Below are 57,671 nucleotides of genomic sequence, written 5' to 3'. Positions count from 1 at the left end.
GTAGAGGACAATGATATGTTACTTTAATTAAAATGAAAAGACCTATTGAGTAAGAGTAAGTTATTACTTAATAGGTCTTTTTATTTATTATAATTCACCGTTTTCTTTTCGCTCATTATATTTTCTTAGTAGCGTTTCAAAGAAGATATGATAATTAATAAAGCTAGAATAATCTATATCATTGTATAAATAAAATGTATGACTAGAAACGTAAACATTATAATTTGCCTTTTGTGCTAATGTATTGTCTTTCATGGTTGTAATAGAAATAAAATAACGTTGGCGCAATTGAAGTAAATTAGTAATCTCAGTTAATTGGTGAGTTTCTCCAGATAAAGAAATCACAAAAAATAAGTCATCTTCATTAGAGTAGTTAAGTACCATTTTAATCTCATGTTCATCATGCAATACAATTACATTTTTATGCATAGTTAATAAGATACGTTGTGCCTCTTCAGCTACATTTTTCTGAGCTCGTCCAGTACCATATAAGTATACATTGGTAGCTTTATCAATTTTTTCAGTAATAAGATTGAAATTTACCCTTTCTAGGTAAGTAAATGTTGTTTCAATTTCTTGTTTAAATTGTTTGATTGAATCAGTAGGCACTTCATGTAAAGATTGACTTTCAAATTTTAAATAAGATTTAAAATCACTATAGCCATCAAAGCCTAACTTACGTGTAAAACGGTGAATAGTTGCGTTTGATGCATGTGTATATTGCGATAGTTCTTGTATTTTTAAAGTTTTACATTGTTCTATATGTGTATTTACAAAATGAGCTATATGAAGATCATTGTCATTTAATTTATCAAAGTTAGCATTAACCCTCTCATCTAATAACATATAAACACCTCAAGTTATAGTATTGAAAATTTTTTCATCTATAGAAAATACAAACTGATTATACAAAAATATTTCAAAATGAGTCAATGCCATTGTATATGTGAAAGCGTTTACTATAATAGAATTAAGACATTAAGAAAGCGCTTAAAAAGTGCAATATTATATGAATAACTAAGATATTTAGATTTGGGGGTCAGCATATGAACGCAATAAAACGTTTTGGGAGCGCAATGATAGTTCCAGTATTAATGTTTGCATTCTTCGGAATTGTATTGGGATTTGCAACACTATTTAAAAACCCAACAATAATGGGTGGTTTGGCAGAGAGTCACACATTTTGGTTTAAATTTTGGTCAGTTATTGAATCTGGTGGTTGGGTTATCTTTAATCACATGGAAATTGTATTTGTAGTAGGTTTACCCATTTCACTTGCTAAAAAAGCACCTGGTCACGCAGCATTAGCAGCTTTAATGGGTTACTTAATGTTTAATACATTTATCAATGCTATTTTAACGCAATGGCCACATACGTTTGGTGCAAACTTAGAAAAAGGTGTTGAAAATGTTACAGGTTTAAAAGCAATTGCAGGTATTTCAACATTAGATACTAATATTTTAGGTGGTATCATTATTTCAGCTATTGTAACATGGATACATAATAGATATTACAGTAAGAAATTACCTGAAATGCTTGGTGTTTTCCAAGGTTTAACATTTGTAGTCACTATTTCATTCTTTGTTATGTTACCTGTAGCAGCTATTACATGTGTAGTGTGGCCAACGATTCAAAGCGGAATTGAATCATTACAACATTTCATTATTGCTTCTGGTTATATAGGTGTTTGGCTATACCATTTCTTAGAACGTGTATTAATACCTACTGGACTTCACCATTTTGTTTATGCACCAATTGAAGTAGGTCCAGTTGTGGCAAAAGATGGTTTAAAAGCAGAATGGTTTAGACATTTAAATCAATTTGCCGAAAGTAGCAAACCATTAAAAGATCAATTCCATTATGGTTTCATGCTTCAAGGTAATGGTAAAGTATTTGGTGCAATTGGTATTGCTTTAGCAATGTATTCTACAACACCTAAAGAAAATCGCAAAAAAGTAGCTGCATTATTGATACCTGCTACATTAACTGCTGTTGTAGTTGGTATTACAGAACCATTAGAATTTACATTTTTATTTATTGCACCATTCTTATTTGTTATTCATGCATTATTAGCTGCAACAATGGATACAATCATGTATGGTTTTGGAGTAGTTGGTAATATGGGTGGAGGACTACTTGACTTTATTGCAACAAACTGGATTCCACTTGGACAAAATCACTGGATGACTTATGTAGCTCAAGTTATTATTGGTTTAATTTTCTCAGCAATTTACTTCTTTGTATTTAGATATCTTATTTTAAAATTTGATATTCCATTACCAGGACGTCGTGCTGAAGAAGAAGTGAAACTATTTTCTAAAAAAGATTATAAAGAGAAAAAAGGAGAAGATAGTACAGATACTTCAGGTTTTGAGCCTAGTAATGAATATGAAGAAAAAGCATATTATTATTTAGAAGGTTTAGGTGGAAAAGAAAATATTAAAGATGTGACAAATTGTACAACACGTTTACGCTTAACTGTTAATGACGAATCAAAAGTAGAAGATACTGCATATTTTACACATCAACAAATGTCACATGGACTTGTAAAAAGTGGTAAGAATGTACAAGTAGTTGTAGGGATGACCGTACCACAAGTACGAGAAGCATTTGAACACTTAGTGTTTGATGAAAATGATAAAAAATAAGATACCAAAAGGGTCGAAACATTTTGTTTCGACCCTTTAACTACTCTAAGAAATACGTGCATTATGTAATGCGCGAGTTTTATATGTGGCTGATAAAATATCAATATTTCGACAAGCAATAAACTGAATGAGTTTCGAGAATATTTCTGGTTTACAACATACGCTAGCATAATTATTGTTTAATGTATAAGTTAAATCATATTGATTAGAGAAATATGTCATTATATCAATAACTTTATCTTTAATAAAAGCATCTTGTAATCCATCTATACATAAATTAAAGCGTTTAGAAGAAGAATAATGTTGTCCAGAATCCAATAAGATGTGTGTATTTCTAGAAGAGAGAATTTGGTAAATAGAAATTTGGTAAAAACTTAAAAAACTAATGAAATAGGGTAATTGTTGTTTAGGTAAGCTAATTTCAAGGGCTGGAGTATTGTTATATTTAATAATGTTGTATTGAAATGATTCGCAAAATTGAACATTTCTGCAAATTTTCATTAATTGTCTTTTAGTCGATCTTGATTGCAAACCTACAATGTTTAGAATGTAAGTTTCAAATTTATCTATCCACATGCAAGAACCTCCCAATTCTTAATAATATGTAGTCTTCATGTCATTATCATTCTTAAAATAAAACACGTCGTTCCCATATACAGTCTGATTGTATCACTCTTTATTATGATTATCACTACGACTTTTGAATGAATTTTAATTTAATATTTTTGTAATACATTCGTAACTCTATTTAAAAAAGAAAAAATAAAAATATAAATATTTTTAAATATTCTGAAAATTTATTGTTTTACTTTTTCTCCTGTGATACTCTTATTTCATTATTTAAAATAAGAGGGTGACGTCATGTTAAGTAAAGTAAGTGAATTTGCAACTAAGACATTTTTATTGTGGATGTTTATTGCTGCTATTATAGGTTTTATATTTCCAACTCAACTAGCGACGATTGGTCAATTCGTCCCATGGCTATTAGGAATTGTGATGTTAGGCATGGGAATGACAATTAAACCTAGTGATTTTAAATTGGTTTTTAAAGAGCCGAGGTCTGTTATTATCGGAGTGATCTTACAATTCACTATTATGCCTATCTTGGCCTATACTATTGCAAAAATATTTCATTTACCAGCTGAGTTAGCAATTGGAGTGATTTTAGTTGGATGTTGTCCTGGCGGAACATCAAGTAATGTCATGAGTTATCTAGCTAATGCTAATGTTGCGTTATCTGTAGCGATTACAAGTGTATCTACTTTATTAGCACCATTTGTAACACCTGCTTTAATTTATTTATTTGCTCATGAGTGGTTACATGTATCATTTTTAAGTATGCTATGGTCGGTCATTCAAGTTGTTTTATTACCAATAATCATAGGATTCATTCTACAACTTGCTTCCAAAAAAGTAACTCGAGAAGCTACTAAAATTTTACCAATTATTTCTGTAGTAGCGATTTCATTGATTTTAGCGGCTGTTGTTGGAGGGAGTAAATCACAAATTCTTAAAACTGGATTACTTATTTTTATTGTAGTCATTTTACATAATGCAGTGGGCTATTTATTAGGTTATGTTTTAGCACATGTATTCAAACTTGATAGAAGAGACAAAAAGGCGGTTTCTATTGAAGTTGGAATGCAAAATTCAGGTTTAGCTGTGTCTTTGGCAACTGTACATTTTAATCCACTAGCAGCAGTGCCAGGAGCCGTATTCAGTTTTGTTCATAATATTTCTGGACCTATTCTTGCCAAATATTGGTCTAAACGTTAATGTAATATGTTAAACTTACCTATAATATTAAGTTTAAAGGAGAAATATCATGTATAAAGCAATAGTATTCGATTTTGATGGTACAATTGTCGATACTGAACAACACTTATTTAATATTATTAATAAGCATCTAATTAGTCATAATGCAACACCAATTACACTCGATTTTTACCGTGAAAATATTGGTGGAGAAGCAAAGGATTTACACGAATATTTGGAACAGACGATTGGAAATGATAATAAAGAAACTATTTATAAAGAACATCATCAAACAAGCAATCAATTAGAAATTAATCCTACGATTAAACAATTGATGAAATACTTAAAGCAACGTCATATTCCTATGGCAATTGCGACAAGTAGTTATAAAAAGGATATTTTTCCAGTATTTAAGAGTTTAGGTTTAGATGAATATATAAATATTATTGTTGGGAGAGAAAGTGTAGAATATGTAAAACCAGAGCCAGAACTTTATTTGACTGCGGTTCAGCAGCTTAATTATTCTCCAACGCATTGTTTAGCTATTGAAGACTCTGTAAATGGTGCTACAGCTGCTTTTCGCGCTGGATTAGATGTTATAGTAAATACAAATTATATGACTCAAACACAAGATTTCTCAACTATTCCATATATTGGTAAAGATTTAAATAACGAAGAAATTATAAATCGTTTTTTTGAAAAGGGTCATGTGTGAATGAAATGTCGTGGCAATTAATTATCTTCTTTTTAGCTGGACCCATTATTATTGGAATAGGAAATCTTATTTTAGGTCCAATATTTAATAAACGTATTCCTTTTAGAGTTCGTATACGTTCATTCATGTTAGGATCAATGATATATCTTATACTTGCTTTTATAGCGTATTTCTTTTTGTTACAAGGCAAATTATAAAGTGATCGACCAATATAACAGTAAAAAGGAACCTTTTTCTAAGGTTCCTTTTTTATTAAATAATTATTTTTAGAATAATTGTAAAGACTAATAAAACAATTAAAATCGCATCAATACCTACCATTACGGTAAATCTAGTGCTTTTAGATCCTTGAGATTTAGCTTGTTTCATTGCATTATAATTTGGTATGAGACTTAAAAATAATAAAACAATAATTAATATTATACCGATAGTGACTGACATATATATTTAGTCTCCTTTTCTTTTTTCAATCCATTCCCATATAAATCCTGCAATAATACCTACACAGATTCCTATTAAAACACCGAACTTTGGAGAAGATAATACTATTCCTATAATTAAAAAGATTATAACAGCGATAGATAAAGTAATACTAAATTTTATTTTACGTTGATCAGAATTAAAGATTGAAAATACAATTAAGTATAGTAAGAAAAATGCTAAAGTTGCTAAAAACGTTCGTAGTATAAGCGAACTTACCATGTGCTGTTGTTCACTAAAAAAGTTCAGTAAAAAGAACACAATAGCAAAAATAATAGATATTTTTATATCCTTTTTTAATAAATGCTGCATAAGGTTAAACTCCTTTAAGTCTATATAAGCAGTATAGCATACTGCTAAAGTATCAATTAAATATATTAATTTAGTAATATGATTCTCAACTAAAAATAACTCAATAATACAAATATTAAATTATTCATTTTTGTAAAAAAGTAAAAATATTTTAATTAAATAAATGGGAACGCTTTCAATGTAATTTAAAAAATATATTTTATTTTCTGAAAATTATAGTATAATAACTTCAATAAGGTAAAGGATATGTCGACTAAGAAAACGTAATAAATATTTTCTAAAGTTTAAAAGTATCGCACCTTAGTCCAAATAGAGATGGGGTATTTTTATGGATAATAATGAATTACATAGGGGACTGAGTGCACGTCAAATTAGAATGATTGCGCTTGGTGGGACAATCGGTGTAGGTTTATTTATGGGGGCAACAAGTACAATTAAATGGACTGGACCGTCAGTTATTTTTGCGTATTTAATCGCAGGAATATTCTTATTTTTAATAATGAGAGCAATGGGGGAAATGATTTATTTAAATCCAACAACAGGTTCATTTGCAACATTTGCTAGTGAATACATACATCCAGCTGCTGGCTATATGACAGCGTGGAGTAATATATTCCAATGGATTGTCGTTGGGATGAGTGAAGTCATTGCCGTAGGTGAATATATGAATTATTGGTTCCCTCATTTACCACAATGGATACCAGGCGTGATTGCAGTAGTATTATTATTAATAGCAAACTTAGCTTCAGTTAAGGCGTTTGGAGAATTTGAGTTTTGGTTTGCAATGATAAAAGTGGTAACAATCATATTAATGATTATTGCTGGATTAGGATTGGTTTTTTTTGGAATTGGTAATGGAGGACACCCTCTCGGTATTTCTAACTTATGGAGACATGGTGGATTTATGCCAAATGGATTAGTTGGTTTCTTCTTTGCACTTTCAATCGTTATTGGTTCTTATCAAGGGGTTGAGCTAATTGGTATTACTGCAGGTGAAACAAAGAATCCTCAAGAGAATATTAAAAGTGCTGTAAATGGTGTTATATGGCGTATATTAATTTTTTACATAGGTGCTATTTTTGTTATCGTTTCAATATACCCTTGGAATCAATTAGAAAGTATTGGTAGTCCTTTTGTAGCTACATTCTCTAAAATTGGTATTACATTTGCTGCAGGTTTAATCAATTTTGTTGTATTAACTGCTGCATTATCAGGATGTAACTCTGGTATTTTTAGTGCAAGTCGTATGATATATACACTTGCTCAAAAAGGGCAAATGCCTAAAATCTTTACACATGTAATGAAAAATGGTGTGCCATTTTATCCTGTATTAACTATTGCAATTGGTATTTTAATCGGAGCATTATTAAATGTTATTTTACCTTTGTTTATAAAAGGCGCTGATAGTATTTTCGTGTATGTTTATAGTGCATCTATTTTACCAGGTATGATTCCATGGTTTATGATCTTAATCAGTCATATTCGTTTTAGAAAATTACATCCAGAACAGGTTGAAAATCATCCATTTAAGATGCCAGGAGGCTCAATTTCTAGTATTATGACAATTGTCTTTTTACTCATTGTTTTAATTGGTATGTTATTTAATAAAGACACAGTTATTTCAGTAGTTATAGGTATTATTGTTTTAGCAGGGGTTACAGTTTATTACTTTATTCGCGGTCACCACAAAAATGATGCTATAAAAAGAGTAAAATAACGATAAATATATATATTAAAAAATCTGAGACGTGCATAAACGTCTCAGATTTTTTAACGTTTGGATAGTAAATCCCTAAGTTAAACATAGACTAATATCAAGTTTTTCAATTGTAGACCGAGACCCTAACATAAAGCCATTCAAAAAGAAAGTCGACGACCAACGTAAGTTAGGAATGAAGTGGAACAATGAGTTCTATCCCACTCCTTTTTTACTAATGTTTAAATTCAATTTTTGATAAATATTTGTGATAATTATCTAATGAAATCTTTGACTGTGTTATATAGTCTAAAGAATCGTGATAATTACGTGCTATAAAGCGGTAAAAGATAATATCAATCGTATATAATTGTGCAAATAATGCAGTCGTCGCACTCATACACAGTTCGTTTTTATAATCTTCATTATACGTTAAAACTAAATCAGAATCTTTTGCAATTAAATTATTGTTAGAACTTGTAATAGTAATCATTGAAAGATTAAAATCTTTAACGACTTTTACCATTGCTTGTAGTTCGCTCTGTTCACCACTATTTGTAATAAAAACGACACAGTCATTTTTATTATGTGTAGACAACATTGTAGTAAGTAAATGTGTATCTTGAACTAATTGAATATTGAGACCAATACGGGATAATTTCTGATAAAATTCAAGGGCACACACATATGAACTCCCATAACCATATAGAAAAATGGTATGTGCCTGTTTAAATGTTTCACAAATAGCGTCAATAGTTTGGTGATCTATAAAATGATTACTTTGTTTTAACGACGCTTTAGTTTGAAAATATAATTTTTGTTTTAAACTTTCTACTGATTCATTTTCTACTAACTTGATATTATATGGTGTGACTTGTTTAGGAAACCATTGCTTAATTTCATCGCGTATAGCTTTAAAATTTTGATTAATTAATTTTTGACTATAACGATTCATAGTAGATACACTAATATTAAGCTCATCTGCAATCGCTTCATTAGACATTGAAACTAATTTATGTGGAGAATTTAATATGAAACGTGAAAGTTTCTGTTCACTTTTAGAAGACGAAGCGTAGACTTCATCTATCCTACTTAAAATATTTGTCATCCAATCACCTAATTTATTAAAAGTTTTTCTTTCATCATAAATAGATAGATGAAAATGAAAACATCTCTATCTAGGCATGTGAATACATCATATATTACATCTAAATTCCCACAAATATCGATAAATAACTGTAAAGTGATTAAGTTAAGTAAAGGTTTACGTAATAGGATTACCGAAATAATGTGATATTCTCCCATCAATATGACATTATTTCGAAGATTAAAAAAATAGTATGCAGTTTTTACTTAATATTAATCAAGCATTATTATACATACTATAAATTACAATGACAATTCACCTACTAAACTTATCAAAAAAATAAGGTTATTGATAATTATTAATCTGATTATAAACTTTATAAATATGATTTTGACGTTCTTGCAAATCAACGATTAAATTTCCATTTTTAAAATTTTGAAGAGGGATCTGTTTTAAGTGAGTCACCAATTTATTGTATTGCTCGAAACAATACATTTGTGAATCAGAACAATGAGATGAAATACTATTTATTTGATTATGTTTAAAATGAGCACGGCAATGAGTAATAAAATTATTGTAATCTTTAATTCCCAAAGATAAATGTGCTATGTCCATAAAATAATAATATTTAGCTTTTTCTAGTAAAATTAATAATTGAATTAAAATGTGTTGATCGTATATTAAGGTTTTATAATGCATGGTACACTCATCCTTTAAAAGAGAATGTTAAGGATATATGGTGTGTAAGCATTTAGTATTTAAGAATGAAAGTGAGAATACATCGAAATTTCTTCAATACTCACTATATTCATTATTCATTGTTTTTAGTCTGTAGAAATTCCTTATAGTTATGAATAGTAATATCGTATGTTTGAATCTTTTTTTCAAATGAATAAGAAATATCAACAATATTTAATATTGATAATTCACGAGTTCTACCGAATCCAATTTCATAAACAATAGCAAACCATTGACCGTTACGGCATAGTAAACCGATGAATATCACATTTTCTGCAGTAATTTCATTATTTTCTGAAAAGTCAACAAGCATAACATGTCTTTCGTTACTATAAATTAAAATTTCTGAAAATAGATGTGGTAATGTTAGAGAACGTGTATCTTCTAATTTAATATTATTGGAGATATGTTTCAGTATTTTTAGCATTTGTGTATTAGGTGTTTTTAAACATTGATTCATAATTGAACGAATGTCTTGAGTGTAAGGTAATGTAGAGTGAGATTGACTTTCTTGCAAAGTTAAAAATAGTGCAATAAGTTCAGATTCATTTAATTTAAGTTGAAAATAATGATCAGTATTTTGAATTTCATATCCACCATGTCTTCCTTTATGAGCGTATATATGAACGCCTTTAGATTCTAAGTCATTAATATCTCTAGTAATTGTACGGGTAGAAACATTAAATTGTTTTGCTAAATCAGAAGCATTGATTTTATGTCCTTGTTGAATTAATGACATCATTTGATTTTGTCTTTCCATTTTATTCAATATACTCACCACCTATGAACATTACATATTACATTAATTATAACATAAGACTGGGATTCAAGACATTTATAGTAATAAGTTGATTATAAGTGTAAAAATAAACTATTTTTATTTAGAAAACGCTTACAATTATTAGGTGATTATGCTAATATAATATTTGTAACAGGGTAGAACGATTTCAAACAAAGGGGTAGGGGCTATATAACAGATAGCTCAAGGTGAGTCGTTCGGGTTACATCGAAACATCTTCAATATTTATTACTTACTTTCCTTTCTATTTTGTCGGCTAGCAAATGACTAGCCGATTTTTTATTTTATAAAAATAATATGTTATATGATAAGATGAATAAAAACGTTGAGGTGACATCATGCAAAATCAACAACTTCAATTTATAGATAAGCATATTACGAATTGGTTCCAACATTTAGATGATATTATTCCTAATTTAATTAAAAATATGGTTACAGAAACAAAAGAAAATCGATTCGATTTAGTTACAAATGTAGATAAACAAATCCAAAATGATTTCGAAGCCTATCTTGAAAAGTATTTTCCTACACATCAGTTATTAGCTGAAGAAAAAAATAATGATGGTATTGAACCCTATCAGGGACACCTTTGGATTATGGACCCTATTGATGGAACAGCCAATTTAGTGAAACAACAAGAAGATTATTGTATTATTTTAGCTTACTTTGAAAATGGACAACCTAAATTATCTTATATTTATGACTACGCTCATAAAATAATATATAAAGCAATTGAAGGTAAGGGAGCTTTCATGAATAATGTCAAACTTGAGTCTCCAGAAGTATTATCGCTTAAAGATACTATTGTTTCATTTGGTTCAGAATACGTGAGTGAAAATTTAAGTAAAGCTTTGTATCAATCGTCTTTTAGTGTGAGATATATAGGAGCTTGCGGATTAGATTCAGTGCGAGTAATTAAAGGACAATTTGGAGCACATTTTAATACCAATCCTAAACCTTGGGATATCGCAGCACAGTTTTTATTCGCTAAAGAATTAGGATTAGTGATGACGCAAATGGATGGGCAACATCTTGATTTCGCTAAAGGTGGTCCCTTTATTATTAGTAATAAAGGGTGCTACGAGGAGATATTAGCTATTATTAATGATGAACACTAATACTTCTATTCTTAGTTATTTGATATATTTCCTACTAAAGTTGTATAGTAAATTAAATCATTTAATATATAATAATGGAGATATATTTTAATATAAATAGAATAGGAGGAGGAAGATGCAACGTCCTGATAAGAAAAAACATTCCTCTAGTAAAATAATGAAATGGGTTATTAGTATACTTGTTGTGTTAGCTATCGTTGCTGTAGCCGTTATCGCAGCAACGATATTGATCACAGGTAATAAAATTCATAATCCGCTTCATCGTCAACAATCTGAATTGCGTTCTCATAATGTTAATTTAAGAAATGGAGATCCATTTACAATTGCCTTATTTGGTGTTGACTCTAATGCACAACGTAAAAGTACAAATGATGGTGAACGTAGTGATACAATAATGATTTTATCAGTGAATCCAAAGAAAAAAACGACTGAGCTTGTAAGTATTCCACGTGATACTCAAGCAGAAATCGTAGGAAGAGGTACAACTGAAAAAATTAATCATGCTTATGCTTATGGGGGCCCTACCATGGCTGTTAAATCATTAGAAAAACTAATGAATGTGCCAATAGATCACTATGCTACTATTGATATGGATGGATTACACGACATGATTGATTCGGTCGGCGGTGTTAACATAACGAGTAATGATACATTTACAGTTCAAGGTACAACATTTACTAAAGGGCAATCCACTCATGTTGATGGAGATACAGCTATGGCATTTATTAGAAGTCGTAAAGAAACAGGTGCAGGTGGCGATTTTGGACGTCAAGAACGTCAACAACTAGTTTTACAAGCTATGGCAAATAAAATGGTGAGTTCTTCAGCGATTACACATTTGCCATCATTAATTACTCAAATTCAAAAGAACGTCACAACCGATTTAACATTAGGAGACTTAAATGAAATTAGAAGTCATTATAAAGAGGCTAATGATACAGTGAATCGTCATCAGCTAGAAGGTACAGGTAGTATTCAAAATGACGGATTATGGTATTTTATTCCTAATGAAAGTTCAAAAGGGCAAATGACAGAGGTATTAAATAATAATTTGAAAAAATAAAAGATTGATATAGAATTTAAAAAATCTGAGACTCATTTATATGTCTCGGATTTTTTATTTAAAGATATAAAAATTTAAGAGTATATGCTTTATTTAAAAGAATAAAGAAAGGTCAATAGATAGTATTGAAAGCCTTAACATTATATGATTTTAGTTATACAATAATATTAATTCTGTATTGAATATGGGGAAACAATACAGAATCTTAATGAAATTGGTTGTTTACGGAATATAATTATAAGGTGGGGAAAGCAATGCAAGAACATTTAGTTTTAACCCTAGATGATGTGGATTATCTTGTAGAACCTGGAACAAATTTACTCGAATTTATTAAATCTCGTGATACTTTCGTGCCTTCAATTTGCTATAACGAATCCATGGGTCCAATTCAAACCTGTGATACTTGCATGGTTGAAATTGACGGTAAAGTTGAACGAGCGTGTAGTACAGTAGTTGACCGTCCGATGTCAGTCAATACTCAAAATAAACGAGTGAAAGCTAGCCAAAAAGAAGCATTAGATAGAATTTTAGAAAAGCATATGCTGTATTGTACGGTATGTGATTATAATAACGGTGATTGTGAGATTCACAATGCCATGGATGCATGGGGATTACAAGAACAATCATATGAATATAAAACAAAACCTTATGAAAAAGATTATGGTCCTTTCTATCGTTATGACCCAGACCAATGTATCCTATGTGGCAGATGTGTAGAAGCATGTCAAGATGTGGAAGTTAACGAAACACTTTCTATAGACTGGGATCGTGAGCACCCACGTGTGATTTGGGATAATGATGTTCCAATAAATGAATCGTCTTGTGTATCATGTGGTCAATGTGCGACAGTATGTCCATGTAATGCAATGATGGAAGTCAATATGGAGGGTAATGCAGGATATTTAACTGATACAGAACCGGGTTCATTAGCAGCTATGATTGATTTAACTAAAAAAGCTGAACCAGGAGATGGATTGTTATTTGCTGTGTCGGATTCTGAAGCAGAGATGCGCAAAGAAAGAATTAAAAAAACTAAAACAGTATGTACATATTGTGGTGTAGGATGTTCATTTGATGTATGGACAAAAGATAGAGAAATCTTAAAAGTTCAACCATCACACGACTCTCCAGCAAATAAAATCTCTACTTGTGTAAAAGGTAAATTCTCATGGGGACACATTAATTCGGATCAACGTTTAACTAAACCTTTAGTACGTAAAAATGGTGAATTTCATGAGGTTGAATGGGAAGAAGCCCTTGATGTTATAGAAGAGAACTTTAAGCGCATTAAAAATAAATATGGTGGCGATCATCTAGCATTTATCGCCTCTTCAAAAGGTACAAACGAAGAGTCATATTTAATGCAGAAACTTTCTCGCCAAGTATTTGGTTCAAATAATATTGATAATTGTTCGAGGTATTGTCAAGCACCTGCTACAAAAGGATTATTTAGAACGGTAGGACATGGCGGGGACTCAGGTTCTATTGATGACTTGGAAAAAGCAGCTATGACGGTACTTATTGGTACAAATACAGCAGAAGCACATCCAGTTATTGCTTCAAGAATTAAACGTGCACAGAAATTGTTTGGACAAAGAATGCATGTCTTTGATATTCGTAAACATGAAATGGCTGAACGTGCAGATGAATTTTATCAACCTAAACCTGGTACAGACTTAGTATGGTTGAGTGCTGTGACAAAATATATTATCGATCATCATTTACATGATATCGAATTTATTAAAAAGTGGGTTGACAATTTTGATGAATACTATGAGTCGTTAACTCCATTTTCATTAGAATTTACTGAAGAGGTTACAGGAATTTCAAAAGCGCGGTTAATTAGTTTCGCGGAAGAATGCGCAAAAGCAGAATCTGTAGCTATTTGTTGGGCAATGGGTGTCACACAACAAGATATTGGTAGTGATACAAGTACAGCAATTTCAAATCTTCTTCTTGTAACAGGTAACTATAGAAGACCTGGCACAGGGGCTTATCCATTACGCGGCCACAATAATGTTCAAGGTGCAAGTGATATGGGAAGTATGCCAGATCAATTTCCAGGTTATCAAATGATACACAATGATGAAATTAGAGCGAAATTTGAGAAAGAGTATGGTGTCACATTGAATCCAACGCCTGGTCGTGATAATCATCAAATGATGGATGGTATTCATGAAGGACAAATTCATTCACTATATTTGTATGGTGAAGATACAGGAATTGTAGATTCAAATATTAACTATGTACAATCTGCATTAGAAAAAGTTGAATTTTTGGTAGTTCAAGATGAATTTTTAACATTTACAGCAACGTATGCGGATGTTGTGTTACCAGCTAGTCCTTCGTTAGAAAAAGATGGCACATATACAAATACAGAGCGTAGAATTCAACGTATTAATCAAGCATTATCACCTTTAGGTGACTCAAAACCTGACTGGGTAATTTTCCAATTGATTGCTAAAAGAATGGGCTTTGATTGGAATTATAGTCATCCTTCAGAAATTATGGACGAAATTGCACGCTTAACACCTTCTTATTCAGGTGTCAGCTATGAAAGATTAGAAGGTTTTAACAGTTTACAATGGCCTGTAGCACCAGATGGTATAGATCAACCTACATTATATCTTGATGGCTTTAATTTCGATAATAAACGTGCAAAATTATTTAAATTAACATTTGATAATTTCTTTAAAGAAGATGAAGTATATGATTTACATGTGAATAATGGTCGCGTACTAGAACATTTCCATGAAGGAAATATGACATATCAAACAGAAATGATTAAATATAAAATGCCTCATGCATTTGTAGAAATTTCACCTGAATTAGCAAAAGATCGCGATATCCATGAGGGTGCAGAAGTAAAACTTATTTCTGATACAGGAGAAGCTACTTTAGTTGCTACAATTACTGATAGAGTTAAAGGAAAAGAGATATATATTCCTTTAAATAATGATGCTATGAGTAATGGTGATATAGGTGCTATAAATAAATTAACTAATAGTGACGCGGATTATGCTACACACACACCATCTTATAAACGTACACATTGTCGTTTAGAGGTTATAACTAGAAAAGGTAAATCTCCTTTAAATCCAACGAATTTCCGTGTAGATAAACATCGTCATCCACAATATAGTGTCCAAGTTCAGAAAAAATGGAAGCGTAAGGATTATATTTTCCCGGGAAATGTGGTGGATTAATATGGCTGAAAGAATAACTAAAATTAATCGTCTTGAAAAATCAAAGGAACAACTTAAATTGGAAAGTTTGAATGAAGTTACAGATGCAATTGTTGAAAATAAGGATAGTATTTTAAAAGCTATTCGTATTATTAAAAATTTAGATGATGCAAAACTCTTAGATGCTATTAACGGTGGTATTAAAGGTCGTCAAGTTATTATAAATAAATTCGCTACGGAATTAAATAAAGATATGTATACTGGACTGATTACAAATTTAGCTCCAATGGTATTTATGCTTGGAAATCTAGAAGTTAAAGAACTAAGTCAATTTTTAAATAAACTTAATAGTGGCTTACACGTAGCTAATCAAGCAAGTCCAAATGCCAAAATGACGATACGAAGCTTAATGAGTGTATTAAAAGATGATGATATGAATCGTAGCTTAACGTACATGCTAAATTTACTTAAAGGCATGTCTAGAAAATAAATTGAATAGATACGACTCCTTAATATAAGAATGAGATGACTTATGTTAAGGAGTTTTTTTAGAAATGAATTTGTAAAATATAGTATACATCTATTATGATAAAGTAGAGTGTATAAATTAAAGTGTAAGGAGAGAGGACTTATTCATCCAAATATTATTAAAATAATGACTATTATTTCTAATATTTTTGTTATATTAGGAATTATATTTTTAATTATGATGAAATTAATGTTAGCGATAGCAATGTTTGCCGTTTCATTGGCAATTAGTCTTGTTATTTTTAATGTATTATTTCGAGATCGTACGGGCATGAAAATTATTATTAATATTTCGTTTGCCATCGTCGTTATTGCTATTATAGTTGCATACAGTATGTTATCTAAATAAGACAATTAGAGGAATTTCAATTTATGAAATATAGAAATAGTAATCATTTACGTTTATCTATTATACTTTTTATGTTTGTTCTCATCATATTGATTGTATTACTTTGTATCAATCATAAGGATATACTACGTAATGATCGAAGATACAGTTTTCAAGAGGCCTTTCAAAAGCAAACCCAATCAAACCAATTAAATACCATTGATAAAAATAATCAGTTTGTTCTAGCGAATAATAATGAAGTGAAAAGAGCAATGAGTATTTCTAAAAAAGATAATGATTTAAAATATATGGATTTATCTAAAACGGTTCCAATGAATGAAGATGAGGTAAAACATATACTTAAAAATAAAGGTATTTTAACAGATCAGGCCCAAACATTTTTAAAGGCCCAAGATAAGTACCAAGTTAATATTATATATTTAATGAATCATGCAATAATAGAAACAGCAAATGGTCAATCCGAACTGGCTAATGGTATTAAAGAGAATAATCATAAATACTATAATTTTTTTGGAATTGGTGCATTTGATCAAGATGCCATTGCTACTGGTCATAGTTATGCTAAAGAGCATGATTGGACAACACCAAGTAAAGCAATTATGGGCGGTGCAGCTTTTATTCGTCATCAATATTTTGAAAACGAACAAATTACGCTTTATCAAATGAGATGGAATCCTAAAAATCCAGGGTCTCATCAATATGCGAGCGATATTGAGTGGGCAGATAAAATTGCAGATAATATGAAAAAAGATTATGAACGTTTGGGTATAAAAAAAGATAAGATACGTAGGAATTACTATATATCTAATAAATAGAGATATTGAGGTGTAATAGAATGAAAGTTGCAGTGATAGGTGCTGGTATCGGAGGTTTAACGGTTGCAGCCCTTTTACAAGAACAAGGGCATGATGTCAAAGTCTTTGAGAGAAAGACTGATATTAAAGAAGTAGGTGCTGGTATTGGCATCGGTGATAACGTTTTAAAAAAACTCGGTAATCATGATTTAGCTAAAGGTATCAAAAATGCCGGACAAAATTTAAAATCATTAAATATCTATAGCGATAAAGGCGACTTGCTTACATCAGCTAAATTGAAAGAGGGAACATTAAATGTGACGTTATCTCGTCAGTCATTAATAGAGTTAATATATTCATATGTAAAACCTAATACTGTATTTACAGATTATGAAGTGACTAAAGTGGATGTTCAATCTGAACTGCCAATGCTTCATTTCTCAAAACATGCAAGTCAGACGTTTGATTTATGTATTGGCGCGGATGGTATTCATTCAGCTGTTAGAAAAGCATTATTCCCAGACTCTAAAGTGATTTATCAAGGTTATACGTGCTTTAGAGGAATGATAGATGAAGTGGACATAATGAATCAATATACAGCAGATGAATATTGGGGAAGACGTGGACGCGTGGGTATTGTGCCTCTAATCAATAATCAAGCCTATTGGTTTATTACAATTAATGCAAATGAAAAAGATCCTAAATATGTATCATTTGAAAAACCACATTTGCAGGCTTATTTTAACCATTATCCTAATCAAGTGAGAGCATTGTTAGATAAACAAAGTGAAACAGGTATTATTAAAAACGATTTATATGATTTAAAACCTTTAACTTCATTTGTACATCATCGTACAGTCTTACTAGGAGATGCTGCCCATGCAATGACGCCAAACATGGGTCAGGGCGCAGGACAAGCAATGGAAGATGCTATCGTTTTAGCTAATTGTATTGCTTCTTATGACTTAAAAAAAGCATTACAGCGATATAATAAATTACGTGTAAAACATACTAAAAAAGTAATAAAACGCTCTCGAAAAATCGGACATATCGCTCAAAAAGATAATAAACTAGTTGTTGCATTGCGCAATTCTATCATGAAACATATGCCAAAACGATTTTTTAGTGGTCAAACTAAATTTTTATATAAAACAAAAGATAAATAAGGAGTGATCATAGAATTCACTATGGATTCTATGATCACTCCTTATTATTTTATTTAATATTATTTTTTATTAACAACAAATTGCGGTTCTTCACCATTCAATTTTTTAATTGTATCATTAGCTACAATTTTAGACATCATTTCACGAGCTTCAAACGTAGCATTACCGATGTGTGGCGTAATGACTACGTTATCTAAAGATTTCAAGCCTTCAGTAATATCTGGCTCGAATTCATACACATCGAGAGCTGCACCTTCAATATCTTTATGTTTCAATGCATCAACAAGTGCCTGTTCATTAACGATTGGTCCACGTCCTGCATTGACTAAATAAGCAGTCGATTTCATTTTTTTAAATTGTTCTGAATCAATCATATGGTGTATATCTGGATTGTAAGCAGCGTTGATTGTAATAAAATCAGAGTGTTCTAATAATGTATCTAAATCAACGTATTTAGCACCAATTTCACGTTCTTTTTCCTTTTTTTGGTGAGGACCTGTATAAAGGATATCCATATCAAATCCTTTTGCACGTTTAGCTACTGCACTACCAATTTCTCCAAATCCGATAATACCAAGTGTTTTGCCTGAGACTTCACGGCCTCTAAAGAATAATGGCGCCCAACCATCAAATCCTTTTGTACGAGAAAGTTTGTCACCTTCAACGATACGACGAGCAATTGCTAATACTAAACCGAATGTTAATTCAGCAGTTGCAGCTGTAGATGCTTTTGGTGTATTTGTAACATCAATATTTTTTTCACGTGCATAATCTACATCTACATTATTAAACCCAGCGCCATAATTGGCAATAATTTTAAGATTTTCACCGCTGTCAATCACTTCTTTATCTACATTAGTAGATAAAATACTAATCAAAGCAGAAGCATCTTTGACACCTTTTTTTAATGTTTCTTTATCGATGATATCTTCACCTTCATACATGTCTACTTCAAAATGTTCTTTAAGTAGATTTAAACCAGCTTCTGGAATTTTACCAGCTATATATACTTTTTCCATCCATCTCACTCCTTTGTAATCTTTCAAATTAAGTATAATGGAAGAAAGATAGGGACACAAAGAATTTATATGAATAAAGTTATTGTATTATTTTTAAAGCAATTACGGATATTAAGATTAAAGCAATACAAAATATACGAATAAATTTTTTTGATTCATTATAGAAAATCATACCTACAATGGTACCTCCAGCAGTCCCAATCCCTGTCCATATTGCATAGGCAGTTCCCATCGAAATCGTCTGCATAGATAGTTTTAAAGTACTAAAGCTAAATATAAATGTAAGCGCACCTAGTAGAATATATATTTTTTTATGTGTACGATTCAGTTCATTTAAGAAAACAACACCTAAAATCTCAAAGCATCCTGCAACTAAAAGGTATAACCACGCCATTTTATAGACCTCCTTCAGATTGGTCATCAGTAGAAATCTTTAATCCGATAATACCTATAATTAATAAAATAATAAATAATAATTTCATAGGTGAAATAACGTGATTAATAAATAACATATCAACAATGACTGTTCCTGCAGCGCCTATACCAACAAAAACAGCATAAACAGTACCTACTGGAAGTTGTTTTGTAGCAGAAAGCATTAAATAAAAACTTAAAGCAATAAATAATAAAGTGATAAGCCAAGTAAACGTATTATGAGCGTAATTTAAACACGTAACCCAAACAACTTCTATCAATCCAGATAAAATGACCTTTAACCATTGCATTACATCCATTACTCCTTATAGTATTTTTGATAAGTAAAAACATTTTCTCAGACAATTATGAGTTATGCAATTTTAGAAAATAGAAAAGTGAGAAAGAATTCATTGTGAATTCATTTTCTCACTTTTAAATTAATGAAAATATAATCTTAAAGGTGATATTAAACGGTAATATATTTATATTCAAGTTATATCAATCTTAGATATTTATGATAAATGAATATAATTATAAGAACTTACTTCGCTTGCTGAAATTGTACGTGTATCCGTCACGTAGGCGCCACCTGTATAATTCATTTCTGAAATTGTAATTGATCCATCACTATTTACACTTTCTACATAAGCCACATGTCCTAAACTTCCTGCTGTGGTTTGTAAAATTGAACCAGCTTTGGCATGATGATTAACTGTGTATCCAGCTGCTTTTGCAGCATTTGCCCAGTTATTTGCATTACCCCATGTTGAACCAATAGCACCATTCACTTTGTCATATACATACCATGTACATTGACCAGCGGTGTACAAGTTGTTCTTAGTTGAAGATGTTGTCTTAGTTGATGTACTCGTTACACTTGAGGAATTTGAAGTAGATGAACTACTAGATGACGTAGTATGAGATACACTATTTAATTTATTCATTGGAGATGTGGCGCTAGCTACATCTTCTGTAGTATGACTGGCTAAATGTAGATTAGGATTTGTATGATTGTTTGAGTAAATAGTATTAGTGAAATGAGAAGGTGCTTGCTTGTTAGTGACGATTTTTTTAGATTTTGCTTCATTATAGTGAATTACATTTTGATTTTGCTTTTGTTGATTCAAATGTTGAGTAGGTTGATTTTGTGCGTTGTAGTTTGATTGACCAAAATGATATCTTTGATTATTTAGATTTGAATGATTAATTTGACGTGCTTGATGTGCTATATTAGATTGACTTGTCTGTTGATGATTATAGCCTTGCTTTTGAAGTTGATTCTGATTTTGTTGGTGATTTAAATTTTGTTGTTGTTCACTATTATTATGTTGTTTTTGTTGATTCACTTGTTGAGTAGCTTGATTTTGAGTTAATTCTGCTGCATCTGCATGATGTATATTTAATCCAAAAGCAGAGACTCCAATTCCTGCTGTCAGTGTTGATAATGTAATTAATTTTTTCATAAATAAAGTCCTCCCAAATACTATTCAACAATAGGATAATTTTAGCGATATGTTGAATATGTTTTAACATTAACTTGTCGCTGTTAACGATAAGTCATACTTTATCAGATAAAAACATGTAGTAGGGCATTGTTACTTTACCGTAAATGAAATTCAAAATTCTTGTACAACGATGTAATAAAAATCTGTTTAATATTTCTTAATGAAATATTTCTTGCAAACTGCATGTTTGCTATACATTTTCTAATTTTTTGAAAATATTAATAGAATTTATATTACAGCACCTTGTAATAAACTTATTTTATATAAAGATATATACATAAAGGATAAGCGGTTACATTTATGGAGATTTATTTGATATCATACTACTAATAGTGTTTGTAAAAATTTAAATTAGGCTATAGAATAAAATAATACTATTTTGAAGATGCAGTATTTATATCTGCATCTTTATTTATTGATAATAATTTTTTAGATGACTATTAAAAATTCTAAATAGAGAAATGAGGAATGATAACTATGAAAATTGCAATAGTAGGATCAGGAAATGGTGCGGTTACAGCTGCAGTAGATATGGTCAATCAAGGACATGAAGTCAAATTATATTGTCGAAATTCATCAATTCACAAATTTGATAGAGCGTTAGAAAAAGGTGGATTTGATTTTAATAATGAAGGTCATGAAACGTTTGTACCTTTTACAAATATTAGTGATGATATTGAATATGTATTAAAAGATGCAGAAGTGATACAAGTAGTGATTCCTTCATCTTACATTGAATATTATGCGAAAGTGATGTCCCATTATATAACGGCGGAACAAATTATTTTCTTTAATATCGCAGCAGCTATGGGATCAATTCGATTTATGAATGTATTAGAAGAACGTCATATTAATATTCAACCTAAATATGCAGAAGCTAATACCCTTACTTACGGGACACGTGTAGATTTTGAAGAGGCTCGAGTGGATTTATCTCTTAATGTAAGAAAAGTCTTTTTCTCAACATACAATAAGAGAGAGTTAAATGAATGTTTTGATAAAGTGAACCAATTGTATCCACAATTAGTAAAAGAAGAAAGTTTGTGGAAAACGAATCTAGAAAATGGAAATCCTGAAGTTCATCCAGCTCCTACACTATTAAATGTAGGTCGTATAGATTATGCAGATACATTTGCATTATATAAAGAAGGTATCACAAAACATACAGTGCGACTTTTACATGCTGTAGAATTAGAACGTCTAACTTTAGGGCGTAAATTAGGATTTGAATTATTAACTGCTAAAGAAGCGCGTATTCAACGAGGTTATTTAGAACGTAAAGACGAGGATGAACCGCTAAATCGTTTATTTAATACAAGTCCTGTATTTTCACAAATTCCAGGACCGAACTCTGTAGAAAATCGTTATCTTACTGAAGATATCGCATATGGACTTGTATTATGGTCAAGTTTAGGACGTGAAATTGGTGTAGATACACCGAATATTGATGCGATAATTACCATTGCCTCTACTATTCTCGAACGTGATTTCTTTAATGAAGGACTAACAGTAGAAGAACTTGGTTTAGATAAATTAGGATTAAAATAAGTATAATGTTTGGTATAGAAAAGAGGTCTTAAGAAAAAAGAAAAAGGAGCAGATATATGAAAAGAAAACCCACATTTCTAGAAGCAATATCTACAATTATTGTCATGGTAATAGTTGTTACAATTGGATTTGTTAAATTCAATATCCCTATTCAAGTATTGTTACTTATCGCTTCAACCTACGCTGCTTTTATTGCTATGCGTGTCGGTTTAAAATGGAAAGACTTGGAAGAAGGAATTACACATCGATTGACAACAGCTATGCCTGCTATTTTCATTATTTTGGCTGTAGGTATCATTGTAGGTAGCTGGATGTACGCAGGCACTGTACCTGCATTAATCTACTATGGACTTAAGTTTTTGAATCCTAGTTATTTTCTAATTTCGGCATTTATCATTTCGGCTATATGTAGTTTAGCAACCGGGACAGCTTGGGGATCTGCATCTACAGCTGGGATTGCCTTAATATCTATTGGAAGTCAACTTGGTATAAATCAAGGAATGGCAGCAGGTGCAATTATTGCAGGTGCAGTATTTGGAGATAAAATGTCACCTTTATCAGATACAACCAATCTTGCTGCACTCGTAACAAAAGTAAACATTTTTTCTCATATTAGAGCAATGATGTGGACAACCATTCCAGCATCAATCATTGGACTTATCGTATGGTTTTTTGCTGGATTAAACTCCCAAGGTAATGTAAATACAAAGCAAATAAAAGAACTTTTAAATGAACTAGCTAGTATTTATAATATTAATTTTTTCGTATGGATTCCCTTAATTGTGATTATCATTTGTTTAATACTAAAAATTTCAACTGTTCCATCTATGCTTGTTTCAGCGTTGAGTGCTATTTTGATAGGTAAGTTTAATAATGGATTTAAATTTGTAGATGGTTTTAAAGCAACGTTTGATGGCTTTACATCATCTATGACTGGTCATTCTCATGTCACCGAAAATGCAAAAACATTGATTGAACAAGGTGGAATGATGAGTATGACACAAATCATTGTGACCATTTTTTGTGGTTATGCATTTGCAGGTATTGTAGAGAAATCTGGTTGTTTAGATGTAATGTTACAAACTGTTGCAAAAGGTGTTAAATCTGTTGGTACCCTCGTCCTTATTACTGTTCTATCGTCTCTAATGTTGGTATTTGCTGCTGGTGTGGCGTCAATTGTTATTATTATGGTTGGGGTACTTATGAAAGACATGTTTGAAGATATGAATTTAGATAGAAGTAATTTATCTCGTACATTAGAAGATTCCAGTACTATGGTCCTACCATTAATTCCTTGGGGAACATCAGGTATTTACTATGCGCAACAATTAGGAGTTTCAGTTGATCAATTCTTTATTTGGGCAGTACCATGTTATTTATGTGCTATATTAGCAATTATTTATGGATTTACTGGCATTGGAATACGTAAAAAAATAAATTAAATGATTAATTTGATGTTTAATTCCCCTATAATATGGAAATAACAAATTAGGATTAAAGTATTGATGAGAAACATAGTAGCGATGTTATTTAAAAAATACATTAATTTTAGATATCCTAAAAAATGAATTAAAAGAGGATTTAATTTTTGTGGCGAGAATTCAATCCATAATAATGAATTTGATTAATATGATAACTTAAAGCGTTCGAAACACTAAATTAAAGTAAAGTTTCGAACGCTTTTTGTATTATGCATAAAAAAAAGATTTAGAATTCATATTGAATTCTAAATCTTTTTTCTTTATCAATTTAATTAATGAATGAAATTATATGAAGCAGCTTCACTTGAAGAAAGTGTACGAGATGTTACTACACCTACACCATGACCATAATTCATTTCAGACACTGTGATTGAACCATTACTATTTACATTTTCAACATATGCTACGTGACCGTAAGCACCAGCAGTAGATTGCATAATTGCGCCTGCAGATGGACGGTTATTTACTGTGTAACCAGCAGATGCTGCAGCATTTGCCCAGTTATTTGCGTTACCCCAAGTCGAACCGATTTTACCACCTACACGGTCATATACATAATATGTACATTGGCCAGAAGTGTAGTAGTTTCTACCTGAGCTAACAGAGTTAGAAATTGAAACACCTGTTGATGAAGGTGCAGTTACAGTAGTTACTTTTACATTATTATTAGAAGTAGAAGCAGCACCTAAACCACCAGTTTGTTGATTACTTGTTGTGTAAGATTGTGTTGGATTACTAGCAACTTGATTTGAGTTATTAGTATTATAGTTGTTATAACTATAAGTTGAATTTGTATTAGAATAATTATTATATGTATTGTAGTTATAATTGTAATTATAGTTAGAATGATTTAAACGATCTGGGCTCCAGTTACCTTTCCAAGTGTAATGGTAGTTACCTTGTTGATCGATAGTGTAAGAGTAGCTATATGAAGTAGGATCATTTGGATTATATCCTTGTTCAGCTGCATGAGCTTCATGTCCTTGTCCGGCGATAGCAATTGCGGCAACTCCTGCAGTAGCGATTGTAGCTGTAGCGATTTTTTTCATTATAAATTTCCTCCTGAGAATTAAATTAATATTATTTTATATTTAATAGTCATTTGTTAACTTAGTCTTTAAATCATTTTACTTAACGACAAGAAATACTTTATCAAAAAAATTACAATTTGTGGGGAATGTTAACGATTTGTAATTTTTCGATAATATAAAAGCTTGTAAATTTAATTCTTAGTAATATTTTTTAATATAAAAAACGCTATTATGACAGTGTTTATAGAAGAATATGAAAAAGACATTCATTTTCTTGTAATCTTTTTGTAAAATAATAGAAAAATAATTTATAACAAAATAATTTAGCCTATTGAATTATTACTTGATTAAATAAATACTAAAAAATTATTTTATATGTCATCCTTATATATAAATAAAGTAAGTTTATATTGAAAAACAATAAAATCATACTATAAGATAATAAAGTGATAAAATAAGTCAAAATATTGCTACTGCTAATACCGAAATAAAACATAAAATTGTATATGAAGATAGATCTCCGATACGCATACATAAGTATCGAGGCGATAATTCAATAGAATTAAGTGGTGAATAAAGGGGAGAAATGTCATCGCTTATATCTAGTCTTTATATTACAAACGAGAGGAAAGACGTATGATAGATAATTTTTCGGTAAAGCTTTTAAAAAATACGAGAATATTAAAACAAAAAGAATCCAATATCAAACTTATATATTGGTTAAAGGGTTCTGGAAAAATAAATTTAGACTTAGATACATATAATATGAAAAAAAGAGATCTCGTATTTATTATGTTAAATGATTTATATTCGATAGAAGGCGAAACGAACTCTGTTATTGCAATAATTGAAATTTCATTCACAGATTATTTAAGATTTGCAGACGATTATATCAGACAAAAAGGATATAAATTTTCTTCTATTGAACGAAAACAATTAGAATCATTTATTATTAATCTTCTTGAATTTGAAAGTCGAAAACCTCGACTTCCACACATAAGGGATAAATTAGTTAAACATTTATGTGTAGAATTAGGTTATATTCAAAGAAAACATCGTCAAAACTATAAACTAAACAATCCACTTGTAGATGAAGTTCATGAATATATTATCGAACATCATCATGAAAAGATTAATAAACAAGCATTAGCGAATTCACTTGATATGTCTAACAAAGAGTTAAGTCAAGTGATTAAATTTCATACACCTTATCATAATATTGCTCAATATATTAATGATATTCGTTTGAAATTATGTTTACTTGATATTTTAGATAGTAGTGAATTTATTCAAGATATTGCTTATAAACATGGATTTAATCATTTTCCGAGATTTATTGCATTATTTAGTAAGAAATATGGGATGACTCCAGGTCAAGCACGAAAAAAACAATTTGCTCCAATATATAAGGCTACCGAAACGGTTGAAATATCTTTAGATTATGAAGCACAGTTACTTATAGCTGAGGCCAAAAGTAACTATCATACCTAAAATAGGATTAAGTCCATTAATAAGTAAAAAGATAAAGTATTTAGACCTTTACTCATACTTAATATGAAGTAAGTAAATGTATGATATAAAGATAAACTGGTAACACTTTAAAATTGTATCGCAATACTAAAGTCTGTCTTCTAGAATTGTTGTATAAATTGCGAGGTGGCAACTATCATGACGAAAAATGATATGGATGTACTATTATTTTATCTTTTATTTTATAAAGCAGTCGATGAGCTTTTAAAATATTCTAAAAACCTAAATATTGAACACCTAAATGTACTATATGCTATTATTGATTATCATAAAACGAACCATCAAGGTATGGATATTGAAACATTAATGAAAAAAACGTATTTATCTAAACGAACTTTATTCCATCTTGTTAGTCATTTATACCACGAAAATTGGATTTTTAAATCTTATGATGCAAATGATCAACGAAGATTAAGAATCTTACCTGTAGAAGTGTATGAAAGAAAAATGAATCATTTATTATTAGAAATTGGAGAATTACTTGAAAATAACTATTTTAAAACATCAATCAAGAATATGAATTATTGTAAGTTAACATATCTAATTACTATTTATAAAGTTTTAAATAAGATTGAAAAAAGTATTAAGCGCTATCAGTTAAGTTTAAATGATTTGCTTGTTTTAGGCATTATTTGGTCGAATCAAAATGACATCTCGTTAAAATCGATAAACTATTTTTCGCGTTGTCAGTCTATAAATATAAATTTAGTAATTAAACGATTACAACAAAGTGGTTATATTTTGAAAGAAAGAGATGTTATAGATGAACGTAGAGTGTGTATAAAGTTAAATATGTCAAAAAAGGAAGAGATTCATTATATCTTGAGACATTGTAGTAAAATGATAAAAAAGGAATTAATATTATAATTTGTTCTAAAAATAACTAGTGATGTAAGAAAGTCTTGTCTCTTACATTACTAGTTATTTTAGGTGTATAACACATGAAATAATTATGTATAATTTAATTTGGCAAATGAGATTTTAATATATAATATCATTTTAATTTCATAAAAATATTGAAATATTATACTTAAATGTTATAAAATAATTTTTATAGCATAAGAAATGTTTAGTGTTGTAGTAGTTAGTATACATGAACCTTGTAGCAACTAGATGTACATCAGAGGAGTGGTTTAGAATATGGGACAAATTAAAGACATCAATGATTTAGTTAACGCAACATTTCAAGTGAAAAAGTTTTTTAAAGACACTAAGAAAAAATATAATCTGAATTATGAAGAAATTTATATTTTAAATTATATTGTTAAAAGTAAAAAAGATGAAATTACTTCAAAAGAAATTGCAACGTATTCAGAATTCAAACCTTATTACTTAACTAAAGCATTACAAAAATTAAAAGATTTACAATTATTATCAAAAAAACGTAGTATACAAGATGAAAGAACAGTTATTGTTTATGTAACAAAAGAGCAACGCGAGAGAATTAATGCTTTAATTGCTGAATTAGAGAAATATATACAATAGAATGATGATGGGGTAAATGAGTGAGACAGAATTTCTGTCCACTCTTTTTTAATTCTAATATACTATGTTAATGAGATACTTTATATTATTAAAACCGAGTGTTAAACTATGATTAAATATATCAAATATCGAATAGGTGATAGTCATGTTAGATTCATTTTTAATAAGTAGTGATATTCAAAGAAAATGGATTAAAAAATTTAAAACAATTGAAGATACATTTAAACAAAGAGCAGCAGAAGAAGATATTGACTCTAAATTCCCATTTGACAATATAAAATGGCTTGTAGAGGAAGGTTATAGTGTGTTAACTTTACCTAAATCATATGGTGGAGAAGGTGCAACAATAGAAGATATGGTCGTTTTACAATCATATCTTGGAGCTATAGATGGCGCTACAGCACTGTCTATAGGCTGGCATCTAAGCGTTGTAGGACAATTATATCAACAGCATATGTGGAGTCAAACTATGCTTGATCAATTTGCAATAGAAGTAAAAAATGGCGCGCTTGTAAATAGAGCAGTAAGTGAAGCGGATACTGGCAGTCCTACTCGTGGTGGGAGACCTGCTACGCATGCAATAAAAACTAAAGACGGTTATAAATTAAATGGTGTGAAAACGTTTACTTCTATGAGTAAAGCATTGACACATTATATTGTTGCAGCATTTGTAGAAGATATTCAAGAAGTAGGCTTCTTTTTAATTCCTAGAGAGACTAAAGGTTTAGAAATTGCAGATAATTGGAATATGTTAGGAATGCGTGCAACGGAAAGTCATGATTTAGTATTAAATGATGTTATAGTTCCGTTTGAAAACTTTGTAGAAACGAAACATAAACCTCAGCCCAATGGATGGATTTTACATATACCAAGTGTATATTTAGGTATTGCCCAAGCAGCGAGAGACTATGCTATTGAGTTTGCCAAAACGCATTCCCCTAATAGCATTGAGGGAACAATTGCTACACTACCTACTGTACAACAAAATGTTGGTAAAATGGAATCACTCTTATTATCTGCTCGTCATTTTTTATGGAGTACAGCTAAAGGTTACAATCAATATAATGAAACACTTAATATTTGGAATGAAACATCTGCAAGTAAAATTTTAGTCATGAATCAAGGATTAGAAGTAGTGGATCTTGCTATGCGAATCGTAGGGGCAAAAAGTTTAGAAATGGATCGGCCATTACAACGCTATTATCGTAATATGCGTGCTGGCCTACATAATCCTCCTATGGAAGATGCAGCATATACGAATATTGCAAAATCTATACTTGATTTAATGTAGAATGAATTTTTTATTTATAATATGTTTAAAGAAAGCTATGATTACGTATAATGTAGTCATAGTTTTTTTTACATATTTTTTGGAGGGATTTAATGACTAAAATATATTTTAATCATGATGGCGGTGTTGATGATTTAATATCACTATTCTTATTACTACAAATGGATAATGTTGAATTAGTAGGTGTAAGTACAATCGGTGCAGATTGTTATTTAGAACCTTCTCTAAGTGCTTCATGTAAAATTATCAATCGTTTTTCAAATTTATCTATTGATGTAGCTCCTTCATATGAAAGAGGAGTTAACCCTTTTCCGAAAGACTGGAGAATGCATGCCTTTTTTATGGATGCACTTCCTATTTTAAATGAGGAATGGATTGATAAACGTTCTATAACGAGTACATTTGAAGCTTATGAGGATATTATTAATGTATTAAATAATAGTAAAGAAAAGGTGACTTTATTGTTTACTGGTCCGTTAACCGATTTAGCCAAAGCGATCAAACATGATAAAGCAATAGTAAACAATATTGAAAAGTTAGTTTGGATGGGAGGGACATTTTTAGAAAAGGGAAATGTAGAAGAACCCGAACATGATGGCACAGCTGAATGGAATGCTTTTTGGGATCCTGAAGCTGTTAAAACAACATTTGATACGTCTATCAAGATAGAAATGGTAGCGTTAGAAAGCACTAATCAAGTACCATTGACACCAGCTATTCGTCAAATGTGGGCAAATCAACGTCAGTTTATAGGAGTTGATTTTTTAGGCATCAGTTATGCAGCTGTACCTCCTCTTACTCATTTTGTCACCAACTCTACTTACTTTTTATGGGATGTATTGACGACTGCTCAAATTGGTAAAGAAAACTTAACAGATTCTATAGAACTTAAAGTAGATGTATGTACAAAAGGACCAAGCCAAGGACGCACATATGAGAGCGATGATGGACGTATGGTGCATGTCGTTAATCATGTCAATCATGATGAATTCTTCAACTATATTACGTCTTTAGCTAAAAAAGTATCTCATTAACTTTAAATGTAAACTTTTTATATAAAATAGTTTACATAAGTGGTATAATTTTCTTCATAAAAGGAGGAAATCAAATGAGTACAAAAAATTTAGTATATACAGCGTTAATGACAGCGGTTATTTGTATTTTAGGCCTAGTACCCGGAATACCGTTACCATTTATGCCTGTACCAATTGTATTACAAAATATAGGTATCTTTTTAGCAGGAGTTATATTAGGACGTAAATACGGCGCACTCAGTGTTATTATCTTCTTATTATTAGCAGCCACAGGTTTGCCATTATTATCAGGTGGACGCGGTGGAATAGGTGTGTTTGCAGGTCCTTCAGCAGGATTTTTATTCTTATATCCAGTAGTGGCGTATCTTATAGGTTTAGTAAGAGATCGTTTTAAAAATCATATTAATTTCTTGACATTATTTATTGGTATACTTGTATTTGGTGTTTTATTATTAGATATTGTAGGAACAATCATTATGGGATTCATTATACATATGCCTATAAGTAAAGCATTTTTATTATCATTTACATTTATTCCAGGAGATATTATTAAAGCGATTATTGCGAGTTTAATCGGCACAACATTACTTAACCATTCACGTTTTAAGAATTTGATATAATAGTACAAAATATACATAGTTGGGTGATGGTTACTATGACATACATAACAATGAAGCAGATTAAAGAAAATGGAAAAATATACTTAGAAGATGAGTTGAATATTATATATTTAACACCTTCTGATCCAATGACATATCACATGAATAAGTGGCAGTACAAAACGTTACCTTCAATTAATCAGTGGTATTCAGATATGGAGAAACAACGAATTTTGCATAAAAAACAACATTCTTCTCATTTATCTTTTACATTTCCAGAAAACCAATTACTGCATTCTACATGGTTAGAAGCGATACGCAATGAAGGATTTCAATTAGGACTACTTGAATTGTACGCGATAGATAGTGTTACATTAAAACAATTTGAGAGCAATATTCAGGTAGATATTGAACCTGTAACTTCATTTAACATGGAAGATTATTTAAGTGTTTACAATGAATTTTCAAAACCGTATGGCGAAGCGTTTGTTAAAGAAAGTGAAGAACGAACGAGAGAGGCAATATTAAATCAAATAGATGATGTCACTCGTATAGTTGCATATTATCTTCATAAACCTGTGGGGATTTTGGATGTTATAGTTACAGATGAAACCGTTGAAATTGATGGGTTCGGCGTTTTAGAAGACTATCGTCATAAGGGAATAGGTACTACGATGCAGTCCTATGTAGGTCATTTAGCTGGTTCTCGACCCGTCATATTAGTGGCAGATGGTGATGATACAGCAAAAGACATGTATATAAAACAAGGCTATATTTTTCAAAGCTTTCAATATCAGATAGTCAAAGAAGATGCAATATAAATAAAAGTAGGGAGTGAAAAATGAATTTATAATAAATTCTATTTCACTCCTTTTACACGTTCTGGATGACTATAAATATTAAAAGAATTACCTCTAATAAAACCAATAGCAGTAATATTTAAGTCATGTGCCAGTGTTACTGCTAATGTGGTAGGTGCAGATTTTGATAATATAACACCAACACCGATTTTAGCTGCTTTTAGTAAAATTTCAGATGATATACGTCCACTAAAAATAAGCATTTTATTTCTAACAGGAATTTGATGAGTAAGACAAAAACCGTAAAGTTTATCTAAGGCATTATGTCTACCTATATCTTGACGATGTTCAAAAAATGCCTCACCATCACTAATCGCTGCATTATGCAAACCACCTGTTTGTTTAAATAAAGTGCTTGCACTTTGTAAACCTGTCATCATATTTAAAATTTGTCTTGGAGTGAGAATGATATTAGACATCGATGTTTTAGCAATTGCCGCATCATTTTGAAAATAAAATTCTCGACTTTTTCCACAACATGAAGCAACCATGCGCTTTGTAGAATACTCAAAACGATCACTTAATGACTTAGTTAATTCTACATGAGCAAACCCTTTACTATCATCAATTTGTAAATGTTTAATTTCTTCTTTTTTATAAATGGCTCCTTCAGATGCTAAAAATCCTATGACTAACTCTTCTAAATGTGTCGGACTGCAGATTACTGTAGCAAATTCTTTTCCATTCACCATAATCGTTAATGGAAATTCGGTTACATAGCTGTCTTCAGTTTCGATGAGTTGCTCATCTTCATACCTAATAATTGGTTGATTTTGAACGGCATCTTTATCCATGAATGTCTCCCCTTTGGTTATAACTACTTTATACTGTATCATTATATTCACAAAAAGTATTTCAATATTGAATGATTATATAAAACTTTATATTTTAAAATTTAGAAATAAATATAAAACATGGTAAAACTTTTCAAAAGATATAAAAAGCGTATAATATTTGATTGAATAGGGGGCATAAAAATAAATGACTGTAAAACGATTATTAGCGGTGTTAGGGACTTTCATTATCATTATGGCAGGTTGTTCAAATTCAAAAGATAATGAGAATAGCAAGCAATCTTCAAAGTCAAATAATAGTGATAATCCTAAAACTGAATTGAAAGTTTCAGCAGCAGCAAGTTTAAGTGATGTAAGTAAAGCATTAAAGAAAGAGTTTGAAAAAACACATAAAAATGTAAATGTAACATTTAATTATGGTGGATCAGGAGCCTTAAGACAACAAATTGAAAAAGGTGCACCAACTGATGTCTTTATGTCTGCAAATACGAAAGATGTAGATATGTTGAAAAAACATAATCAAGCTCATAATACATATAAATACGCACATAATCAGTTGGTATTGATTGGTGATAAAAACAGTGATCAAGCTTCAGTAAAAGATTTAAAAGACAACGAAAAATTAGCTATTGGTGAAGTGAAAACTGTACCAGCAGGTAAATATGCGAAACAATATTTAGATGATCAACATTTATATAGTGATGTAAAAGATAAAATTGTATATGCCAAAGACGTTAAACAAGTATTAAATTACGTTGAAAAAGGTAATGCTCAAATGGGATTTGTATATGAGACCGATTTATATACGAATAATGAAAGAACAGATAAAGTAAATGAGATTAAAAAAGCGGATTTGAAAAAATCTATCACTTATGAAGCGGGAGCAACATCAGATAATAAATTTGCTAAAGAATGGATGGAATTTTTAAAATCTAAAAAAGCGAAAAATATTTTAAAAGAATATCACTTTAAAGTATAGGGGGATGACATATGCCTGATTTAACACCTCTATGGATTTCTATTAAAGTAGGATTTATCAGTACGATAATTGTCTCTATATTAGGAATTTTTATTTGTAGAACGTTATATAAAAGAAAGGGGCATGCAACTCAATTTCTTGAAAGCTTAATATTATTACCTATTGTTTTACCACCAACAGTACTAGGGTTTATACTTATTATTGTTTTTTCACCTAGAACATTTGTGGGACAATTCTTTCAAAATATACTTCATTTACCCGTAGTATTTACAATGACAGGTGCAGTAATTGCATCTGTCATTGTTAGTTTTCCACTGATGTACCAACATACTATTCAAGGATTTCGAAGTATTAACCCTAAAATGTTAAATACTGCACGAACAATGGGAGCAAGTGAACGTAAAATCTTCTATCGTTTAATTCTACCATTATCTAAACGTTCAATTATTGCGGGTATTATGATGAGTTTTGCGAGAGCTATTGGAGAATTTGGTGCAACATTGATGGTTGCAGGATATATTCCAAATACAACCAATACCCTGCCACTTGAAATCTATTTTTTAGTAGAGCAAGGAAAAGAAAATCAGGCATGGTTATGGGTACTTGTACTCGTTGCTTTTTCTATTACAGTCATTAGTATGTTGAATTTTGCGAATCGTGATAAAGCTCAGGAGGTAGACTAGATGTTACAAGTTAAATTACAACATCAGTTAAAACAAACATTGATTCATATTAACATTGAAGATACAAAAGCTAAAATATATGCAATACAAGGTCCCTCCGGCATTGGAAAAACGACAATATTAAATATTATTGCGGGATTAAGACAACCAGATGAGGCTTATATTAATGTTAATAATCAGTTATTAGTAGATACTGAAAACCATATTAATGTAAAGATTCAACAACGCCAAATTGGCTATTTATTTCAAGATTATCAACTTTTTCCTAACATGACGGTTCTCCAGAATATTACATTTATGACTAAACAGTCTAAACATATTGATGAGCTTATTCAACGTTTAAATATTAGCCATTTAATGAATCAATTTCCGCCGACACTGTCTGGTGGGGAAGCTCAACGTGTAGCACTCGCTCGAACTTTAAGCACGAAACCCAATTTAATTTTACTTGATGAACCTTTTTCAAGTTTAGATGATATTTCTAGAGATGAAGGCATCCATCTAGTTAAGCAAATTCATGAGGAATGGTGTATACCTATTATTTTTGTAACGCATTCTAATTATGAAGCAGAAGTATTAGCAGATGAAATGATTCAAATTAAATAAACAGGAGTAGGATATCGAAGTCTAGAATGTTTTAGATTTCTGTCCTACTCCTATTTCGTTATAATAAAAAGAAGAGAGAATGTTGAGAGAGGTTTCAAATAATGACTCAAGAACGTTATTCAAGACAAATTTTATTTAAAGATATTGGAGAACATGGACAACAAACCATTAATCAGAAACATGTATTGATTGTTGGAATGGGCGCTTTGGGTACCCATGTAGCTGAAGGACTTGTTCGTGCTGGTATTCGAGAGTTGACTATTGTGGATAGAGACTATATTGAATATAGTAATTTACAAAGACAGACATTGTTTACAGAAAGTGATGCAGATCGTATGTTGCCAAAAGTGATTGCTGCACAAGATCACTTAAAACATATTCGCTCTGATATAAAAGTGAATATTTATATTGAACATGTAGATGCCCAATTTTTAGAGCAATATGCAACGAGTGTAGATTTGATTATTGATGCAACGGATAATTTTGAAACAAGACAATTAATCAATGATTTTTCCTACAGATATCGCATTCCTTGGATTTATGGTGGAGTAGTTCAAAGTACCTATGTAGAAACTGCATTTATTCCAGGTCAAACACCTTGCTTTAATTGTTTAATGCCTCAGTTACCAGTGATAAATCTGACATGTGATACAGTCGGTGTGATTCAGCCAGCCGTAACGATGACCACAAGTTTTCAATTACGGGATGCTTTAAAGATATTGATTGGTAAACAGATTCCCACGAAGCTGACATATGGAGATATTTGGGAGAATACACATTTTTCTTTTGGTTATAGTAAAATGCGTCGTGATGATTGCCCAACTTGTGGCAAAAATGCTAGCTTTCCGTATTTATATACTCATTCGACTTCATATGCAACTTTGTGTGGTAGAGATACAGTTCAATATGAAAATAAAGACATTACAAAAAAAGTATTAGTTGATTTTCTTATAGCACTTGATATTCGTTATCATGAAAACCAATATATGTTAGTATTTGAATTTAAAAAACATAGAATTGTATATTTTGAAGGTGGGCGAATGTTGATTCATGGTACAACTAAGAAATCTGAAGCAATACAGTTAATCAATCAACTATTTGGATAAGGAGAGAATGATGATGCATGAGCATGATAATAAAGAAGTTAAAAAAACAATTCAATGTGCAGTGTTAACAATTTCTGATACACGAAATAAAGAAACAGATAAAGGGGGTCAATTAGTTCAAAAGTGTTTGAAAGAACTGAATATAGAAGTGAAAGAAGAACACTATAATATCATTAAAGATGACAAGGAAGACATCCAATCTCAAATTGATGAATGGTTAGCATCAGATATTGATGTCATTATAACGACTGGAGGTACTGGTATAGCACAACGTGATGTGACTATAGAAGCTGTAAAACCACTTTTAGATAAAGAAATTGAAGGATTCGGCGAACTTTTTAGATATTTAAGTTATACGGAAGACGTAGGAACAAAAGCGCTTCTCTCAAGAGCATTAGCGGGAACTGTTATGAGTAAATTAATCTTTACGTTGCCGGGATCAACTGGGGCAGTAAAGTTAGCAATGACTAAACTCATTATTCCGGAATTAAATCACATGGTTTATGAACTCAATAAATAAAATAGTCATAAAAAGCATTGTAAATCATAGGTTTCCCTAATTGAAAATGCTGCTTATGACTATCATAATAGAAGACAATCATATAGATTAATCTAATTGACGGTGATAATCTCCAGATTTGCCTCCAGATTTTGATTCAAGGTATGTATCACCAATGATCATTCCTTTATCAGCTGCTTTTGTCATATCGTATACTGTGAGAGCTGTAACTGAAGCAGCTGTTAAAGCTTCCATTTCAACACCAGTCTTACCTGTAGTAGAAACTGTAGCAGTAATGCTTAATTGATAGTGGCGTGGTGTGTTCGCTTGATTCCAAGAGAATTCAATATCTATTCCAGTTAAGGGCAATGGATGACACATTGGAATAATAGTCGAAGTATTTTTAGCAGCCATTATACCTGCAATTTGAGCAGTATTAAGTACATTACCTTTTTTATTTGTATTGTCAATAATTTGATGGTAAATCGCTTCATTCACTGTGATGCTTGAATGCGCTTTAGCAATACGTTTTGTAATACTTTTATTCGAAACATCAACCATTTTTGCATTACCTTGATGATTGATATGTGTAAAATTTGACATAAATAGCCTCCTATAGAAGTATCTAAAAAATCATAACATAAAAATAAAGTTATAAACATTTATTTTTAATGAGTTCTTCATTATCTTACTGAGTTTATAAAATAGTATAGCATGAATTTATCGTGTAATTGGAGTTGATAAAATGGTAGTTGAGAAAAGAAAACCAATACCTATTAAAGAAGCAATTGAACGTATTGTAAAACAAGATATATATACTCAACAAAGTAATATATCATTAGAGGACAGTTTAGGATATGTCTTAGCAGAAGATATTGTAGCAACTTATGATATACCACGTTTCAATAAATCACCGTATGATGGTTTTGCTATAAGAAGTGAAGATTCGGCTGGTGCCTTTTCAAAAAATCGTAAAACATTTAAAGTGATAGATCATATTGGTGCAGGCACAGTATCTCATAAAACAGTTGGAGAAAATGAAGCAGTTCGTATTATGACAGGCGCTCAAATTCCTGAGGGTGCAGATGCAGTAGTGATGTTTGAACAAACTGTCGAAAACGGAGATACATTTACTATTAGAAAACCTTTTGAAGAGAATGAAAATGTGTCGCTAAAAGGAGAAGAAACTAAAACAGGAGATATCGTTTTAAAAAAAGGACAAGTCATTAATCCTGGAGCTATTGCAGTACTAGCGACCTATGGTTATACAGAAGTGCCTGTGTTTTTAAAACCAAGTATTGCAGTCATTGCTACTGGAAGCGAATTATTGAATGTAGACGAAGAATTACAACCAGGAAAAATTAGAAATTCTAATGGTCCGATGATACAAGCATTAGCTGATAAAATGGGATTAACGATAGAGCCTTATAGTATACAACAAGATGACTTAGAAAGTAGTATTCAAGTCATCACTAAAGCAATGAAAGATCATGATATTGTCATTACTACTGGAGGTGTTTCGGTAGGGGATTATGACTTTTTACCAAAGATATACAAAGCAATTCAAGCAGAAGTGTTATTTAATAAAATTGCGATGCGTCCTGGAAGTGTGACAACTGTGGCAGTTGCAAATAATAAGTATTTATTTGGTTTATCAGGGAACCCATCGGCTTGTTTTACTGGTTTTGAATTATTTGTTAAACCAGCAGTGCAACATATGATGCAAGCCAAAGCAGTTTACCCTCAAGTTGTGAAAGCAACATTAATGGAAGATTTTGCGAAAGCCAATCCATTTACAAGATTTATTCGAGCAACTGCATCTTTTACTCATAATTGTGCGACTGTGGTTCCATCCGGATTTAATAAATCGGGTGCTGTAGTAGCAATAGCACATAGTAATGCAATGATTATGTTGCCAGGGGGGACAAGGGGATTTAAAGCCGGACATACTGTAGATGTTATTTTAACTGAATCGAATGTTTTCGAAGAGGAACTATCATTATGATTTTACAAATAGTTGGTTTTAAAGATTCGGGTAAAACAACGTTGTTACAACAATCTATTACATTTTTAAAATCTCAAGGCTATCATATTGTAACGATTAAACATCATGGACATGATAAAGATGATATTACGCTTCAATCTTCTAATGTGGATCATATGAAACATTTTGAAGCTGGTGCAGATCAGAGTATTGTTCAAGGATCTGTTTATCAACAAACGGTAACACGTAGAAATCAGCCGTCGCTTGAAGAGCTGATAAAAGAAAGTGTAACTATTCGTTATGACGTTATTTTAGTTGAAGGGTTTAAACATGAGAATTATGACAAAATAGTGGTATATCAGACCCAAGAAGAATTAGAAAAACTGAGACTTCTTACACATGTTCAATATTTTTATAATTATAATAATGAGAATGCTTTAAACAACTATGAGCAATGGTTACTAAAATGGATGAAACAAAAGGATGAATAAAAAAATGAAACAATTTGAAATCGTGACGAATCCAATTGAGCCCGAACAATATAGAACATTTACTTTAAATGAACATCAAGGAGCTGTTGTTGTCTTTACAGGTCATGTTCGCGAATGGACTAAAGGGGTGAAAACAGAATATCTTGAGTATGAAGCTTATGTTCCAATGGCTCAAAAAAAACTAGAACAAATTGGAGAAGAAATTACACAGCGTTGGCCAGGAACGATAACAACGATTGTACATCGTATTGGTCCTCTACACATTTCCGATATTGCAGTATTGATTGCTGTCTCTTCGCCACATCGTAAAGACGCCTATCGTGCAAATGAATATGCGATTGAAAGAATTAAAGAAATTGTGCCGATTTGGAAAAAAGAAATTTGGGAAGACGGTGCAGAATGGCAAGGACATCAAAGAGGAGACCACAGTCAAGCAACTAAAGGAGGGGCTTAAATGAGAGTATTATATTTTGCAGAAATAAAAGAAATATTAGAAATGAATTCAGAGGACATTGATTTAATAGAAGATATTACAGTAGAAACATTTAAAGAATTATTATTTGAACGTCACCCATCCATTCGTGATAAAAAATTTCAAGTAGCTGTAAATGAAGAATTTGTTCAACTTAATGATATTGTAAAGCAAGATGATGTTGTTGCGTTAATACCTCCAGTTAGTGGTGGTTAAATATGAAAGCAATTATTCTAGCTGGGGGACACTCTAAACGTTTTGGTAGTCCTAAAGCATTTGCTTGTATTCACGGGGAAATGTTCTATAAACGAATTATTAACACATTAACAGAAACGAATTTATTTGACGATATTATTATAAGTACAAACAAACAACTTAAGAATGAATTTGAGTATAAACATATTATGGTAGATGAAGAAACACATGCAGATAAAGGCCCGTTATCAGGAATCTACACAGTTATGAAACATTATAATAATGAAGAATTATTTTTTGTGGTCTCTGTAGATACTCCTATGATTACTAAAGAAGCAATAAGTCAACTATATCAATTTACAATTTCACAGCGTATGGAACATCAAGCCGATATTATAGCTTATTCAGATGATGATAAACCTATACCAACCATTGCTTTTTATAGTCGAGGAGTCATTTCGAATATTGAAAAAGCACTCAATTCTAATGATTATAGTTTACAGCATGTATATAAAAATGTGATAACATGTTTTCTAGATACTAAAGAGGTTCAGCCTTTAAAAAATTGGTCTAAAAATATTAATTATCAAGATGATTTGAATACTTTACTTCATCAGATTAATGATTAAAGGGGGACACATTAATGACGATCCAAATTAAAGATAAATTAGGACGTCCTATAAGAGATCTACGAATTTCTGTAACAGATCGTTGTAATTTCAGATGTGATTATTGTATGCCAAAAGAAATATTTGGTGATGATTTTGTTTTTTTACCTAAAGAGGAATTACTTACATTTGATGAAATTACAACAATTGCCAAAGTTTATGCTGAATTAGGCGTGAAAAAATTAAGAATCACTGGTGGAGAACCTTTATTACGACGTGATTTATATAAATTAATTGAAAAACTCAATCGTATTGAGGGTATTGAAGATATTGGTATGACTACTAATGGTTTACTTTTAAAAAAACATGGTCAAAAGTTGTATGAGGCAGGATTACGTAGAATTAATGTAAGTTTAGATGCAATTGATGATGAGGTATTTCAAGCAATCAATAACCGTAACATTAAAGCTTCTACCATCTTGCAACAAATTGATTATGCGGTATCTATTGGATTTCATGTAAAAGTAAATGTAGTTATACAAAAAGGAATTAATGATGAGCAAATCCTACCTATGATCGAATATTTTAAAGATAAACACATTCAAATAAGATTCATTGAATTTATGGATGTAGGTAATGATAATGGTTGGAATTTTAATAAAGTTGTTACGAAAGAAGAAATGCTATCTACTATTGAAGAAGAGTTTGATATAGAACCACTTCCACCTAGATACTTTGGTGAAGTTGCCACATATTATAGACATAAAGATAATGGTGCACAGTTTGGTCTAATCACCAGTGTTTCAGCTTCATTTTGTTCTACTTGTACAAGAGCAAGACTATCATCTGATGGAAAATTTTATGGATGTTTATTTAGTGTGATTGATGGTTTTGATATTAAATCATTATTGCGTAGTGGTGCTACACATCAAAAATTAAAAGACACGTTCATTTCATTATGGCAAGCACGTGATGATCGTTATTCAGATGAACGTACAGAACAAACAGTAAAAAATCGACAACGAAAGAAAATTAATATGAATTATATTGGTGGTTAATCTATACAGAAGTAAGTGATAATCATATATGATATCACTTACTTCTGTATTTTAATTTGATAGTAGCTTTAATTAATTTTAATAATTTCAAAGTAATTTATATTAATCACTAAACAGATATAAATTAATATTTGTAATAGATTAAATTGTACATATGTTATATAATTAAATTAAGCAATTTTATTATATTATGTATTTATACAACTTAGAATCAACTTTGGAGGCATGTACTATGAATAATAAAGTGAATCGCTTTATTGAAGCGGAAAAAGAACTTAGTCAACTAAAACATTGGTTAAAAATGACGTATAAAATTTCTATTGAGGAATTTGTCGTTTTATTTAAAGTGTATGAAGGTAAAAAAATTAGCGGAAAAGAGTTACGCGATACCTTACATTTTGAAATGTTGTGGGATACAAGTAAAATTGATGTAATCATTCGCAAAATTTACAAGAAAGAATTAATTTCTAAATTACGTTCTGAAACAGATGAACGACAAGTATTTTATTTCTTTAATGCGTCTCAACAAAAAGTATTAGATAAAATGAAAAATGAAATTGAAGCTATTAGTATTGCAAATTAATTAAATAAAAAGAGCACCTCTCATATTCTATAACGAATAATAGGGGTGCTCCTTTTTATATATTAAATGAAAGATTAATACGTATTACCATGTACTTTTCTACCATGAACAATTAAATAAAGTACCGTACATAAAGCGGCTACAATAGCCATAATGAGATAAACTTGAGTATACGTAATTGCACCTGTAAATAATCCAAGCAACGATGGACCAAAACCAATACCAATATCTAATCCAATAAAGTAAGTTGAAGTTGCAATTCCATATTTACTTGAAGGTGAGACTTTAATTGCAATGGCTTGCATTGAAGAAGAGAGATTTCCATAGCCAATACCTAAGAATATACCAGCAAGTAATAATACCCAACCATTATAGCTAAATACTAATAAAACAAATGTAATAATTAAAGCAAGAAATGCTGGATAAACCACAACGTTTTCATTTTTTGCATCAATCATTCTACCAGCAATAGGTCGAGTGATTAATGAAGCGACCGCATAGAAAATAAAGAAATAACTAGATGCTTCTAACAAATGACGTTGCTCAGCAAAAGATTTTAAGAATGTTAGGATTGATGCATAGTTCAACCCGATAATCATCATAACAATTGCTACTGGTATAGCTTCTTTAGCAATGAAATGATGAATGCTGAAACCAGAAGCTTGAGCTACTTTTCTATCAACTGCATTTTTAGTAGGATTAAAGTCAATTTTAATAAAGAGTGAAACAATTAAACTTGCAATTCCTAGTATAAGACAGATAAGAAATAGTAAATTAATTGAGAATGATTTCAATAATAAAATTCCAAAGAAAGGACCAATGGCTGATCCAAGAACAAGACTTAGTGAAAATAAGCTAATGCCCTCACTTTTACGTTCTACAGGGGTAACATGTGCAGCAATTGTACCTGTAGCTGTCGTTGCGATAGCTGTAGCAATTCCATTTAGGAGTCGTACTAACATCAAGATGGTTATCGATCCTGGGATAAAATAAAGTAACTGAGTAATGATTAGAAAAATTAAACCAGCAATTAAAATTTTTTTAGGACCAAAACGATTGACATACTTTCCTGTTCCAAAACGTCCTATCAATGATCCAATAATAAATAATCCTACAACAAGTCCAGATATACTGTCTGACACATGATAGGATGTTTTAGAATAATCAGCGATGATAACTAATAATAAGTACATACATAAATAAACAAAGAAGTTAATGATAAAATTGATTGTAAAACTTTTAGTAAAAATAGGTTGTTTAATAGTATTAGTCTGATTCATGAGGATCCCCCTTTGATAATGTATAGTGTAACTTTTTCATAATTGCTATGACGTGATCCAAGTCATCATTAGATATATTAGATTGATGGATTAAATCTTCTTGAATAGGTGTAATACAAGCATTCATGTCCTCAAATAATTGCTGTCCTTTTTCAGATAAACTTAATAGCTTTTCACGTTTGTCAGTACCTGGAGTAACCAAAAGTAAATCTTTTTCAAATAGGACTTTAATAATTTTACGCGCAGTCGGTTTTTCAATAAAACGACGTTTAGATATTTGAACTAAAGTCGTTTGATCATATGTAGCAATATCTTTAAGCACTAACCACTGACCTGTATGTAGACCAAATTGATCTAATATAGGTTGAGTACGTTTAATATAAGGACGATAAATACCAATAAAACTATTAAAAAATTCATTTGTGAGCATTTTAAATTGTCTCCCTCGAAATTAGTTAGCAAGGCTAACTAATTAATACCGAAAATTATTATACGCCGATTTCATTCGTTTTTCAACACTAAATATAAGTTATAGAGTAAAGTATAGTGAAATTTGTTAAAATACAATTAAGTTTAAATTAGTAAAGGGGATATTGATAAATGAAGTTGAAATTTGATCATATGATTCATTACGTCGATCAATTAAAAGGATTTAAATATCCAGGTGAGTTATTAAAAATTCATTCTGGAGGCAAGCATCATCAATATGGCACTTTCAATCGTTTAGCTTATATAAATGGAAATTACATCGAACTCTTAGATGTTGAAGATGTTGAAAAGTTAAAGAAAGAAGTTAAAACTGAAGAGGGTAGAGTCGCTTTTGCAACGAAAATTGTTCAAGATGATTTTAAGCAAGGATTTAAAACAATGGCATTTAGAACGGAAGATATAGAGAGAGTAAAACAATCTTTAAACGAACGTCATATTGATACGATTGGTCCTATAAATATGGACAGAGAAAATAAAAAGGGTGAAAAGATAAGATGGAAGTTACTCTACATCGCTGATCCCGACTATATGGTAAGGCCTCCTTTTTTTATTGAGTGGAATAAAAATAAAGTCGATCATATGCAAAATTTGGATTCATTTTTTCAGAAACAATTTAAAATTGATAAAATTATTATAGATAGTTCTAAACGCTCTAAAACCTTAACTAAGTGGCAAAGCTGGTTTAATATGGATATTATAGAAGAAAATGAGAACTACACTGATTTAAAATTAGAGGGGGATACTATTGTTTATCGGATTCAAGATGCGGCTCAATCTGGATACAATACCATTGTTTTTAAAGATAATGAGACTATGACTCCTTATTCAATCATTATTAAAGGAGCCAAATATCGTTTCGAACCTAATGAAGGAACTAATTAAATAGATAGGTATAAGTACTATGTGCAATAAAAGCAATATGAATAAAAACTAGTACTAAAGAAATTAAGCTTAGTATTAAAGAAAAACGATTTGTTTTTAATAGTATAAATAAAATGGTAAGTACAAGTGATAAAGCGACAAACATCACTCTCAGACTAAAAAAATTTATAGTTAATGGATGAGCCATTGTATAAATTATTGCAATAGCATTACATACAATAAATATAAGTAAAATAATATTTCTCAATTTTAAAAACCTCTTTAATAAAAAATAGTAGTGTTTTTCATTCATTAAGTATAACAAAAAGAATAGCTTTTTGAAGAAAATACAACTTCTATTATGAGTTTGTCGACACTCTCAAATCTACAATGTATAATGATAAGTAATGCAAAGATAAAGGAGTTTTATATAGCATGGAAAAGATGAATATCACAAATCAGGAACATGACGAATTTGTAAAAACTCATCCGAATGGTGATTTATTGCAACTGACAAAGTGGGCAGAGACAAAGCGCTTAACTGGATGGTATTCAAAACGTGTGGCAGTAGGTGAAAATGGTGAAATTAAAGGTGTAGGACAGTTATTATTTAAAAAGATACCGAAGTTACCATTTACATTATGCTACGTATCACGTGGATTCGTAGCCGATTATAATGATAGAGACGTACTGAGAGCACTTTTAAATGAAACAAAAAAAATTGCTAAAGAAGAAAAAGCGTACGCGATTAAGATTGATCCAGATGTTGAAGTAGAACATGGCACAGAAGCACTTAAAAATTTAAGAATGCTTGGATTTAAACATAAAGGGTTTAAAGAAGGATTATCAAAAGACTATATTCAACCTCGTATGACAATGATTACACCTATTGATAAAACCGATGATGAAATTATTCAAAACTTTGAACGTCGTAATCGTTCTAAAGTTAGATTAGCGCTTAAACGAGGTACTAAAGTTGAACACTCAAATCGTGAAGGACTTAAAACATTTGCGAAGTTAATGCAAATTACGGGTGAACGTGATGGTTTCTTAACACGTGATATTAGCTATTTTGAGAATATTTATGACTCATTACATGAAGATGGAGATGCAGAATTATTCTTAGTGAAATTAGAGCCACAACAAGTGCTTGATGAAACGAATAAAGATTTAGAAGCTCAAGAAGCAGAAAAAGCTAAATTAGAAGCGAAGTCAGAAGCACGTCCAAATGACAAAAAGACAGCTAACAAATTAAATGATATAAAAAATAAGATTTCTAAGACAACTGAATTAAAAGAAGATTTAGAAAGATTAAATCAAGAACATCCAGAAGGCGTATATTTATCAGGCGCATTACTTATGTTTGCAGGTAAAAAATCATATTACTTATATGGAGCTTCTTCAAATGATTATCGTGATTTCTTACCGAACCATCATATGCAATATGAAATGATGAAATACGCAAGAGACCATGGTGCAACAACGTATGACTTTGGTGGCACAGATAATAATCCATCAAAAGATTCTGAACACTATGGATTATGGGCTTTTAAACGTGTATGGGGCACTTATTTAAGTGAAAAAATTGGTGAGTTTGATTATGTCTTAAATCAACCGTTATATCAATTAATCGAACAAGTTAAACCAAGACTTACAAAAGCCAAAATTAAACTCTCTCGCAAATTAAAACGTAAATAATTAATTTACAGTATTGTAGATACAGTATTTAATCTGAACGATTCTATGAAGAAACGTTCAGATTTTTTTACCAATATTAATCACTTATTATAGGAGAAGTAACAAAATGATTAAAAAGATGCTTCAATTTTCATTAGGTAATAAGTTTGCTATTTTTTTAATGGTTCTTTTAGTCATTATAGGTGGCATATATTCAAGTGCTAAACTTAAATTAGAATTATTACCTGATGTTGAAAATCCAATTATTTCTGTCCAAACGACGATGTCAGGAGCTACACCTCAAACGACACAAGGTGAAATTAGCTCGAAAATTGATAAACAAGTCAGATCACTCGCTTATGTAAAAAGTGTAGAAACACAATCGATATCTAATGCTTCAATTGTGAAAGTTGAATATAACAACGAAACTGACATGGATAAAGCTGAAGAAGTACTGAAAAAAGAAATAGATAAAATCGATTTTAAGGATGGAGTAAGTGAACCAGAATTAATACGTAATTCCATCGACGCCTTTCCTATCGTAGCTTACTCATTTACAAATGAAAGTAATGACTTAAGAACTACTACAAAGGAAATTAATGAACAATTAATACCTAAACTTCAAACTGTTGACGGTGTTCAAAGTGCACAACTGAATGGACAAACTACACGTCAAGTTACTTTGAAATTTAAACAAAAAGAATTAGATAAAGTAGGGTTATCTGCGGATGATGTTGAAAATTACATTAAGACAGCGACTAGAGAAACACCACTCGGTTTATTTCAATTTGGAAATAATGAAAAATCTCTCGTTGTGGATGGTCAATTTAAATCAGTCAGTGCATTAAAAGATTTAAAGATCCCTCTTTCTATAGCAGGTCAAGGACAATCAAGCGATTCTAACGATAATAGTATTAGCAGTACTGGCCAAGAGGACAGTCAATCATCTAGTTCAAGTCAATCGCGAGCGAATAGCTCTTTAAAAGAAACAAATGGTCAAATGCCAAGCGTGCCACTTAAAGATTTAGCTAAAATCACTGTGGGCGATGAACGAGATTCTATTTCAAAAACAAATGGTAAAGATGCAGTTAACGTACAAGTAATGAAAGCACAAGATGCAAATACAGTTCAAGTGGCTAGAGCAACGCAAAAGAAAATAGACGAGTTTGTTAAGAATAACAGTGATATCAAAGCCACAAAAACAATGGACACAGCTAAACCAATTGAAGATTCATTATATACTATGATTGAAAAAGCGGCCTTAGGTACCATCGTCGCAATTATTGTTATTTTATTATTCTTAAGAAATATTAAAACAACAGCGATATCTATCGTTTCAATTCCGTTATCTATTTTGATTGCACTTATTGCACTGAAATTAAGTAATGTATCACTTAATATTTTAACTTTAGGTGCATTGACTATTGCGATTGGTCGGGTCATAGATGATTCTATTGTTGTAGTAGAAAATATCTATCGCCGATTATCAGATCCAGGTGAACAATTAAAAGGGAACAATTTAGTTATTAGTGCAACGAGAGAGGTATTTAAACCTATTTTATCTTCTACGATTGTTACAATTATAGTTTTCTTACCGCTAGCTTTTGTTTCAGGCTCAGTAGGTGAAATGTTTCGACCATTTGCGTTAGCTATCACATTTAGTTTACTGGCTTCGCTTCTTGTTTCTATTACTGTTGTACCAGCTCTTGCCTCAACGTTCTTTAAAAATGGAATAAAAATAAATGGCAATGTTAATGAAGAAAATAAATTAGGGAGAATTAGTAAGGAATATAAACGAGTACTGGGTTGGTCACTTAATCATAAATGGCTTGTTCTTATTATTAGTATTGTTATATTAATTGCGAGTATAGGAATTGGTGCAACTAAGTTAGGAACAAGTTATATTTCTACTGGAGAAGATAAGTTCTTAGCGTTAACTTATACACCTAAACCAGGAGAAACTGAAGAAGCAGTACTTAAACATGCTGAAAAAGCTCAAAAATATCTTCAAAGTAAAGATAAAGTTAAAACAGTTCAATTTTCTGTAGGTGGACCTTCTCCAGCAGATCCAACAGGAAGCACGAATAGCATGGCTATTATGGTGGAATATGATTCGAATACACCTCACTTTGAGGAAGAACCAGATAAAGTGGTTACACATCTTTCTAAAATGAAAGACCCAGGTGAATGGAAAAATCAAGACTTAGGTACAGGAGCTGGAAACAATTCAGTGGACGTAACTGTTAAAGGACCTTCTACTGATGCAATTAGAAGTACAGTAACTAAAGTTGAAAATAAAATGAAATCCATTAAAGGTGTAGCAGATGTCAATTCAGATTTATCACAGACCTATGATCAATATGAAATCAAAGTAGATCAAAATAAAGCAACAGATAAAGGTATTTCAGCTGCACAATTAGCATTGAATTTAAATGAGAACTTACCAGAAAAAACAATTACAACTGTTAAAGAAAATGGTAATAATATAGATGTAAAAGTAAAACAGAATAAACAAACAAATTGGTCTCAAAATAAACTAGAAAACATTGACTTACATGCACCAAGTGGAGAAACTGTTAAATTAAAAGATATCGCACGTCTAAACAAAACAACAACACCAAGTAAACTTGTTCAAAAAGATGGCGATTATGCTACAACAGTTTCAGGTAAGATTACCGCTTCTGATGTTGGTGGAACCTCTAGTAAAGTGATGCGTGAAATCAATACAATTGATAAACCTAATAACGTTAAGTTTAATGTTGGCGGTGCAACAGATGATATTAATACAGCAATGAGCCAACTCGCTTTTGCAATGCTTATTGCTATTGTTATTGTGTATCTTGTGTTGGTTATCACATTCAAAGGTGGTTTAGCACCATTTACAATTCTATTCTCATTACCATTTACAGCTATTGGTATAGTATTTGCATTATTGATTACCAGAGAAACCATTTCAGTACCAAGTTTAATTGGTATGTTGATGTTAATTGGTATTGTTGTTACAAATGCAATTGTATTAATTGATAGAGTGATTTCAAATGAACATCAAGGTATGTTAATGAAAGAAGCTTTAATTGAAGCGGGTGGAACTCGAATTAGACCTATTTTGATGACTGCAGTTGCAACAATCGGTGCATTATTACCATTGTTATTTGGGCAAAATAGTTCAATTCTAATTTCTAAAGGAATGGCTGCTACAGTCATAGGTGGATTAGTATCATCAACACTACTAACCTTAATCGTAGTGCCTGTTATCTATGAAATACTCTTTACTTTAAAAAACAAACTTACACGTAAATAAAGATAAATTTAGGATAAGTCAAAAAAAGCAATTGAGACGTATGCACATACGTTCAATTGCTTTTTTATTAATACATAGTAAAAGTTAAAATAATATATATTACAAAAATAATGATAGATATAATATTTAAAATCGAAACACCTTTATGATCGTTTTTAAGTGCTTTAAAAGCTGTAACTTCTACATTTCCTACAAGAAGAAGCAATACAACAAATACCCACCAATTTTCACTAGGAAATTGGATCGTAGTGATAGCTACTACAAATAATAATAATATTCCCATAATAATACGTAAAATATGTACGAACATTGATTTCATTTTAAAAATACTGATATAACTTACAATAAGATACAGTATGGGTAATAAAATTAAGTATATTTTCACTTGATGACATCCTTTCTATTACGACTAATATCATAGCATTCATGAACTTTAATGCCTAGATATATTGAAAAATTATTTCTGACGTAATTTTGAACGTATGTCTGAAATTTCTTTTTCAATTTCTTCTAATTGTTTTACTAAAGGATCAATCTGTTGATTTAGTGATTCTTTTTTCTCTAAATCATTTTGTAAACGAATATAATCGTATTTAAGCTCAGCTAATTGTGATTCTAATTCCATGTCTAGTCGAACTCCTTATTTATTAATATGATTAGTAATGATTATAGCATGAAACAAGTAACTTCTAAAAATACTGTTAATTGTGTTAGAGTAATTAGTTGTAATGGAATATTAGGGAAGAAGGGATGAATTGTGACTGAGCAATTTATAATCATTATTTTGTTAATTGCATTAGGTTACTTACTTAAACGTATTAACTTTATTAAATCTGCAGATAGTCAAGTATTGTCTACGCTTGTATTGAATGTCACATTACCTTCTTTAGTTATTGTCAATTTAAATAGTGCGAATCTTGATTTATCATTTTCTATTTTACCAATTATGATGCTCATCTATGGCATATTAGCCAAAGTAATTATGGTTGCATTATTTAGAAAATATGATAATCATGTCAAGGGTTCAGTAGGTATGATGGCAGCGTCATTAAACATTGGTTTATTTGCTTATCCACTTGTAGAAACAATTTGGCCTAAAAATGGTATGATTTATTTTGGTATGGCTGATATCGGTGGGGCAATTATTATGTTTGGAGTCACTTACTTTGTAGGTAGTTATTACAGTGAAGGAAGCGATCAATTTAATTTCAAATTTTTAGGGAAAAAGTTAATTTCTTCAATACCACTCGTTACTTATATTGTAATGTTTATACTTAATATGGCTAATATTCATTTACCAAAAGCTTCAATTGACTTTTTTACAATAATTTCTAAAGCGAACATGCCATTATCAATGATTTTACTTGGAATTATGTTGAGCTTCAGAATTGAAAAACAATTTTTACCAATTGCAGTGAAATATTTAATTGTCCATTACGGACTTGGATGTATTGCTGGTTTATTAGTCCACTTTTTCTTACCAACATCAGATGATATGATTAAAACAACGTTATTAATTACATGGTTACTTCCTGTGGGTGTGGCAATTATTCCATATTCAATTCAATTTAAATATAAAACATTACCGTTAGTGGGAATGGTTACTAATATTTCTATTGTGATAAGTATTATTATTATATATATTTATCAAGCTATCTTTGTATAAAAACTACATATACACATGAAAAAAGCAAGCGATTTTTAATCATCGCTTGCTCTTTTACTTTATAGTATGATTACCCTTTTCCACCCATAAATGCAGGATAGTTCATCATACCACCATCAACATATAATGTTGTTCCATGAACATAGCTAGCTAAATTAGAAGCTAAAAACAATGCACCGTTTGCTACATCTTTTGCATCACCGATTTCTCTAGCTGGAATCATTTCTAATGTTTCGGCACGTGTTTTTGGATCAGAGAATTTTTCTTTTGTATGCTCAGTCACAACGGCACCTGGAGAGATATTATTAATACGAATGCCATGTTGGGCATATTCCATTGACATTGTTTCCATCATTAACTTAAGACCGCCTTTACTTGCAGCATAGTTAACGTAATTTGGCCAAGGAATTGTATCATGCACGCTTGAAGTATTAATAATAATACCTTTCTTATCTTCTTTTAAAAATTGTTTTACCGCTTCACGTGAACCAATAAATGCACCTGTTAAGTTAATATCAAGGACTTTTTGCCATTCAGCCATAGACATTTCATGACTTGGAGTGGCTTTTTCAAAACCAGCATTATTAATCATGATATCAACTGTTCCAAATTCTTTAACAGCCGTTTCTACTAATCGTTTCACATCTTCTTCGACTGAAACATCGGCTTGCACCGTAATTGAGTCACCGCCAGATTTTTTGATTGTTTCTTGAAGGGCATCAAGTTCTTCCATATGATTTTCTGATCTATAATTTAAGACTACTTTCGCTTTTTCTTTACCAAAAACTTCCGCCATTGCTTTTCCTATGCCACTGCCAGAGCCAGTAATAACCACAACTTTATTTTCTAATTCAGAAAACATTGTATGACCTCCTCAATATACCTATTTTAAGTTTCCTAATATAATTGCTGCGATGATAATCAACGCAATACCTGACCAAATCCCAATCATTTGGCGTCGATCTTTTTTCTCACCTAATAAGAATATACCACCAAGAGTAGAAACTATAACTAATAATTGTGATAATGAGAAACTTGTTGCTACACCAACTTTAGGTTGAGAATAGAACATAAATAAGTTACCTATTCCCCAAACAATCCCTGGAATAATATTAAGTGCGGTAGATTTAATATTTGTTTCATGTCTCATTGAAAGTAAAAATCCACCAATAGCCATACCAACTGATTGGAAGAATAAGGCATCAGTACCATTTACGCCAAATATATTGCCGATTACTACATAACCTACATAACCTAATGTACCTACAACTAGAATTACCATTGCTTTACTAAAATTAAGATCTTTTGTAGAACGCTCATTTTTTCCTTTTAGTGATGTAAGTGCAATCCCTGTTACTAATAAAACCATTGCAATAAGTCCTAACGTAACTTGTAATCCAGTACTCCATTCACCTAAAAAGATAGCACTAAATAAAGTTGTACCTACTAATTGTAAACCAGTAGAAATAGGCATTGTTTTAGATACGCCGACAAGGTTAACAGATTGTAATTGAGTTCCTTGACCGAATGCCCACATTGCACCAGAAATTAACCCTACAATGATGACAGTAGGGTTATCAAATTGTGCATGACCTGTAAGAAGTAAGATTAGACCAATAACCAATGTACCTAACGTTGTACCTCTAATTTGATTGTATGGACCTCCTCCTACAAATACATTGATTAATACGAGACTTCCCCAAAATAATGCAGGTAATAAGGCGATTAATATGTTAATAATCTGCATTTATTACTCACTCTCCTTTTCAAAAATAAGTGCTTTCCTTTCCATAACACTTGGTGAATATTTTATATTATTTGTGATTGATATAAAACGCAATTGCTCATTTTTTTATAAAATATAAAAGACTAATATTATAAAAATGTATAGCCTAAGTATTTTAGTAAGCTGAATTTAATATAGGGGTTTTACTTTAAATTAATAAGATGAGATGGAAAGTAACACTATTGCTATACATGTTACAATATTAAACGTATGAAAATAAAAAGTAAGAATGTGAAAGGAAATTTGAATGAAATCATTAATTCTAGCGGAAAAACCCTCGGTAGCGAGAGATATTGCAGAAGCACTAAATATTAAAGAAAAACATCATGGATATATTGCAAATCAGCGCTATATAGTGACATGGGCTTTAGGTCATTTAGTAACAAATGCTCAACCAGAACATTATGACAAAACATATAAAGAATGGAAATTAGAAGATTTACCTATACTACCTAAGCAAATGCATACTGTGGTCATAGGGAAGACAAGTAAACAATTTAAAATTGTAAAATCTTTAATATTAAATAAAGATGTGAAAAACATTATTATTGCTACAGATGCTGGGCGTGAAGGAGAGCTAGTAGCACGTCTCATCTTAGATAAAGTAAAAAATAAAAAGCCAATTAAACGTTTATGGATTAGTTCGGTGACTAAAAAAGCAATACAACAAGGCTTTAAACATTTAAAAGATGGTCGTGAATATAATCACTTGTATCAAGCAGCTCTTGCACGAAGTGAAGCGGACTGGATAGTGGGTATTAATGCTACTAGAGCACTGACAACTAAATATGATGCTCAACTTTCATTAGGAAGGGTACAAACACCAACGATTCAACTGGTTTATCATCGACAACAAGAAATTAATCATTTTAAACCTCAAAAGTATTACACACTTTCTTTAAAAGTAAATGACGCTACATTTGATATTCAAACTAATAAAAGATTTACTAATAAAGAAGAAATACAAAAATTATCTGAAAAAATAGAAAGACAATCAGGTCAGATTGAAGATGTTTCAATTAAGCAAAAAAAATCTTACGCAAAACCTTTATATAATTTAACTGATTTACAACAAGCATCTTACCAACGATTTAAAATAGGACCCAAAGAAACTTTGAATATTTTACAGAGTCTTTATGAACGTCATAAATTATTAACATATCCAAGAACAGATTCTAACTACTTATCTAACGATATGACAGATACCATACAAGAACGTCTCCAAGCCTTATTAGCGACTGATTATAAATCACATGCTCGTCAGTTAATGACTAAGTCATTTACAACTAAGATGCATATTTTTAATAATCAAAAAGTGTCAGACCATCATGCGATTATTCCAACTGAAATTAGACCCAACTTTGATACATTAACTAACAGAGAAACAAAAATATATTTAATGGTTGTACAACGATTTTTAGAAACATTAATGGATCCTTATCAGTATGAAGCGACACAGGTTATTTTAAAAGTGGGAGAATATCAATTTAAACATGCTGAAAACGTCACACGTAAATTAGGATTTAAAGCACTTAGTAACAATGATTCTACTTCTAATAAGACTATCACTTTTAGCAAGAATGAAACCTATCGTGTACAACAAGTCAAAGTAAGCGAACATGAAACCACACCACCTGAATATTTCAATGAAGGTAGCTTACTTAAGGCGATGGAAAATCCACAAAATTATATTCAATTGAATGACAAAAAGTATGCTAATACCCTTCATAAGACGGGAGGAATTGGAACAGTAGCGACGCGTGCAGATATTATTGAAAAACTATTCAAGCTTAATGCAATAGAATCAAAAGATGGGAAATTAAAAGTGACATCTAAAGGAAAACAAATATTAGAGCTTTCTCCTAAAGCACTAACTTCTCCTTTAATGACTGCGGAATGGGAAGAAAAATTACTTTCTATTGAGAAAGGTAAATATAATGCTAAACAATTTATTAATGAGATGAAAGATTTTACTAAAAAAATTGTTGGGGAAATCAAACATAGTGATCAAAAATATAAACATGATAATTTAACTTCTACTGAATGTCCAAATTGCGGTAAATTTATGATAAAAGTAAAAACTAAAAACGGACAAATGCTAGTGTGTCAAGATCCTACCTGTCATACTAAAAAGAATATTCAACGTAAAACGAATGCACGTTGTCCTAACTGTAAAAAGAAAATGACATTGTTTGGAAGAGGAAAAGAAGCGGTCTACCGATGTGTATGCGGTCATACTGAAACACAAGCACAAATGGATCAACGATTGAAAAATAAAAATAATGGTAAAGTTTCTAAAAAAGATATGAAAAAATATATGAATAATCACGATGAATTGGATAATAATCCTTTTAAAGATGCATTAAAGAACTTGAAACTTTAAATAAAATCGAACTTATAATGAAATAAATCGATAAAAGTTCGTTTTTAGTATTGTTTTTTTAAGTAAGTAATATTAAACTATTAAAGTATTTTAAAAAAAGGAGTTTAAAGCTGTGAAAAAATACTTCCAATTCGACGAGTATGGTACTAACTACAAAAGAGAAATCATCGGTGGTATCACAACTTTCTTATCAATGGCTTATATATTAGCCGTGAATCCTCAAGTCTTAAGTTTAGCAGGTGTTAAAGGTATATCTGGGGATATGAAAATGGATCAAGGTGCCATTTTTGTAGCGACAGCATTAGCAGCCTTTGTAGGATCTTTATTCATGGGACTAATTGCAAGATATCCGATTGCGCTTGCCCCAGGGATGGGATTAAATGCGTTCTTTGCATTTACAGTTGTTTTAACAATGGGAATTCCTTGGCAAATCGGTTTAACAGGTGTGCTGTTTTCTGGTATATTCTTTGCGATATTAACAGCAACTGGATTGAGGGAAATAATTATTAATGCAATACCCTATGAAATGAAAATGGCAGTTTCGGCAGGTATAGGGCTATTTATTACTTTTGTAGGTTTACAAAGTGCAGGTATTATTGTAAAAAATGATTCAACGCTTGTAACATTAGGTCATCTAACTAAACCATCAGTACTTTTAGCTATATTTGGGATTGCTATAACAATCATTTTATATGCTAGAAAGGTTCCAGGTTCAATCTTTATTGGTATGATTATAACTGCAATTGTAGGGATGATTACAGGTCAAATTCATACACCATCAGGTATTGTAGGTAAAATTCCAAGTATTACACCTACATTTGGAGCAGCTTTTGAAGCATTTAAAGATCCAGGCCAATTATTTACCATCCAATTTCTTATTGTTATTTTAACGTTCTTCTTTATTGATTTCTTTGATACTGCAGGTACTTTAGTAGCAGTAGCAACCCAAGCAGGTATAATGAAAGACAATAAGTTACCAAGAGCTGGAAGAGCATTATTTGCAGACTCACTTGCTACAATTGTTGGGGCTATTTTTGGTACAACTACAACAACCTCTTATATTGAATCTACTTCTGGTGTTGCAGTAGGAGCACGTACAGGTTTTGCAAGTATCATAACTGGTTTTTGTTTCTTATTAGCATTATTCTTTAGTCCGCTAATTGAAGTCGTTACAAGTGCAGTAACAACACCAGCGTTAGTTGTAGTTGGTATTTTAATGGCGGCAAACTTTGCTGAAATTAATTGGAAAAAATTTGAAGTAGCAGTACCAGCATTTATTACAATCATTATGATGCCTTTATCATATTCAATTGCTACAGGTATTGCATGTGGGTTTATCTTCTATCCAATAACAATGTTAATTACTAAAAAACATAAAGAAGTTCATCCTATCATGTATGTATTAATGGTATTATTTATTTTATACTTCGTGTTTGTACACGGTTAAACATAAAAAGACACATTTAATTCAAAAATTAAATGTGTCTTTTTAATATTGAAATTATTAATTGTTTTTATCATCTTTGTATTGAGTATAAATAACTTTAGAATCTTTATTTGGAATGTAAGTTGGTGCGTTGAGCACAACAAATATAAAGAATACCATTAAGAAAAAGAGTACCCAATGCGTAAACATACCAATAATAGGTAGAAAAGCAACAAATGATCCAATTAATCCAATAAATGGGATCATTGCCATAGGCTTAATTGTATTTTGAGAATCTACTAATAGAATGATGCCTAAAATAAGATAGAGTAAAGCATTTAATAACAAAGGTTGCCAACCAAAGCTAAGAATAACTGTGCCTCCTAAAAAAGGAATACCATAGAACAATTCGCTAGCTATTAAGAAAATACTAATGATTGATAAAGTAAGTTTCACATTTCTTTTCATTTATATAATATTCACCTCCGATAAAGTTCATGAATTTTAAAAT

The 57,671-nt window shown here is 30.9% G+C and carries 61 protein-coding genes (1 of these 61 only partly in view); 40 read left to right on the top strand and 21 right to left on the bottom strand.

Translation table 11 applies throughout. The features are described 5' to 3' along the window. Positions 1-27, top strand: partial view of an SRPBCC family protein gene (locus BDW25_RS07625; RefSeq protein ID WP_002448616.1) — the 3' end only. It extends 492 nt beyond the left edge of the window; only the last 27 of its 519 coding nucleotides appear in the window; its start codon lies beyond the left edge, outside the window; it ends in the stop codon at positions 25-27. Positions 28-87: 60 nt separating this feature from the next. Here the strand turns inward: BDW25_RS07625 and BDW25_RS07620 are convergent, their stop codons facing one another. After that, positions 88-846, bottom strand: coding sequence for a MurR/RpiR family transcriptional regulator (locus tag BDW25_RS07620; RefSeq protein ID WP_087436456.1), 759 nt, complete (start codon positions 844-846; stop codon positions 88-90). Between the two features lie 200 nt (positions 847-1,046). Here BDW25_RS07620 and BDW25_RS07615 point away from each other — a divergent pair, with 200 nt between their 5' ends. Then, on the top strand, positions 1,047-2,648 hold the full coding sequence (locus BDW25_RS07615; protein ID WP_070716171.1) for an alpha-glucoside-specific PTS transporter subunit IIBC: 1,602 nt from the start codon (positions 1,047-1,049) through the stop codon (positions 2,646-2,648). Between the two features lie 45 nt (positions 2,649-2,693). On the opposite strand, the gene BDW25_RS07610 is transcribed toward BDW25_RS07615, so the two are convergent. Then, a complete protein-coding gene (locus tag BDW25_RS07610; RefSeq protein ID WP_002454979.1) occupies positions 2,694-3,224 on the bottom strand; it encodes a hypothetical protein in 531 nt (176 codons plus the stop codon). A 285-nt stretch (positions 3,225-3,509) separates the two neighbouring features. On the opposite strand from BDW25_RS07610, the gene BDW25_RS07605 reads away from it, so the two are divergent. From BDW25_RS07605 to BDW25_RS07595, 3 genes are read left to right on the top strand one after another with little or no spacing between them, the layout of a single operon-like run. Then, positions 3,510-4,424, top strand: coding sequence for a bile acid:sodium symporter family protein (locus tag BDW25_RS07605; protein WP_002488728.1), 915 nt, complete (start codon positions 3,510-3,512; stop codon positions 4,422-4,424). Positions 4,425-4,473: 49 nt separating this feature from the next. Further along, positions 4,474-5,118, top strand: a complete 645-nt coding sequence (locus BDW25_RS07600; protein WP_002448575.1) for an HAD-IA family hydrolase — start codon at positions 4,474-4,476, stop codon at positions 5,116-5,118. 5 nt (positions 5,119-5,123) lie between these two features. Further along, entirely contained in the window at positions 5,124-5,315 is a 192-nt protein-coding gene (locus tag BDW25_RS07595) for a hypothetical protein (protein ID WP_002448619.1), read from the top strand. 55 nt (positions 5,316-5,370) lie between these two features. On the opposite strand, the gene BDW25_RS07590 is transcribed toward BDW25_RS07595, so the two are convergent. After that, positions 5,371-5,559: a hypothetical protein gene (locus tag BDW25_RS07590; protein WP_002448560.1), complete on the bottom strand. Its 189-nt coding sequence runs from the start codon at positions 5,557-5,559 to the stop codon at positions 5,371-5,373. A 6-nt stretch (positions 5,560-5,565) separates the two neighbouring features. After that, positions 5,566-5,910 carry a hypothetical protein gene (locus tag BDW25_RS07585; RefSeq protein ID WP_133945302.1) on the bottom strand — a complete coding sequence of 115 codons (345 nt, stop codon included), beginning with the start codon at positions 5,908-5,910 and terminating at the stop codon, positions 5,566-5,568. Between the two features lie 328 nt (positions 5,911-6,238). On the opposite strand from BDW25_RS07585, the gene BDW25_RS07580 reads away from it, so the two are divergent. Continuing rightward, positions 6,239-7,627, top strand: coding sequence for an amino acid permease (locus BDW25_RS07580; RefSeq protein ID WP_133945300.1), 1,389 nt, complete (start codon positions 6,239-6,241; stop codon positions 7,625-7,627). Positions 7,628-7,841: 214 nt separating this feature from the next. Here BDW25_RS07580 and BDW25_RS07575 read toward each other — a convergent pair whose 3' ends face one another. From BDW25_RS07575 to BDW25_RS07565, 3 genes are all read right to left on the bottom strand, one after another. Then, on the bottom strand, positions 7,842-8,714 hold the full coding sequence (locus BDW25_RS07575) for a MurR/RpiR family transcriptional regulator (RefSeq protein ID WP_133945298.1): 873 nt from the start codon (positions 8,712-8,714) through the stop codon (positions 7,842-7,844). 324 nt (positions 8,715-9,038) lie between these two features. Continuing rightward, positions 9,039-9,392 carry a hypothetical protein gene (locus BDW25_RS07570; protein ID WP_002448527.1) on the bottom strand — a complete coding sequence of 118 codons (354 nt, stop codon included), beginning with the start codon at positions 9,390-9,392 and terminating at the stop codon, positions 9,039-9,041. Positions 9,393-9,504: 112 nt separating this feature from the next. After that, on the bottom strand, positions 9,505-10,200 hold the full coding sequence (locus BDW25_RS07565; protein WP_002448627.1) for a helix-turn-helix transcriptional regulator: 696 nt from the start codon (positions 10,198-10,200) through the stop codon (positions 9,505-9,507). Between the two features lie 368 nt (positions 10,201-10,568). Between BDW25_RS07565 and BDW25_RS07560 the strand changes: the two genes are divergently transcribed. From BDW25_RS07560 to BDW25_RS07530, 7 genes are all read left to right on the top strand, one after another. Beyond that, the gene (locus BDW25_RS07560; protein WP_002448358.1) at positions 10,569-11,348 is read left to right on the top strand and encodes an inositol monophosphatase family protein; all 780 of its coding nucleotides are present in this window, start codon (positions 10,569-10,571) and stop codon (positions 11,346-11,348) included. Between the two features lie 115 nt (positions 11,349-11,463). Then, on the top strand, positions 11,464-12,411 hold the full coding sequence (locus BDW25_RS07555; RefSeq protein WP_002448478.1) for an LCP family protein: 948 nt from the start codon (positions 11,464-11,466) through the stop codon (positions 12,409-12,411). 254 nt (positions 12,412-12,665) lie between these two features. Beyond that, a complete protein-coding gene (fdhF, locus tag BDW25_RS07550; RefSeq protein WP_002448551.1) occupies positions 12,666-15,617 on the top strand; it encodes a formate dehydrogenase subunit alpha in 2,952 nt (983 codons plus the stop codon). 1 nt (position 15,618) lies between these two features. Continuing rightward, positions 15,619-16,086, top strand: coding sequence for a helical membrane plugin domain-containing protein (locus BDW25_RS07545; protein WP_002448524.1), 468 nt, complete (start codon positions 15,619-15,621; stop codon positions 16,084-16,086). A 165-nt stretch (positions 16,087-16,251) separates the two neighbouring features. Next, entirely contained in the window at positions 16,252-16,473 is a 222-nt protein-coding gene (locus tag BDW25_RS07540; protein WP_002448552.1) for a hypothetical protein, read from the top strand. Positions 16,474-16,496: 23 nt separating this feature from the next. Further along, positions 16,497-17,288: an N-acetylglucosaminidase gene (locus BDW25_RS07535; protein WP_002454989.1), complete on the top strand. Its 792-nt coding sequence runs from the start codon at positions 16,497-16,499 to the stop codon at positions 17,286-17,288. A gap of 20 nt (positions 17,289-17,308) precedes the next feature. After that, the gene (locus BDW25_RS07530) at positions 17,309-18,433 is read left to right on the top strand and encodes an FAD-dependent monooxygenase (protein ID WP_002448454.1); all 1,125 of its coding nucleotides are present in this window, start codon (positions 17,309-17,311) and stop codon (positions 18,431-18,433) included. A 59-nt stretch (positions 18,434-18,492) separates the two neighbouring features. On the opposite strand, the gene BDW25_RS07525 is transcribed toward BDW25_RS07530, so the two are convergent. The 4 genes from BDW25_RS07525 to BDW25_RS07510 all read right to left on the bottom strand — a co-directional run bounded on the left by BDW25_RS07525 (position 18,493) and on the right by BDW25_RS07510 (position 21,332). Beyond that, positions 18,493-19,452, bottom strand: a complete 960-nt coding sequence (locus tag BDW25_RS07525) for a 2-hydroxyacid dehydrogenase family protein (protein ID WP_002448389.1) — start codon at positions 19,450-19,452, stop codon at positions 18,493-18,495. A 79-nt stretch (positions 19,453-19,531) separates the two neighbouring features. Further along, on the bottom strand, positions 19,532-19,846 hold the full coding sequence (locus BDW25_RS07520) for a DMT family transporter (RefSeq protein ID WP_002454990.1): 315 nt from the start codon (positions 19,844-19,846) through the stop codon (positions 19,532-19,534). 1 nt (position 19,847) lies between these two features. Beyond that, a complete protein-coding gene (locus BDW25_RS07515) occupies positions 19,848-20,177 on the bottom strand; it encodes a DMT family transporter (protein WP_002448391.1) in 330 nt (109 codons plus the stop codon). A gap of 204 nt (positions 20,178-20,381) precedes the next feature. Next, positions 20,382-21,332, bottom strand: a complete 951-nt coding sequence (locus BDW25_RS07510; protein ID WP_133945296.1) for a CHAP domain-containing protein — start codon at positions 21,330-21,332, stop codon at positions 20,382-20,384. 519 nt (positions 21,333-21,851) lie between these two features. Between BDW25_RS07510 and BDW25_RS07505 the strand changes: the two genes are divergently transcribed. Together BDW25_RS07505 and nhaC are read left to right on the top strand one after the other, a co-directional pair. Next, the gene (locus BDW25_RS07505; RefSeq protein ID WP_133945294.1) at positions 21,852-22,922 is read left to right on the top strand and encodes an NAD/NADP-dependent octopine/nopaline dehydrogenase family protein; all 1,071 of its coding nucleotides are present in this window, start codon (positions 21,852-21,854) and stop codon (positions 22,920-22,922) included. Between the two features lie 56 nt (positions 22,923-22,978). After that, positions 22,979-24,364, top strand: coding sequence for a Na+/H+ antiporter NhaC (gene nhaC, locus BDW25_RS07500; protein ID WP_002448535.1), 1,386 nt, complete (start codon positions 22,979-22,981; stop codon positions 24,362-24,364). Positions 24,365-24,675: 311 nt separating this feature from the next. Here nhaC and BDW25_RS07495 read toward each other — a convergent pair whose 3' ends face one another. Continuing rightward, entirely contained in the window at positions 24,676-25,452 is a 777-nt protein-coding gene (locus BDW25_RS07495) for a CHAP domain-containing protein (RefSeq protein ID WP_002448555.1), read from the bottom strand. A 747-nt stretch (positions 25,453-26,199) separates the two neighbouring features. Here BDW25_RS07495 and BDW25_RS07490 point away from each other — a divergent pair. The 7 genes from BDW25_RS07490 (at position 26,200) to BDW25_RS07460 (ending at position 32,194) form a co-directional block, all read left to right on the top strand. Next, positions 26,200-26,925 (top strand): helix-turn-helix domain-containing protein, encoded by a 726-nt coding sequence (locus tag BDW25_RS07490; protein ID WP_239665843.1) that lies wholly within the window; start codon positions 26,200-26,202, stop codon positions 26,923-26,925. A gap of 177 nt (positions 26,926-27,102) precedes the next feature. Further along, positions 27,103-27,831, top strand: a complete 729-nt coding sequence (locus BDW25_RS07485; protein WP_133945292.1) for a transcriptional regulator, SarA/Rot family — start codon at positions 27,103-27,105, stop codon at positions 27,829-27,831. 273 nt (positions 27,832-28,104) lie between these two features. Beyond that, positions 28,105-28,449 carry a transcriptional regulator, SarA/Rot family gene (locus BDW25_RS07480; RefSeq protein WP_002448494.1) on the top strand — a complete coding sequence of 115 codons (345 nt, stop codon included), beginning with the start codon at positions 28,105-28,107 and terminating at the stop codon, positions 28,447-28,449. Positions 28,450-28,594: 145 nt separating this feature from the next. Further along, positions 28,595-29,740: an acyl-CoA dehydrogenase family protein gene (locus tag BDW25_RS07475; RefSeq protein ID WP_049438247.1), complete on the top strand. Its 1,146-nt coding sequence runs from the start codon at positions 28,595-28,597 to the stop codon at positions 29,738-29,740. Between the two features lie 92 nt (positions 29,741-29,832). After that, positions 29,833-30,774: a nucleoside hydrolase gene (locus tag BDW25_RS07470; protein ID WP_133945290.1), complete on the top strand. Its 942-nt coding sequence runs from the start codon at positions 29,833-29,835 to the stop codon at positions 30,772-30,774. Between the two features lie 74 nt (positions 30,775-30,848). Further along, positions 30,849-31,394, top strand: a complete 546-nt coding sequence (locus tag BDW25_RS07465; RefSeq protein ID WP_002448536.1) for a biotin transporter BioY — start codon at positions 30,849-30,851, stop codon at positions 31,392-31,394. Positions 31,395-31,429: 35 nt separating this feature from the next. Then, positions 31,430-32,194 carry a GNAT family N-acetyltransferase gene (locus tag BDW25_RS07460; protein ID WP_002448609.1) on the top strand — a complete coding sequence of 255 codons (765 nt, stop codon included), beginning with the start codon at positions 31,430-31,432 and terminating at the stop codon, positions 32,192-32,194. A gap of 38 nt (positions 32,195-32,232) precedes the next feature. Here the strand turns inward: BDW25_RS07460 and fdhD are convergent, their stop codons facing one another. Beyond that, a complete protein-coding gene (gene fdhD / locus BDW25_RS07455; RefSeq protein ID WP_002448559.1) occupies positions 32,233-33,027 on the bottom strand; it encodes a formate dehydrogenase accessory sulfurtransferase FdhD in 795 nt (264 codons plus the stop codon). Positions 33,028-33,214: 187 nt separating this feature from the next. Between fdhD and modA the strand changes: the two genes are divergently transcribed. From modA to BDW25_RS07430, 5 genes are all read left to right on the top strand, one after another. Beyond that, positions 33,215-34,006 (top strand): molybdate ABC transporter substrate-binding protein, encoded by a 792-nt coding sequence (modA, locus tag BDW25_RS07450; protein ID WP_002448452.1) that lies wholly within the window; start codon positions 33,215-33,217, stop codon positions 34,004-34,006. 11 nt (positions 34,007-34,017) lie between these two features. After that, entirely contained in the window at positions 34,018-34,689 is a 672-nt protein-coding gene (modB, locus tag BDW25_RS07445) for a molybdate ABC transporter permease subunit (RefSeq protein ID WP_002448583.1), read from the top strand. Further along, the gene (locus tag BDW25_RS07440) at positions 34,690-35,295 is read left to right on the top strand and encodes an ATP-binding cassette domain-containing protein (RefSeq protein WP_002448316.1); all 606 of its coding nucleotides are present in this window, start codon (positions 34,690-34,692) and stop codon (positions 35,293-35,295) included. 101 nt (positions 35,296-35,396) lie between these two features. Further along, positions 35,397-36,401, top strand: coding sequence for a ThiF family adenylyltransferase (locus BDW25_RS07435; protein ID WP_049438240.1), 1,005 nt, complete (start codon positions 35,397-35,399; stop codon positions 36,399-36,401). 13 nt (positions 36,402-36,414) lie between these two features. Beyond that, complete coding sequence (locus BDW25_RS07430) at positions 36,415-36,921, top strand: MogA/MoaB family molybdenum cofactor biosynthesis protein (RefSeq protein ID WP_133945339.1); 507 nt, start codon at positions 36,415-36,417, stop codon at positions 36,919-36,921. 87 nt (positions 36,922-37,008) lie between these two features. Here BDW25_RS07430 and moaC read toward each other — a convergent pair whose 3' ends face one another. Next, a complete protein-coding gene (gene moaC, locus BDW25_RS07425; RefSeq protein WP_049334574.1) occupies positions 37,009-37,503 on the bottom strand; it encodes a cyclic pyranopterin monophosphate synthase MoaC in 495 nt (164 codons plus the stop codon). A 142-nt stretch (positions 37,504-37,645) separates the two neighbouring features. Between moaC and BDW25_RS07420 the strand changes: the two genes are divergently transcribed. From BDW25_RS07420 to BDW25_RS07390, 7 genes are all read left to right on the top strand, one after another. Next, positions 37,646-38,905 (top strand): molybdopterin molybdotransferase MoeA, encoded by a 1,260-nt coding sequence (locus BDW25_RS07420; protein WP_049432394.1) that lies wholly within the window; start codon positions 37,646-37,648, stop codon positions 38,903-38,905. Then, positions 38,902-39,375, top strand: a complete 474-nt coding sequence (gene mobB / locus BDW25_RS07415) for a molybdopterin-guanine dinucleotide biosynthesis protein B (protein ID WP_133945288.1) — start codon at positions 38,902-38,904, stop codon at positions 39,373-39,375. The genes BDW25_RS07420 and mobB overlap by 4 nt, the downstream gene beginning before the upstream one ends. 4 nt (positions 39,376-39,379) lie before the next feature. Continuing rightward, positions 39,380-39,829: a molybdenum cofactor biosynthesis protein MoaE gene (locus BDW25_RS07410; RefSeq protein WP_002454998.1), complete on the top strand. Its 450-nt coding sequence runs from the start codon at positions 39,380-39,382 to the stop codon at positions 39,827-39,829. Next, a complete protein-coding gene (gene moaD, locus BDW25_RS07405; RefSeq protein ID WP_017174862.1) occupies positions 39,830-40,063 on the top strand; it encodes a molybdopterin converting factor subunit 1 in 234 nt (77 codons plus the stop codon). It begins immediately after the preceding gene. 2 nt (positions 40,064-40,065) lie between these two features. Next, the gene (gene mobA, locus BDW25_RS07400; RefSeq protein ID WP_017174861.1) at positions 40,066-40,671 is read left to right on the top strand and encodes a molybdenum cofactor guanylyltransferase MobA; all 606 of its coding nucleotides are present in this window, start codon (positions 40,066-40,068) and stop codon (positions 40,669-40,671) included. 14 nt (positions 40,672-40,685) lie between these two features. Further along, positions 40,686-41,708, top strand: coding sequence for a GTP 3',8-cyclase MoaA (gene moaA, locus BDW25_RS07395; RefSeq protein ID WP_071859842.1), 1,023 nt, complete (start codon positions 40,686-40,688; stop codon positions 41,706-41,708). A gap of 232 nt (positions 41,709-41,940) precedes the next feature. Further along, positions 41,941-42,291, top strand: a complete 351-nt coding sequence (locus tag BDW25_RS07390) for a SarA family transcriptional regulator (protein WP_002448468.1) — start codon at positions 41,941-41,943, stop codon at positions 42,289-42,291. 74 nt (positions 42,292-42,365) lie between these two features. Here the strand turns inward: BDW25_RS07390 and BDW25_RS07385 are convergent, their stop codons facing one another. Together BDW25_RS07385 and BDW25_RS07380 are read right to left on the bottom strand one after the other, a co-directional pair. Further along, positions 42,366-43,571 (bottom strand): MFS transporter, encoded by a 1,206-nt coding sequence (locus BDW25_RS07385; RefSeq protein ID WP_133945284.1) that lies wholly within the window; start codon positions 43,569-43,571, stop codon positions 42,366-42,368. Then, positions 43,558-44,001: a MarR family winged helix-turn-helix transcriptional regulator gene (locus BDW25_RS07380; RefSeq protein WP_071859840.1), complete on the bottom strand. Its 444-nt coding sequence runs from the start codon at positions 43,999-44,001 to the stop codon at positions 43,558-43,560. Before BDW25_RS07380 ends, BDW25_RS07385 begins: the two co-directional genes overlap by 14 nt. Positions 44,002-44,171: 170 nt before the next feature. Between BDW25_RS07380 and BDW25_RS07375 the strand changes: the two genes are divergently transcribed. The 3 genes from BDW25_RS07375 (at position 44,172) to BDW25_RS07360 (ending at position 49,899) form a co-directional block, all read left to right on the top strand. Beyond that, a complete protein-coding gene (locus BDW25_RS07375) occupies positions 44,172-44,942 on the top strand; it encodes a VOC family protein (RefSeq protein ID WP_133945282.1) in 771 nt (256 codons plus the stop codon). A 414-nt stretch (positions 44,943-45,356) separates the two neighbouring features. Further along, complete coding sequence (locus tag BDW25_RS07365; protein WP_002448476.1) at positions 45,357-46,619, top strand: lipid II:glycine glycyltransferase FemX; 1,263 nt, start codon at positions 45,357-45,359, stop codon at positions 46,617-46,619. 106 nt (positions 46,620-46,725) lie between these two features. After that, entirely contained in the window at positions 46,726-49,899 is a 3,174-nt protein-coding gene (locus tag BDW25_RS07360; RefSeq protein ID WP_133945280.1) for an efflux RND transporter permease subunit, read from the top strand. Positions 49,900-49,966: 67 nt separating this feature from the next. Here BDW25_RS07360 and mspA read toward each other — a convergent pair whose 3' ends face one another. After that, positions 49,967-50,284, bottom strand: a complete 318-nt coding sequence (gene mspA / locus BDW25_RS07355; protein ID WP_002448383.1) for a membrane stabilizing protein MspA — start codon at positions 50,282-50,284, stop codon at positions 49,967-49,969. Between the two features lie 72 nt (positions 50,285-50,356). Then, positions 50,357-50,524 carry an SE1832 family protein gene (locus tag BDW25_RS10900; protein ID WP_002448622.1) on the bottom strand — a complete coding sequence of 56 codons (168 nt, stop codon included), beginning with the start codon at positions 50,522-50,524 and terminating at the stop codon, positions 50,357-50,359. 132 nt (positions 50,525-50,656) lie between these two features. On the opposite strand from BDW25_RS10900, the gene BDW25_RS07350 reads away from it, so the two are divergent. Beyond that, complete coding sequence (locus tag BDW25_RS07350) at positions 50,657-51,565, top strand: AEC family transporter (protein WP_002448531.1); 909 nt, start codon at positions 50,657-50,659, stop codon at positions 51,563-51,565. Positions 51,566-51,635: 70 nt separating this feature from the next. On the opposite strand, the gene BDW25_RS07345 is transcribed toward BDW25_RS07350, so the two are convergent. Then, entirely contained in the window at positions 51,636-52,427 is a 792-nt protein-coding gene (locus tag BDW25_RS07345) for a glucose 1-dehydrogenase (RefSeq protein ID WP_002448461.1), read from the bottom strand. A 21-nt stretch (positions 52,428-52,448) separates the two neighbouring features. Beyond that, positions 52,449-53,312 (bottom strand): GRP family sugar transporter, encoded by an 864-nt coding sequence (locus BDW25_RS07340; protein WP_133945278.1) that lies wholly within the window; start codon positions 53,310-53,312, stop codon positions 52,449-52,451. Between the two features lie 286 nt (positions 53,313-53,598). Here BDW25_RS07340 and BDW25_RS07335 point away from each other — a divergent pair, with 286 nt between their 5' ends. Continuing rightward, positions 53,599-55,734 carry a DNA topoisomerase III gene (locus tag BDW25_RS07335; RefSeq protein WP_002448594.1) on the top strand — a complete coding sequence of 712 codons (2,136 nt, stop codon included), beginning with the start codon at positions 53,599-53,601 and terminating at the stop codon, positions 55,732-55,734. 112 nt (positions 55,735-55,846) lie between these two features. Further along, complete coding sequence (locus BDW25_RS07330; protein ID WP_002448576.1) at positions 55,847-57,181, top strand: NCS2 family permease; 1,335 nt, start codon at positions 55,847-55,849, stop codon at positions 57,179-57,181. 57 nt (positions 57,182-57,238) lie between these two features. On the opposite strand, the gene BDW25_RS07325 is transcribed toward BDW25_RS07330, so the two are convergent. Further along, positions 57,239-57,628, bottom strand: a complete 390-nt coding sequence (locus BDW25_RS07325) for a hypothetical protein (protein ID WP_002448355.1) — start codon at positions 57,626-57,628, stop codon at positions 57,239-57,241. Between the last annotated feature and the right edge of the window lie 43 nt (positions 57,629-57,671).

Source organism: Staphylococcus sp. AtDRG32, from assembly GCF_004365845.1.
GTDB lineage: Bacteria > Bacillota > Bacilli > Staphylococcales > Staphylococcaceae > Staphylococcus > Staphylococcus hominis.
This window is presented reverse-complemented; position numbering and strand designations above follow the sequence as displayed.

Bases quoted from the DNA above. Each gene is read 5' to 3' on its own strand.
- BDW25_RS07615 (WP_070716171.1), top strand. From the start codon at position 1,047: ATGAACGCAATAAAACGTTTTGGGAGCGCAATGATAGTTCCAGTATTA.
- BDW25_RS07570 (WP_002448527.1), bottom strand. From the start codon at position 9,392: ATGCATTATAAAACCTTAATATACGATCAACACATTTTAATTCAATTA.
- nhaC (WP_002448535.1), top strand. From the start codon at position 22,979: ATGAAAAGAAAACCCACATTTCTAGAAGCAATATCTACAATTATTGTC.
- fdhD (WP_002448559.1), bottom strand. From the start codon at position 33,027: ATGGATAAAGATGCCGTTCAAAATCAACCAATTATTAGGTATGAAGAT.
- BDW25_RS07440 (WP_002448316.1), top strand. From the start codon at position 34,690: ATGTTACAAGTTAAATTACAACATCAGTTAAAACAAACATTGATTCAT.
- BDW25_RS07495 (WP_002448555.1), bottom strand. From the start codon at position 25,452: ATGAAAAAAATCGCTACAGCTACAATCGCTACTGCAGGAGTTGCCGCA.
- BDW25_RS07465 (WP_002448536.1), top strand. From the start codon at position 30,849: ATGAGTACAAAAAATTTAGTATATACAGCGTTAATGACAGCGGTTATT.
- fdhF (WP_002448551.1), top strand. From the start codon at position 12,666: ATGCAAGAACATTTAGTTTTAACCCTAGATGATGTGGATTATCTTGTA.
- BDW25_RS07545 (WP_002448524.1), top strand. From the start codon at position 15,619: ATGGCTGAAAGAATAACTAAAATTAATCGTCTTGAAAAATCAAAGGAA.
- BDW25_RS07560 (WP_002448358.1), top strand. From the start codon at position 10,569: ATGCAAAATCAACAACTTCAATTTATAGATAAGCATATTACGAATTGG.
- moaD (WP_017174862.1), top strand. From the start codon at position 39,830: ATGAGAGTATTATATTTTGCAGAAATAAAAGAAATATTAGAAATGAAT.
- BDW25_RS07420 (WP_049432394.1), top strand. From the start codon at position 37,646: ATGGTAGTTGAGAAAAGAAAACCAATACCTATTAAAGAAGCAATTGAA.
- BDW25_RS07385 (WP_133945284.1), bottom strand. From the start codon at position 43,571: ATGAATCAGACTAATACTATTAAACAACCTATTTTTACTAAAAGTTTT.
- BDW25_RS07530 (WP_002448454.1), top strand. From the start codon at position 17,309: ATGAAAGTTGCAGTGATAGGTGCTGGTATCGGAGGTTTAACGGTTGCA.
- moaA (WP_071859842.1), top strand. From the start codon at position 40,686: ATGACGATCCAAATTAAAGATAAATTAGGACGTCCTATAAGAGATCTA.
- BDW25_RS07600 (WP_002448575.1), top strand. From the start codon at position 4,474: ATGTATAAAGCAATAGTATTCGATTTTGATGGTACAATTGTCGATACT.
- mobB (WP_133945288.1), top strand. From the start codon at position 38,902: ATGATTTTACAAATAGTTGGTTTTAAAGATTCGGGTAAAACAACGTTG.
- modB (WP_002448583.1), top strand. From the start codon at position 34,018: ATGCCTGATTTAACACCTCTATGGATTTCTATTAAAGTAGGATTTATC.
- BDW25_RS07620 (WP_087436456.1), bottom strand. From the start codon at position 846: ATGTTATTAGATGAGAGGGTTAATGCTAACTTTGATAAATTAAATGAC.
- BDW25_RS07555 (WP_002448478.1), top strand. From the start codon at position 11,464: ATGCAACGTCCTGATAAGAAAAAACATTCCTCTAGTAAAATAATGAAA.
- BDW25_RS07335 (WP_002448594.1), top strand. From the start codon at position 53,599: ATGAAATCATTAATTCTAGCGGAAAAACCCTCGGTAGCGAGAGATATT.
- modA (WP_002448452.1), top strand. From the start codon at position 33,215: ATGACTGTAAAACGATTATTAGCGGTGTTAGGGACTTTCATTATCATT.
- BDW25_RS07585 (WP_133945302.1), bottom strand. From the start codon at position 5,910: ATGCAGCATTTATTAAAAAAGGATATAAAAATATCTATTATTTTTGCT.
- BDW25_RS07595 (WP_002448619.1), top strand. From the start codon at position 5,124: ATGTCGTGGCAATTAATTATCTTCTTTTTAGCTGGACCCATTATTATT.
- BDW25_RS07610 (WP_002454979.1), bottom strand. From the start codon at position 3,224: ATGTGGATAGATAAATTTGAAACTTACATTCTAAACATTGTAGGTTTG.
- BDW25_RS07340 (WP_133945278.1), bottom strand. From the start codon at position 53,312: ATGCAGATTATTAACATATTAATCGCCTTATTACCTGCATTATTTTGG.
- BDW25_RS07475 (WP_049438247.1), top strand. From the start codon at position 28,595: ATGTTAGATTCATTTTTAATAAGTAGTGATATTCAAAGAAAATGGATT.
- BDW25_RS07390 (WP_002448468.1), top strand. From the start codon at position 41,941: ATGAATAATAAAGTGAATCGCTTTATTGAAGCGGAAAAAGAACTTAGT.
- BDW25_RS07535 (WP_002454989.1), top strand. From the start codon at position 16,497: ATGAAATATAGAAATAGTAATCATTTACGTTTATCTATTATACTTTTT.
- BDW25_RS07510 (WP_133945296.1), bottom strand. From the start codon at position 21,332: ATGAAAAAATTAATTACATTATCAACACTGACAGCAGGAATTGGAGTC.
- BDW25_RS07505 (WP_133945294.1), top strand. From the start codon at position 21,852: ATGAAAATTGCAATAGTAGGATCAGGAAATGGTGCGGTTACAGCTGCA.
- BDW25_RS07515 (WP_002448391.1), bottom strand. From the start codon at position 20,177: ATGCAATGGTTAAAGGTCATTTTATCTGGATTGATAGAAGTTGTTTGG.
- BDW25_RS07435 (WP_049438240.1), top strand. From the start codon at position 35,397: ATGACTCAAGAACGTTATTCAAGACAAATTTTATTTAAAGATATTGGA.
- BDW25_RS07485 (WP_133945292.1), top strand. From the start codon at position 27,103: ATGACGAAAAATGATATGGATGTACTATTATTTTATCTTTTATTTTAT.
- BDW25_RS07520 (WP_002454990.1), bottom strand. From the start codon at position 19,846: ATGGCGTGGTTATACCTTTTAGTTGCAGGATGCTTTGAGATTTTAGGT.
- BDW25_RS07575 (WP_133945298.1), bottom strand. From the start codon at position 8,714: ATGACAAATATTTTAAGTAGGATAGATGAAGTCTACGCTTCGTCTTCT.
- BDW25_RS07360 (WP_133945280.1), top strand. From the start codon at position 46,726: ATGATTAAAAAGATGCTTCAATTTTCATTAGGTAATAAGTTTGCTATT.
- BDW25_RS07490 (WP_239665843.1), top strand. From the start codon at position 26,200: ATGAAAAAAAGAGATCTCGTATTTATTATGTTAAATGATTTATATTCG.
- BDW25_RS07470 (WP_133945290.1), top strand. From the start codon at position 29,833: ATGACTAAAATATATTTTAATCATGATGGCGGTGTTGATGATTTAATA.
- BDW25_RS07590 (WP_002448560.1), bottom strand. From the start codon at position 5,559: ATGTCAGTCACTATCGGTATAATATTAATTATTGTTTTATTATTTTTA.
- BDW25_RS07375 (WP_133945282.1), top strand. From the start codon at position 44,172: ATGAAGTTGAAATTTGATCATATGATTCATTACGTCGATCAATTAAAA.
- BDW25_RS07325 (WP_002448355.1), bottom strand. From the start codon at position 57,628: ATGAAAAGAAATGTGAAACTTACTTTATCAATCATTAGTATTTTCTTA.
- BDW25_RS07480 (WP_002448494.1), top strand. From the start codon at position 28,105: ATGGGACAAATTAAAGACATCAATGATTTAGTTAACGCAACATTTCAA.
- BDW25_RS07380 (WP_071859840.1), bottom strand. From the start codon at position 44,001: ATGCTCACAAATGAATTTTTTAATAGTTTTATTGGTATTTATCGTCCT.
- BDW25_RS07345 (WP_002448461.1), bottom strand. From the start codon at position 52,427: ATGTTTTCTGAATTAGAAAATAAAGTTGTGGTTATTACTGGCTCTGGC.
- BDW25_RS07525 (WP_002448389.1), bottom strand. From the start codon at position 19,452: ATGGAAAAAGTATATATAGCTGGTAAAATTCCAGAAGCTGGTTTAAAT.
- BDW25_RS07430 (WP_133945339.1), top strand. From the start codon at position 36,415: ATGCATGAGCATGATAATAAAGAAGTTAAAAAAACAATTCAATGTGCA.
- BDW25_RS10900 (WP_002448622.1), bottom strand. From the start codon at position 50,524: ATGGAATTAGAATCACAATTAGCTGAGCTTAAATACGATTATATTCGT.
- mobA (WP_017174861.1), top strand. From the start codon at position 40,066: ATGAAAGCAATTATTCTAGCTGGGGGACACTCTAAACGTTTTGGTAGT.
- BDW25_RS07540 (WP_002448552.1), top strand. From the start codon at position 16,252: ATGACTATTATTTCTAATATTTTTGTTATATTAGGAATTATATTTTTA.
- moaC (WP_049334574.1), bottom strand. From the start codon at position 37,503: ATGTCAAATTTTACACATATCAATCATCAAGGTAATGCAAAAATGGTT.
- BDW25_RS07460 (WP_002448609.1), top strand. From the start codon at position 31,430: ATGACATACATAACAATGAAGCAGATTAAAGAAAATGGAAAAATATAC.
- BDW25_RS07605 (WP_002488728.1), top strand. From the start codon at position 3,510: ATGTTAAGTAAAGTAAGTGAATTTGCAACTAAGACATTTTTATTGTGG.
- BDW25_RS07410 (WP_002454998.1), top strand. From the start codon at position 39,380: ATGAAACAATTTGAAATCGTGACGAATCCAATTGAGCCCGAACAATAT.
- BDW25_RS07580 (WP_133945300.1), top strand. From the start codon at position 6,239: ATGGATAATAATGAATTACATAGGGGACTGAGTGCACGTCAAATTAGA.
- BDW25_RS07365 (WP_002448476.1), top strand. From the start codon at position 45,357: ATGGAAAAGATGAATATCACAAATCAGGAACATGACGAATTTGTAAAA.